We start from the raw sequence: 56,294 nt of genomic DNA, 5'->3' as shown, positions 1-56,294 counted from the left end.
GCGACCAGCGTGGCGCTGCCCGGCACCAGGTAGCCGTCGTGCCCGGCGACCCCAGCCACCGGCAACGGCCGGGCGCCGAACGCCGGGTCGCCGGGTCGCCGGCCGTACCCGAGACCGGGCAGCCGCACCGACGGCACCCGCCGGATCCAGTCGGTGGGCGCCTCGGCGGCCCAGAACCGCCGCCCGCCGCGCAGCTCGTTCGCGTGCTGCACCCCGGCGCCGATCCCGCCGAGGCTGACCACGTCAGCGACCTGCGGCGGGGCGTCCGCCGCGGCCAGCGACACCACCAGCGCCCCGTAGCTGTGCCCGACCAGGGTGATGGTCGCGGCGGGGCGGCGCCCGGCCAACTCTCGCAGCAGGGCGGCCAGGCCGACCGCGCCCCGCCGGGCGCTCGTGCCCGCGGCGGCGGTCAGCACCCCGTCGGGTGGGTCGTAGCCGAGCCAGGCCAGCACCGCGACCCGCGCCGCCGGGTCGGCCGCCCGCAGCTCCCGGTACAGCTGCCCGGCCTGCGCCGCCGGCGCCCGACGCGCCACCCCGCCCAGTCCACGGTCGAAGTCGGCCAGCGTGCTGCCGACACCGGGCACCAGCACCGCGATCCGGTCCGCGTCGGCCAGGTCGCCGAGCACCTCGACGGCACGACCGTCGCCGCGCGGGTCGAACGTCAGGAACCGGCGCCCGCCGGCCGCCCAGTCCGCGTACGGCGGGCCGGCCGCGCGCATCGCCGCCGCCGTGACCGGGTACGCCTCGACGAACCCGGCCGCCGCGACGGGCTCGGGTCGGGTCGGCAGAACCAGGTTCACGCCGAGCAGCGCGGCCAGCGCCAGTCGGCCGGCACCTCGTGGTCGCATCATGTTCTCCCTCCGGAATGTCATCCGGAGGGAGAGTGCGTGGGCGGGCAGCGCTCGCGCGTCGTCCCGGGGAGCCGTTCCCGGGCTGGCTCCGCAGAGCTACTCGCCGGCGGCGACCAGACCCGTCTCGTACGCCAGCACCACGGCCTGAGCGCGGTCGCGCAGCCCCAACTTGGCCAGGATCCGCCCGACGTGCGTCTTGACCGTCTGCTCGGCCACCACCAGGTCGCCGGCGATCTCCGCGTTGTTGCGGCCCCGGGCGATCAACCGCAGCACCTCGGTCTCCCGCGGAGTGAGCCCGGCCAGGTCGGTGGGGCGCGGCCGGTGGCGGTCCGGGCGGGCCGCGAACTCGGCGATCAGCCGGCGGGTGACCGCCGGGGCGAGCAGCGCGTCCCCGGCCGCCACCACCCGCACCGCGTGCACCAGGTCGGCCGCCGGGGCGTCCTTGAGCAGGAAGCCGCTGGCCCCGGCGCGCAGTGCCTCGTACACGTAGTCGTCCAGGTCGAAGGTGGTGAGGATGAGCACCCGGGGGCGCTGCGCCGACCGGTCGCCGAGCAGCTTGCGGGTGGCGGCCAGCCCGTCCAGCACGGGCATCCGCACGTCCATCAGCACCACGTCCGGGTCGAGCCGGCGGGCGGCGGCGACGGCCTGCGCGCCGTCGGCGGCGTCACCGACCACCAGGAGGTCCGGCTGGGCGGCGAGGAGCGCGCCGAAGCCCTGCCGGACCATCGCCTGGTCGTCCGCGATCAGCACCTTGATCATCGGTCCCCGCTCTCCGCGTCGTACGGCAGCTCGACCGCCACCTCGTAACCCCCACCGGGCAGCGGCCCGGCGGTGAACGTACCCCCCAGCGAGGTGGCCCGCTCCCGCATGCCGGTCAGCCCGTGCCCGGCGCCAGCCTCGGCGGTCGGCCGGACGTCCACGTCGTCGGGCGGCGCGTTCTGCACGCGTACCGCCAGGGTGGACCGGCCGGCGCGGACGGTGACCCGCACCGCGGCGCCGGCCGCGTGCCGGGCCGCGTTGGCCAGGCCTTCCTGCACGATGCGGTACGCGGCCAGCCCGACCGGCGCGGGCACCCGCCCGTCGTCCGCCGGCTCGGCGTCCAAAGTCACCGGCAGCCCGGCCCGGCGTGCCGCGTCCACCATCGCGTCCAGGTCGGTCAGGTCGGGCTGCGGCGCGGTCTGCGGGCCGGTCGACTCGCTGCGCAGCACCCCCAGCAGCCGCCGCATGTCGGTCAGCGCGTCACGGGCCGAGCCGGCGATGGCGGCGAACTCCGCGGCCACCGGCGCCGGCACGGCGGTCAGCCGGTACGGCGCGGTCTCCGCCTGCACCGCGATCAGCGACATGTGGTGGGCCACCACGTCGTGCAACTCCCGGGCGATGCGGGTGCGTTCCTCCAGCACCGCGCGGCGCTCCTGCTCCCGTTCGCTCAGCTCGGTCTGCTCGGCCAGCGCGCGCCGGGACATCCGGTTGCGCCGGATCAGGTCTCCGACGATCGCCAGCGCGCCGAGCAGCGCCAGGACGGCGGCCCGGTTCTCGGCGCGGACCAGGGTGAACACCGGAACCGTGGTGATCGCCACCACCCAGACCAGCACCGGCCGGTCGACCCGCGCGACGACCACCGCGACCACCGCGATCGACCCGAGCGCCAGCGGCGGGGTCCACGGGCCGGGCGCGTCGGCCGGCGCGTTGAACGTGCACACGAGCAGGGCCAGCACGGTCAGCCGCCAGGCCAGCAGCGGACGCCGGGGCAGCGCCAGCAGCGGCGCCACGGTCATCGCCGCGAACAGCACCGCGATCGGCGCCGGCAGGCCCCAGTCGTTCTCCAGGGCCAGCGTGATCCAGAAGAGGCCGAGCGCGGCGAGCAGCCCGACCGGGGCGGCGTAACGGGCCAGCCCGGGCCAGCGGGCCAGCAGCGGCCGGCCGGGCAAGGCGTCCGCGCCCAGCAGGGTGTGCCGCAGGGCGCGCAGGGCCCCGACGATCGGTTGCCGGTTCACCACCGGGAGGCTACGGGGCCGACCCTTCGCGGGGCGTGCCACCAGGGGTTGACCCCGGTGTCGTACCCCAGTGTGACGCGACTCCCGTTAGCGCTTACCTACCGGTAACGCCTAGGCTCCGACGCGTCCGTGCTGACCATTCGCAAGGGGGAATCGTGGCCCGTACCGTGCTGGTGACCGGGGGAAACCGGGGAATCGGCCTGGCCATCGCGCAGGCCTTCGCCAAGCAGGGCGACCGGGTGGCGGTGACCCACCGCAGCGGCGACGCCCCCGAGGGGCTGTTCGGGGTGCGAGCCGACGTCACCGACGCCGACTCGATCGACGCGGCGTTCACCGCCGTGGAGGCCGAGCTGGGGCCGGTCGAGGTGCTGGTCTGCAACGCCGGTATCACCGACGACACGCTGCTGCTGCGGATGTCCGAGGAGCAGTTCACCGGCGTGCTGGACACCAACCTCACCGGCGCGTTCCGGTGCGCCAAGCGGGCCTCCGGGAAGATGCTCCGGGCCAGGTGGGGTCGCATGATCTTCGTCTCGTCGGTGGTCGCGCTCTCCGGCGGCGCAGGTCAGGTCAACTACGCCGCCAGCAAGGCCGGCCTGGTCGGCGTGGCCCGCTCGATCACCCGGGAGCTGGGCAGCCGCAACATCACCGCGAACGTGGTGGCGCCCGGCTTTATCGACACGGACATGACCGCCGGCCTGTCCGACGACCGCAAGGCGGAGATCCGCAAGTCCATCCCGGCTGGCCGGATGGCCCACCCGGACGAGGTCGCCGCGGTGGTCACCTGGCTGGCCGGCGACCCCGCCGGGTACGTCTCCGGTGCCGTGATCCCGGTCGACGGTGGCCTCGGCATGGGCCACTGACCAGCGCTTTCTGACTACGTACGGAGGAACCCTGCATGTCCGGACTGCTCGCCGGTAAGCGGCTGCTGGTCACCGGTGTCATCACCGACGCCTCGATCGCCTTCTCGGTGGCGAAGCTCGCCCAGGAGAACGGCGCGCAGGTCGTGCTGACCGGCTTCGGACGGCTCTCCCTGGTCGAGCGGATCGCCAAGCGACTGCCCGAGCCGGCGCCGGTGATCGAGGTGGACGTGACCAACACGGAGCACCTGGCCAGCCTCGCCGACCGCGTCCGCGAGCACGTCGACGGGCTCGACGGCGTCGTGCACTCCATCGGCTTCGCCCCGCAGAGCTGCCTGGGCGGCGGCTTCCTCGACGCCCCCTGGGAGGACGTGGCGACCGCGCTGCACGTCTCCACCTACTCGTACAAGTCGCTCGCCATGGCGGCGCTGCCGCTGATGTCCGCAGGTGGCGCGGTGGTCGGCCTGACCTTCGACGCGACGAAGGCGTGGCCGGTCTATGACTGGATGGGCGTGGCCAAGGCCGGCCTGGAGTCCGCGTCCCGCTACCTGGCGATGCACCTGGGCAAGCAGGGCATCCGCAGCAATCTGGTCGCCGCCGGGCCGCTGCGCACCATCGCCGCCAAGTCGATCCCCGGCTTCGACCAGTTCGAGGACGCCTGGACCGAGCGGGCTCCGCTCGGCTGGAGCCTCACCGACCAGGAGCCCGCGGCCCGGGCCTGCCTGGCGCTGCTGTCCGACTGGTTCCCGGCCACCACCGGCGAGATCGTGCACGTCGACGGCGGCTACCACGCCATCGGCGCCTGAGGTGCAAGGAAGGGTCCCTTGTTAACGCCTGCGGTAGAGCAGGGGACCCTTCTTAACACCGTGGACCACTCCGGAGCAGGGGGCGTCGCCGGGTCGTCCCGGCCGACCGGCAAGAATGGACCCATGGCGTACGACGCGGTGGTGCTGGTGTCCTTCGGTGGGCCGGAGCGGCCCGAGGACGTGATGCCGTTCCTGCAGAACGTGACCCGGGGCCGGGGCGTGCCGCCCGAGCGGCTGGCCGAGGTCGCCGAGCACTACCAGCATTTCGGCGGGGTGTCCCCGATCAACCAGCAGTGCCGTGACCTGCTGGCCGCCGTCCGCGCCGACTTCGCCGCACACGGTCTCGACCTGCCCGTCTACTGGGGCAACCGCAACTGGGACCCGCTTCTCGCGGACACCGTGACCCAGATGCGCGACGATGGCGTCAGCCGGGCGCTGGCCTTCGTCACCAGCGCGTACGGTGGCTACTCGTCCTGCCGGCAGTACCAGGAGGACATCGCCGCCGCCCGGGCCGCGGTCGGCCCGGACGCCCCGGTGATCGAGAAGCTGCGCCAGTTCTGGGACCATCCCGGCTTCGTCGAGCCGCACGTCGACGCGGTCCGTGCCGCCCTGGGGCAGCTCGACCCGGCGAAGCGGGACGGCACCCGGCTGGTCTTCACCGCTCACTCCGTCCCCACCTCGATGGCGGCCAACGCCGGCCCGCACGGCGGCCGGTACGAGGCGCAGCTGCACGAGACCGCCCGGCTGGTGGCCGCGGCCGCCGCTCCCGACCTGCCGTACGACCTGGTGTGGCAGAGCCGCTCCGGGCCGCCGCAGGTGCCGTGGCTGGAGCCGGACATCAACGACCACCTGGCGACCCTCGCGCAGGGCGGCACCACCGGCGTGGTGGTCAGCCCGATCGGGTTCGTCTCGGACCACCTGGAGGTGGTGTGGGACCTGGACACCGAGGCGCTGGAGACGGCCAAGCAGCTCGGCCTGGACTTCGTCCGGGCCGGTACCCCGGGCACCGACCCGCGCTTCGTGGCCATGGTGCGGGAGCTGGTCACCGAGCGGACCGACCCGGACGGTGCGCAGCTGCGCCGCCGCCTGGGCGAGCTGCCGATGTGGGACACCTGCCCCACCGTGTGTTGCGTGCCGACCCGCCGCCCCTGACCGTCCACCCGCCCACCGACAACCCGGGGATGACCGATGCATGACCGCAAGCCCGTCGAGAGCTGGCTGACCGACATGGACGGCGTGCTCGTGCACGAGGGCCAGCCGGTGCCTGGCGCGCCGGAGTTCATCAACCGGCTGCGCTCGTCTGGCAAGCCGTTCCTGGTGCTGACCAACAACTCGATCTACACCCCGCGCGACCTGACCGCCCGGCTGAGCCGGATGGGGCTGGACGTGCCGGAGGAGTCGATCTGGTCCTCCGCGCTGGCCACCGGCCAGTTCCTCGCCGACCAGCGGCCGGGCGGCACCGCGTACGTGATCGGGGAGGCGGGGCTGACCACGGCGTTGCACGCGGTCGGTTACGTGCTCAGCGACTTCGCCCCGGATTACGTGGTGCTCGGTGAGACCCGCACCTACAGCTTCGAGGCGATCACCAAGGCGGTCCGGTTGATCAACGACGGGGCTCGGTTCATCTGCACCAACCCCGATGTCACCGGTCCGTCGGTGGAGGGCGCGCTGCCCGCCGCCGGCTCGGTCGCCGCCATGATCTCCAAGGCGACCGGGGTGGAGCCGTACTTCGTCGGCAAGCCGAACCCGATGATGATGCGCTCGGCGCTGAACACCATCAACGCGCACTCCGAGAGTACCGCGATGATCGGCGACCGGATGGACACCGACATCCTGTGCGGGCTGGAGGCCGGGCTGGAGACCATCCTGGTGCTCACCGGGATCAGCAGCCGCACCGAGGCGGAGCGTTACCCGTACCGCCCGTCCCGGATCATCAACTCGGTGGCGGACCTGCTCGACGAGGTCTGACCAACCTCGTCAGGGGCGCAGTGGAGCGTTGCAGGCGGCCACCAGCGCCTGCCGGCAGGCCGTGGTGAGCGGGCGGAGCGCGGCGTCGCGCTGCTGCGCCTCGTAGTTGTTGATCGCGCCACCGGGCGCGGCGTGCCCGGCCAGCGCGAGCACCCGGTCGAGCACCGCGGCGCGGGCGAAGAGTCGGCGGGCCCGGGGGTCGAAGCCGGGCGGCAGGTCGGTGGCGCCGTCCGGGCGGCGCAGCGCGGCCAGCGCCCCGGCCAGCTCGGGCCGCCACTGGGCGACGTCCAGGCGGGTCAGCGCGGCGGTCGTCTCGGCGAGCGCGGCAGCCAGTTCGGCCTCGGCCTCGGCGGCGCCGGGCAGCGACAGCGACGCGGCGGGCGCGTTGGCCGGCAGCGGGTAGACCCGCCAGAGCACCGTCTCGAAACAGTCTCCCGAGCCGGAGGTGTGCAGCCGGACCTGCGGGATCAACCCGAGCCCACCGGCCACCACCGCCTCGCCCGCGTCCAGCGCCGCGCCGGCGAAGTCGCCGGGGCCGGGCAGCCCCCGGGGGTCGCCCGGCGCGGGCAGCACCAGACGGATCTCGTCCGGGGAGAGCTTGGCCAGGGTGGGCAGCGCGGCGCCCAGCGGGACGTCGGTCCAGGTGCCGGGGGCGTCCGCCACGAGGTGCTCCTCGTCGCCGGCGATGGCGTCGGCGACCTCGTCGTACGGCACCAACCCGGCGCGCCACGCGCGCACCCAGGCGACGAACCGGCTCGACCGGCGCGGCGTGAGTGTGGCCGCGCCCGCTGTGGGGGTGGACATGCCGAAAGGGTACGTGGTCAGCGGTGGCCCTGTCTCGACTGCCGCTCCGGCCGCCCTGCCTGCCCCGAACTGCCCCCTTCGCCCCACTCGCGGCCCACCCACTGCTCAGGTCGATCATGGAGCCGTGGTGGGCGGTCCCTGCTGATTCGTGCCGTTTCGCGGGGCACCACAACTCCATGATCGATGCAGCCGAGGGTGGGGGTGCAGGGCTCGGCGGTGTGTCGGGATGGTGGCCGGGGGTGGCGGGGTTAGCGTGATCGACATGGCGGGGCGATACGGCGAGGACGTGTTGGCGGGCGACTGGCGGCGGCGGAAGGTCACCCCCGAGGTGGACGCCGAGCCGGATCTCGTGGTGGAGGACGCCGACTCCGGGTTCTGCGGGGCGGTGGTGGGCTTCGAGGCCGGCGCGGTGGTGCTGGAGGACCGGCACGGCCGGCGACGCAACTTCCCCCTGCTACCGGCGGCGTTCCTGCTCGACGGCAGCCCGGTCACGCTGCGCCGTCCGGCCCGCGCGCCGGTGCCGGCGGCCCGCCGGCGCACCGCGTCCGGCTCGGTGGCGGTGGACAACGTCCGCGCCCAGGTGGCCAGGGCCAGCCGGATCTGGGTGGAGGGCATTCACGACGCGGCGCTGGTCGAGCGGATCTGGGGCGACGACCTGCGGATCGAGGGCGTGGTCGTGGAACCGCTGGACGGCATCGACGCCCTGGACGCCGAGGTGCGCGACTTCGCCTCCGGCCCGACCCGCCGACTCGGCGTACTCGTCGACCACCTGGTGCCGGGCAGCAAGGAGAGCCGGATCGTGGCCCGGGTGACCTCGCCGTACGTGCTGGTGACCGGGCATCCGTACGTGGACGTCTGGCAGGCGGTCAAGCCCGCGGCGCTGGGCATCGCGGCGTGGCCGGTGGTACCGCCGGGGCGGCCGTGGAAGGAGGGGGTCTGCGCGGCCCTCGGGGTGGCCGAGCCGGCCGACATGTGGCGGCGCATCCTGTCCCGGGTGAACACCTTCGCCGACGTGGAGACCCCCCTGATCAACGCCATGGAACGCCTCATCGACTTCGTCGCCGACCCAGCCTGACCGATCCGCGCCGCATCGCGCCCACCCTGAACACCAGGCGTGGGTCAGGGCTCCTGGTCGGGGGTGCGGGTGTGGACGAAGGTGGCGATGTCCAGGGCGACCGCCCGGCCCTGCTCGTCCCGGCACACGGTGAGGATCTCGCCGTCCTGCCCGCCCGCGCGGCCTCGCCAGCGGTCCGGTCCCTCCGCGACGAAGCGCAGGTCCGGCGCGCCGACCGGGCCCGCCAGCAGCTCGCCGGCGGCGTCCACGGTCACCTCGATCTCGCTGCCCATCCACCACCAGCGGCCGGTCAGCTCGGCGAGCTCGGCGGGCGGTGCGGCTGCGGCTGGCCGCCACGGGGTGACCGGCGTCGGGTCGGCGTCCAGCACCAGCGTGAGCAGCTGCCGGCCGAGTGCCCCGAGGTGCCCGGTGCGCAGGCCGTACGAGTTGGCGAAGCCCACCACGGCGGTGCGGGTGGGCCGGTGGACGGCCAGCGAGGCGATGTAGCCGGGCATCGAGCCGCCGTGCCCGACGTACACCCGGTCGCCCTCCCGGAAGAGTTCCAGCCCGAGGCCGTGCCCGTGGTTCCAGGACTCCAGGTCGCTGATCACCACGGGGGAGCACATCTCGGTCAGCGTGTCGGCGGCCAGCACCTTCGGGTCCGGGTCGGCCAGGAACGCCGCCCACCGGCCCAGGTCCTCGATCGTCGACCAGAGCTGCCCGGCCGGGGCCATCGCTCCGGTGTCGGTACGGGGCTCCTCGCGCAGCGTGTCGTGCCACGGGTGGACGACGTAGCCACGGGCGAACGGTTCGGTGGCCGCGTAGGTGGTGCGGCGCATCCCCAGCGGGGCGAGGACCCGCTCGCTGAGCAGGTCCGCCCAGGGAGTGCCGGTGAGCCGTTCGAGCACCCCGCCGAGCAGCCCGTACGCCAGGTTGGAGTAGTGGTATGTGGCGTGCGGCGGGTACGCGATCTTGTCGGCGGTCAGCCCGGCGAGCAGGGTGGTCAGGTCGGCGCCCGCGGTCCGCTCCCACCAGTCGCCCTCGGGTTCACGCTGGATGCCGCTGGCGTGCCCGAGCAGCTGGCGCAGGGTGAGCGTGCCGACGCCGGTGCCCGGCAGGTGCCGCTCCAGCGGGTCGTCCACGGCCAGCCGGCCGGCGTCGCGCAACTGCATGATCAGGGTGGCGGTCATCGTCTTGCTGATCGAGCCCAGCCGGTACTGCAGGTCGATGTCCGGGCGGGGATGCTCGCCGGCGACGGCCAGGTGCGCCAGCGTGCCGTCGCGGACCACGCCCAGCACCAGCGACGGGGCGCGGCCGTCGGCCTGCGCCTGGGCCACCTGGGCGTCGACCTGTCGGGCGGTCTCGGGCAGCAGGGTCAACGGGAACTCCTCGCTCGTCGGCTCGGCCGGATCGCCATTTCTGGGGTGTTTCGGCGGGCCAGGTGGGTTCCGCCGAGCCTACTGATCATCACGGGTCGGCCGCGCGTGCATTTGCGTGTCACGATCGTGGTGTGGACGCCGTGGTGTGGATCGTGTTGGGTGTGCTGCTGGTTGTCGCCGAGGTCTTCACGACGACGCTTTTTCTGATCATGTTCGGGGTCGGCGCGTTCGCCGCCGCGGGCGCGGCCGCTCTCGGCGCGCCGGTGGCGGTGCAGGCGTTGGTGTTCGCGGTGGTGTCGGCGCTGAGTCTGGTGGTGGTCCGCCCGGTCATCCGGCGGCACCAGCGCTCGGCACTGGACAGCGGCGAGCAGGCCTTCGGCGTGGAGGCGATCGAGGGCTCCATGGCGTCGGTGCTGGAGCGGGTGGACGCCGAGCGCGGCCTCGTCAAGATTGACGGGGAGCTGTGGAGCGCCCGGTCGTACGACACGACGCAGACGTACGAGCCTGGTGAACGGGTGCGAGTGATAAAGGTCCGGGGCGCGACCGCCCTGGTCTGGCAGGACGACGTTTCTTCCGCCGGCGAGCTGCCGGAAGCGAGAGGGTGAACGGGATGACGGCCATAGGCGTACTGCTGATCGCAGTGGCGTTGATCGCTGTGGTGACGCTGGCAAAGGCGGTGCGGATCGTGCCGCAGCAGCGCCAGGACGTGGTGGAACGGCTCGGAAAGTACAAGCGCACGCTCAGCCCCGGCCTCAACCTGCTGGTGCCGTTCATCGACGCGGTACGCACGAAGGTCGACATGCGGGAGCAGGTCGTCAGCTTCCCGCCGCAGCCGGTGATCACCTCGGACAACCTGGTGGTCTCGATCGACACGGTCCTCTACTTCAAGGTGGTCGACTCGGTCCGGGCGACGTACGAGATCTCCAGCTTCCTGCAGGCCATCGAGCAGCTCACCGTCACCACGCTGCGTAACGTGATCGGCTCGCTGGACCTGGAGCGCGCGCTGACCAGCCGCGACGAGATCAACCGGCACCTCTCGGGCGTGCTGGACGAGACCACCGGCCGCTGGGGCATCAAGGTGACCCGGGTGGAGATCAAGGCGATCGAGCCGCCGGCCAGCATCCGCGACTCCATGGAGAAGCAGATGCGCGCCGAGCGGGACCGTCGCGCGGCGATCCTCACCGCCGAGGGGCACAAGCAGTCGCAGATCCTCACCGCCGAGGGTGAGAAGCAGTCCGCGGTGCTGCGGGCCGACGGTGACCGGCAGGCGCGGATCCTGCAGGCCGAGGGTCAGGCGAAGGCGATCCGGACGGTCTTCGACGCGATCCACCAGGCGAACCCGAGCCAGAAGGTGCTCGCCTACCAGTACCTGCAGGCCCTGCCGCAGATCGCCCAGGGCAGCGCCAACAAGGTCTGGATCATCCCGGCCGAGCTGACCAAGGCACTGGAGGGGATGGGTGGCGCGCTCGGCGGGCTGAGCCAGATGGTGGGGGACCTACCCGCGCCGGAGGCGGCCGACCACGCGAGCCAGGTCGAGCGCGAGGCCGCGCAGGCCGCGCAGGCCGCGGCGGACGCCGCCCAGCAGATCCATGACGAGGTACGCGTCGCCGAGGCGCAGGCCACCGGTGGCAGCAAGCAGCAGGGGCTGCCCGCGCCGGAGCCGGTCTCGCCGGCCAGTCTGGTCAGCGACCAGACCGACCAGCGCGAGCGCGAGTGATCGAGTTGGCCGGCCGTCCGGCCGGATAAATGCGAGAAAGACTCATGGGGCGCTCCGACGCCTGCCACGATCGGTCCTAGGACGGGTGGTGACCAGGCAATCGGGGCGCCCCGGCGCGTCCCGCACCGCTCGTGGACGAGCGAGGTGACGCATGAAGGATCCGGCGAATCGGATGTGGTCCTCGGAGCCGGTGCCCGGCGCGCACGACCCGGCCGGCCCGCTGGGCTCCCGGGCCAGCGGTGGCGGGTTCGGCGTACTGCCCTTCGTCGGCGAGCCGACCCCGGCCGGGCCGGCAACGAACGCCAGTTGGGCCTGGTCGGTGCGCCGGTTCGCGCGGGCGGCGGTGTGGCTGCTGCCCGCGTACGCCATCCTCTACGGCGCGGTGGCGATGGCCAGCGACGGCGGGGTGGGCAACGACCCGTATCCGGCCGACGGCCAGGCGGCGTACCTCATCGGCTGGGTGGCCGCGGTCTGGCTCGGCCTGCTCGCGCTGCTGGCCCTCACCGGGCTGCTGGCCGCGACCCGCAGCCGCCGGGTGGCCACCGCCGGGCTGCTGGTCAGCATCGCCGGCACCGTGCTGATGCTGCCCTTCGCCGGGCTCGCCGAGCAGACACCGGTCTTCGGCGTCACCGCGCGTTCGCTGGTCCTGGTCGGCGCTACCTTCTACAGCGTGGGCTGGGTCCTCACCGGGTGGGCGGTGGCCCGTTCGGGCACGTTCAGCCTCGGCGACGGGGTCATGCTGATCATCGCCGCGCCGCTGCTCGGCCTGGGTGGCGCCCTGATCGGCTCGTTGCAGACGTTCGGCGCGATCTTCGTGCTGATCGCCGGCATCGGCATCGGCTACCGCTCCGGCCGCCTGATGCCCCGCGAAACGGCCCGCGACGCCGCCAGCGCCAGCCTCTCCACCCCCTGACCCACCCCGCTCCACCCACCCACCCACCCCGACCCGGTGATCAAGAGGTTGGCGTCAAAAAGGGCCTCCTGGTTGACGCAAACCTCTTGATCACCGGTGCCAGGGGAGCGCGGGTGGGTGGGCGTGGGTGGGAGTTGGCTGGTGGGGGGCCGTGAAGTTGCTGACAATCCCGGGTTGAGGGTGGTCGGTTGGCGGCTTTCGTGGCAATCCTGGGGAGCATGGCCGCCTCTCGCTCGCCGCTGTCGCGGCTGTTCACCGTGCTGCTCGCCGGCTTGCTGGCCGGGCTCGCCCTGGCAGTCGCCGCGTTGCCGGGCAACCTGCTGCTCGGGTTCGCCACCCGCTCCGCGATCGGGACGTACGCCGCGTTGCCCGACGCGCTGCGCACCCCGGCCACCCCGCAGCGCTCCTACCTCTACGCCAATGACGGCAAGACGCTGATCACGACGTTCTACGACGTGAACCGCACCGATGTGCCGCTGTCGGAGATCGCCCCGGTGATGCGGCAGGCGATCGTGGCGGCTGAGGACCGGAGGTTCTACGAGCACGGCGGCGCCGACCTGCGGGGCCTGGCCCGCGCGCTGGTGGCGAACGTCAAGGGCGGCGGCACCGAGCAGGGCGGCTCGACCCTGACCATGCAGTACGTCCGTAACGTGCTCAAGACCGACCCCACCCGCACCGCCGAGGAGCGCGCCGCCGCCACCGATCCCACCATCGGCCGCAAGATCCAGGAGATCCGGTACGCGGGCGCGCTGGAGCAGAGCCTCGGCAAGGACGAGATCCTCAACCGGTACCTGAACATCGCCTACTTCGGCTCCGGCGCGTACGGGATCGCGGCGGCCAGCCAGAAGTACTTCGGCAAGCCGCCGGCGCAGTTGACCCTCGCCGAGTCGGCACTGCTCGCCGGTCTGGTGCAGTCCCCGGACGCGTACAGCCCGATCGACGGGGACAAGGACGAGGCGCTGGCCCGCCGGTCGTACGTGCTGGACTCGATGGCCGAAACCGGGGCGATCACCGCAGCGCAGGCCGCGCAGGCCAAGGCCGAGCCGCTGACCCTGCACCCCACGCAGCAGCCCAACGGTTGCACCGCCGTGGCCCAGGGCCACGACGACTGGGGCTACTTCTGCGACTACCTGCGCCGGTGGTGGGTGACCCAGCCGGCGTTCGGGGCCACCGTGCCGGAGCGCGAGCAGGCTCTGCGCGCGGGCGGCTACACCGTGGTCACGTCCCTGGACCCGCAGGTCCAGGCAACCGCGCAGCAGCAGGCCACCAAGGTCTACGGGTACGACAACAAGCGCGCCCTGCCGATCGCGGCCGTGCAGCCGGGCACCGGTCAGGTGCTGGCGATGGCGGTCAACCGGCACTACAGCCTCGCCGACAACCCGAACGGGCAGGCCAACTTCCCGAACACCGTCAACCCGCTGATCTCCGGCGGTGCCAGCGTCAACGGGTACCAGGCCGGTTCGACGTTCAAGCTGTTCACCATGCTCGCGGCGCTGGAGTCGGGCCGTACCCTCTCCACCGGCTTCGACGCGCCCGCCAAGCTACCCACCCGGTACGCCGCCGAGGGCCCCGGGAGCTGTGACGGCCATTGGTGCCCGGCCAACGCCAACCCGGACTGGATGGACGGGTACCGGATGATGTGGGACGGCTTCGGCCGCTCGGTGAACACCTACTTCGTCTGGCTGGCCGAGCAGGTCGGCCAGGACAAGGTGGTGGAGATGGCGCAGCGGCTCGGCATCACCTTCCGCGCCGGCCCGGACGCCGACTTCGCCAAGAACGATGCCGCCAACTGGGGTTCGTTCACCCTCGGCGTGGCCGCCACCACCCCGCTGGACCTGGCCAACGCGTACGCCACGGTGGCCGCCGAGGGCACCTACTGCACGCCGGTGCCGGTGGTCTCGGTGACCGCCGCGAACGGCGACAAGGTGCCGGTCGGGCAGCCGTCCTGCAAGCGCGTGCTCGACGCCGACGTGGCCCGTGCCGCGACCGACGCCGCCCGCTGCCCGGTCGGGCAGCAGTCGCCGTACGGGCAGTGCAACGGCGGTACGGCCACCGGCGTGAACGACATCCTCGACGGCCGCCCGGTGGCCGGCAAGACCGGCAGCTCGGAGCAGAACGCCACCGAGACGTTCGTCGGTTTCACCCCGCAGGTCGCGGTCGCCGGCATCGCCGCCAACCCGGACGACACGACCGACTCGGTGGGTTCCGCCGTGCAGGCCAAGGTGATCGACGCGGTCGCCCGGGTCATCGCCACCGCCGTCAAGGGCCAGCCGGAGAAGGCGTTCGTCGCGCCGAGCCGCGAGCTGGCCGGCGAACCCCGCCGCCCGGTCGAGCGGGCTCCCGTCGTCCCCGACCGCAGGTCCGACCAGGACGACCCGCGGTCGCTGCTCCAACGCTGGCTCGACCGTCGCGGCTGACCGCACCCCCGGCGGGGGTCGGTCAGCGGAAGCGCGGGTCGGCCCAGTCGACGAAGCGGGCGAAGAGCGCGTGCGGACGCGGCGTGTCGTAGGGGTTGAGCGTGTACAGGTCACGGGTGGCGTGAGCGAAGACGCCCGTCAGCAGGATGTAGAGCGGTACCCGGTCCGCCTCGTGCCGGGCCCGCAGCAGCAGCCGGGCCACCGCGCACGGCCACGGGTCACCGCACCCGGCGCACACCCAGAGCGGCTTCAACGGCCGGTGCGGCTCCAGCCACGCCGGTAGCTCACCCACCGCCGTCGGCCGGCACCGATCCGGGGGTACGCGGGCCGCCGCGTCGCGTGTGCCAGCGCCGTCGTTCAGTTCTGCTGCGTTCACCATGTCTCCTTCTGCCCAGGGGGAGCGGCGCCGGGGCGTACCGGGGGAATGGCTGCCGACCCGGCGCCGCGTGCTTCACAGTCTGCTGACCAGGCCACTACGCTCGGAAGCTTCCGCAGTGGGGCGGGGAGCATCGGACCGGCACCCGAGAGTGCCCGGGAACCGGCCCGGCCCGCCGTAGAGGAGGTGGAGAGCCGGTGAGCGTGTCCGCGTCGGAGTTCCTGGTTCGCGAGCTGCGCCGGCAGCGCACCCTGGCCGGGCTCACCCAGGACGAGCTGGGCGAGCGGGCGCACTTCTCCGGCAAGCAGGTCAGCGCGGTCGAGTTGGGCACCCGCCCGCCTCGCGAGGACTATCTCGCCGCCGTCGACCGGGCACTGGACACCGGCGGGCTCTTCGTGCGGCTCTGGGCCGATCTGGTGAAGGACGACGCCGCCGCGCCGGTCTGGCTGCGCGAATGGATCGAGTTCGAACGCGAAGCCGTCCTGCTCCGCTGGTACGAGCCGCTGTATGTCCCGGGGCTCCTGCAGACGCAGGACTACGCGAGGGCCACATTGGCCGGCGGGCGGTTCACCGTCGAGGAAATCGATCGGGCCGTCGCCTCGCGCCTCGACCGGCAGGCGATCTTGACGCGGGAGAAGCCACCGCAACTCGTGGCCGTGGTCGACGAGGCGGTGATCCATCGGCCGGTCGACCGACCTGGGTTGATGGCCGCCCAACTTGCCAGACTCGTGGAGCTGGCGGAACTGGACCACGTGCAGTTGCAGGTCGTGCCAGCCGAGACGGGAATGTATCTGGGCATGGCTGGCCAGTTCATCATCGCCGAGCTGCCGGACGGCGATCGGGTCGCGCACGCCGACAATCAGCTCACCGCGCAGATCGTGGAGCAGGCCGCGGACGTTGCTAGGCTGTCGGGCACCTGGGAGATCGTGCGGAACGAGGCACTCTCCCGGCGACAGTCACTCGACTTGATCAAGGAAGTGGCGAAGACATGGACCTGGCGGGTGCCCACTGGCGCAAGTCGAGCCGGTCCGGCGGCAATGGCGGCTCCTGTGTGGAGGTAGCGGACAACCTGCCGGGGGTGGTGCTGGTCCGGGACACGAAGGACCGCTCGGGCGGCACCCTCGCCTTCGCGCCGGCCGCCTGGCGGGCCTTCGTCGGCTTCGCCCGCCAACGCTGACCTCGCCGGCCGGCGGTCAGCCCTGCCGGCGACGTGGGCGGTAGCTCGCGATGGTGGCGGGCAGGCCGCGGCGGATGATCCCGGCCCAGTCGGTGTCCCCGCGCAGCACTGCGGCTGCGGTCTTGCGCGCCTGCTCGGCGGTGAAGTGCGGTGGCAGCATCAGCTCGGCCGGGTCGACCAGCGCGTTGATCACCACGGGACGGTCGGCCGCGAGGGCTCGCTCCCAGACGCCGGGCACATCGGCGGGGGAGTCGACCAGCTCGCCGTGCAACCCGAGCACCTGTGCCCACTGGTGGTAGCCGATGTCCGGCAGCTGCTGGCTGTCCGGGAACATCGGCGTCCCCTCACTTGAGCGCTGCTCCCAACTGACGAACGCCAGGTCCCGGTTGTTGAGCACCAGCACCACGAACCGCGGGTCGGCCCAGCTCCGCCAGTACTTGGCCACGGTGATCAGCTCGTTGACCCCGTTCATCTGCATCGCCCCGTCGCCGATGAGCGCGACGAGGGGTCGGTCCGGGTGGGCGAACTTGGCGCTCAGCGCGTACGGCATGGCGCCGCCCATGGACAGCAGCGTGCCGGAGAGGCTGGCCAGCATCCCGGGGCGGACCTGCACGTGTCGGGCGTACCAGGCGGTGGCGGTGCCGCAGTCCACGGCGAGCATGGCATTGTCAGGTAGCCGCTCGCTGAGCGTGCTGAACAGCAGCTGCGGGTTGACCGGGTCGGCGTCCTGCTCGGCCAGGTCGCGCTGCACCCGGCGCCACGCCGAGGTGGCCTCGGTGATCTCCGTCCGCCATTCGGTCGGCCCGGGACCGGGGCCCAGCTCGCGCAGCAGCGCCCGCAGGGTGGGAGCGGCGTCGCCGGTCAGGTTGACCTCGGTCGGATACCGCAGCCCGAGCTGGGTGCCGTCCAGGTCGATCTGCACCCCGCGGGCCTGCCCGGGTGGCGGATAGAACTCCGAGTACGGCATGTTGCTGCCCACGATCAGCAGGCGGTCGCAGCGACTCATCATCTGCCAGCTCGGCCGGGTGCCGAGCAGCCCGATCGCGCCGGTCACCCACGGCTCCCGGTGGTCGACGGCGGTGAAGCCGAGCAGCGCGGTGGCCACCCCGGCGCCGAGCCGCTGGGCGATCTCGCGGACCTCGTCCTTCGCGCCGAGGGCGCCCTGCCCCACCAGCATCGCCACCCGTTCCCCGCCGCGCAGCACCTCGGCCGCCCGGCGCAGGTCCGCCTCGGGCGGCACGGTCGGCGTGCTGCTCGGCACGTTGCTGGTCTGGTAGTAGCCGTGCGCGTGCGGCGGGTCCGGGACGGCCGGCTTGTCCTGGAGGTCCGCGGGAAGCACCAGGGCGGTGACCGTACGCCGGGCCAGCGCCGTGCGGCACGCCCGGTCGACGAGGTGACGGACCTGCGCCGGGTGGTCGAGTTGGGCCAGGAACGCCGCGGCCACGTCCTTGTAGAGGGCGAGCAGGTCGACCTCCTGGTAGTAGCCGCCGCCCTCGGCTGTGACCACGGTGTGCCCGACCAGGGCGATGACCGGCTGGTGGTCGAGCTTGGCGTCGTACAGGCCGTTGAGCAGGTGGATGGCTCCCGGACCGCTGGTCACCAACGCGCAGCCCAGCGGCCCGCCGCCGTACTTGACGTGCGCCGACGCGGCGAAGCCGGCGGTCTCCTCGTGCCGCACCTGGACGAACTGGGCCCGCTCGTTGGTGCGTTGCAGGGCGGAGGTGAGGCCGTTGATGCCGTCGCCGGGATAGCCGAAGTAGCGGTGCACTCCCCAGCTGAAGAGGCGGGCGACGATGTGGTCCGCGACGGTCGGCTGCTTGGGCATGGTGCCTGCTTCGCCCGGCGCGGCGTGATCTGGGCTCACCTGGCTGGTCCTTCCCGTCGGGTCCGGTACGTCGCACGCCATTCCCCTTCCTTTACGGACAAAACACCCTCAACGCCGTGGGCTCGACCGGCTTCGCAGTGCTCGGCCGGGCGTCCGGCAGAATCGTCGGGTGCCCGTCCACCAGATCACCGACCCCGACGACGACCGGATCGCCGACTACCGCGCGCTCACCGACGTCGAGCTGCGCACCCGTTGGGAGCCACCGCACGGCCTGTTCATCGCCGAGGGGGAGCTGGTGCTGCGCCGGGCGCTGCGCGCCGGCTACCCCGCCCGGTCGTACCTGATCGACGCCAAGCGCACCGACCAGCTCGCCGACCTGGACACCGGCGACGCGCCGGTCTACGCGGCGACGCAGGACGTGCTGGAACGGGCCACCGGTTTCCACGTACACCGGGGGGTGCTGGCGTCGTTCCACCGCCGGCCGCTGCCGACCGCCGCCGAGGTGCTCGCCACCGCGCGCCGGGTGGTGATCCTGGAGGACGTCAACAACCACACCAACCTCGGCGCGATCTTCCGGGCGGTGGCGGCCCTCGGGGTGGACGCGGTGCTGCTCTCGCCGAGTTGCGCCGACCCGCTCTACCGGCGCAGCGTCCGGGTCAGCATGGGGGAGGTCTTCGCCGTCCCGTACGCGAAGCTGGATCCGTGGCCGGACGCGCTCGCCGAGGTCCGGGCGGCCGGTTTCACCGTGCTGGCCATGACCCCGGCGCCGGACGCGGTGCCGATCCAGCGCCTCGACGCCACCCAGCGGGCCCGCTCGGCGCTGCTGCTCGGCGCCGAGGGCGCCGGCCTGACCCGGGCCGCCATGGACGCCGCCGACGTCCGGGTGGTCATCCCGATGCGCCGTGGCGTCGACTCACTCAACGTGGCCGCCGCCACCGCCGTGGCCTGCTGGGAGTTGAGCCGCGACGACCCGTGGTGAGGGCGCGGACGCCCTTGTCAGCTGATTGGACGCGGAGCAGATCCGACCGGTGACCCGGCCCGTCGGCGGCGGCATGTCGAGTTCCGGTGTCACGGACGGTAGCGTGGCGGCCGTGTTCCCTACCGTCCGTGAGGTCCTCGCCCTCGACCCGGTCCGCCACGGCGCGCCGCGCGTGGTGGCCGGGGACGCCGGGCTGGACCGGCCGGTCCGCTGGGTGCACGTCGCCGAGGTGCCGGACATCGCCACCCTGCTCGGCGGCGGCGAACTCGTGCTCACCACCGGCATCGGGCTGCCCGGTGACGACGCGGGGCTGCGCGCGTTCATCGGCGACCTGGCCGACGTCGGCGTCTCCGGGCTCGTCGTCGAGCTGGGCCGCCGGTACGTCAGCGGGGTGCCCCGGGTGATGGCCGCCGCCGCCGAACGGCGCGGCCTGCCCCTGGTGGAGCTGCGCCGGGCCACCCCGTTTGTACGGATCACCGAGGCCGTGCACGCGCTGATCGTCGACGCGCAGCTCACCGAGCTGCGCGCCACCGAGGAGATCCACCAGCGGTTCACCGACCTCTCGGTCGAGGGCGCGGACGCCGCCGAGGTGATCCGGCAGGCCGCCGAGCTGTCCGGTTGCCCGGTGGTGTTGGAGAACCTGTCCCGGCAGGTGCTGGGGTACGACCCGGCGGGCGAGAGCGCCGAGCTGCTGCTGGACGGCTGGGAGCAGCACTCCCGGCGGATCCGGCCGGCCGGGCGGACCGCGTACGACCCCGACAGCGGCTGGCTGGTGACGGTCGTCGGCGCCCGGGGGCAGGACTGGGGACGGCTGCTGCTGCGCTGGCCGGCCGGCGGGGAACTGCCCAGCCGTCGAGGCACCGACCCGGTGGAGCCCGACGCACGACCCGGCAGCGGCCCGCCGACCCGGCTCACCATCCTGATCGAGCGGGCCGCGTCCACCCTCGCGCTGGGCCGGCTGATCCGCCGCGACGCCGAGGGGCTGGAACGACAGATTCACCGCACCCTGCTGACCGCGTTGCTCGACCACTCCCGGCCGGTGGATGAGGTGGCATTGCGGGCGAAGGCGCTCGGCGTGGTGCTCGAACGCCGGCACCTGGTCGGCGTGATGGTCCGCCACCGGGCCGACGACCCGGCCGGCGAGGGTGGCCCGGAAGCCGGCCTTGCCCGGCTGCGGGACCTGTCCGAGGCGGTCGGCCAGGCGTTGCGGGAGGCGAAGCTGACCGCGCTGACCAGCGCTGTCGACGACCACTCGGTGGGCGCGCTGCTGGCCCTGCCGGACCCGGCCGCCGAGGACCGCGCGCTGTCCGCGTTCGCCGCCGCGCTGCGCCGGGTACGCCTCGACGCCGGCACGGTCCGGACCGCGTCCGGCGCCGACGGGTCCCGGACGGTTTCCGTTGCCGACCCGTCCCGGGCTGCCGGCGGTGCTCCCGGCGGGGTGATCGTGGCGGCCGGGTCCGGGGTGGGCAACCTGCGGGAAGCCCGACGGTCACTGGTCGAGGCGCGCCAGATCGCCGAGGCGGCCCGCCGGGACCGGCGTGACCTGCCGATCTTCCGGCTGCCGCACGTCGGACTGGCCGGCCTGCTGCACCTGCTGCGCGACGAGCCCCGGTTGCAGACGTTCGTGGAGCGCGAGCTCGGGGCACTGCTGGAGTACGACGCCCGGCACCCCCGGGAGCGGCTGCTCGACACCCTGCGCGCGTACCTGGAGCAGGGGCGCAACAAGTCCGCCGGTGCCGCCGCAGCCCACCTGTCCCGGCCGGCCTTCTACGAGCGCCTGGCCCGCATCGCCCGGATCCTCGACGTCGACCTCGACTCCGTCGAAGCCTCCCTCTCCCTACACGTCGCCCTACTGGCCCTGGACGCGGTCCGCACCCCCTGACCCACCCGGCCCGGGGCGGGTCAGGTGAGGGCTGTCAGGGCCTTGGCGTAGGTGGGGGGGATGTGGTTGGGGCCGCCGGGGGTGAAGACGTCCGAGGTGGCCACCGCTGACCAGGCGGTGGCTGGGACGGCGTCGACCAGGGCGCGGATCACCGGAGCGTCGCGCCACTGGTCCTGCTCGGCGAGCAGGCCCAGAGCCACCACCGACTCCTCGACCTCGCCCACGCACTCGAACGGCTTGTGCCCGTCCACGCCCAGCAGCTCCCGGTAGCCGGGGATCTGCTCGGGGTCGGCGAGCAGGTCGCCGCCGAAGATGTGGGTGACCCGCTCCCGCGGCATGAACGGCGCCATGGCCAGGAAGACGAACCGGCACTTCGGGCAGTTGCGGCACCAGCGTTCGCTCGCGTCGCGCAGCTTGAACGCGGCGTTGCAGCTGGTCACCACGTCGTCGTACCGGGTGAACTCGGCGAACAGTCGGGCGATGTGCAGCTCGGACAGCGAGCGCAGCAGCGAGAAGTACGGCTCGGTCAGGCCGGCGTGCTCGGCCAGCGCGCCGCGCAGCAGCCCCTCCGCCTCGACGCCCTTGGACCACTGGTGATTGATCTCGTGACCGTTCCAGACCAGGTTCGGGTCGGACGCCGAGCGCTCGTTGGACATCACCACCGGGCCCAGCCCGTGCAGCACCGCGGTCGCCACGGCGATCAGCGAGTTGATCGCGGTGACCGGGATGTGGCCGTTCAGCGCGCCGGCCGCGTTCAGGTCGAACAGCACCGGGTCGATCCGCCGCCGGGCAGCGAGGGGGGTCAGCCCGGACGCCTCGTTGACCGAGACGATCACGTGGTTCGGGTTGACCGAGAACGGCACCGGGTCCAGCTCGGCCCGGCGTAGCGCCTCCAGGCTGACGATGGAGTCCTTGCCGCCGCCGACCGCGGAGAGGGGACGACGGTCGGAGTCGTCGTACACGCGCGGCGACTCCGGCGAACCCGCTGGCACCTCCGGCCGCAGCTCCAGCACGTGCGGCAGCTGGTTGCGGTACGCGTACTCCGCGAGGCCCCTGGTGTAGACGGCGGTGACGTAGTCGACGGTGGCCGCGCCCAGCGGCGCCGGCAGCACCAGCCGGGGCGGCGCGGCGGCCTTGTAGTAACTGACCCCGGCGACCAGGTGCAGCACTTCCAGCACCCGGCCGAGGGTGGCCACCGTCTCGTCCGACGGCGGCTCCGCCGGCAGCGGAAGGGTGATGACCTCGGTGAACCGCTGCTCGCCGGCCGGGCCGGTCAGGGCGTAGTCGAACAACATCTCGCCGGTGGCGAAGTCGATCGAGTAGGACGGGAAGGTGAAGGCGTCCATCCGCCGGAGCTGCTCGTTGGGCACACGCCATACTAGGCCCTGGTTCGTCCGGCCGTGTCCGGCTGCGCCGGACCGAGCCCCGCCCACCGCCGCCGCGACCACCGAGGAGAGCCCCGTGCGCCTGTCTGACCTGCGCGGACGTACCGTCGCCGTCTGGGGTACCGGCCGCGAGGGCCGGGCCGCGGTGACCGCGATCGCCGCGCACGGCCCGGCCGACCTGGTCGCCGTCGACGACAGCGCCAACTTCCTCTCGCTGCCGTGGGACGGCCCGCTGGCCGAGGCGGCCCCGCTGGTCACCGGCGAGGCGGGCTTCGAGCGGCTGGCCGCCGCCGACGTGGTGGTCCGCTCGCCAGGCGTGCCGCAGACCCACCCGTGGCTGGTCGAGCTGCGCAGGCGCGGCGTCACCGTGACCCAGGGCACCGCGCTGTGGATGGCCGACCACGCCCCGCGCACCGTCGGGGTCACCGGCAGCAAGGGCAAGAGCACCACCTCCAGCCTGATCAGCCACCTGCTCACGGCGACGGGCCGACCGAACGTCTTCGGCGGCAACATCGGCGTGCCCACCCTCGACCTGCCGGAGGCCGAGCTGTACGTGCTGGAGCTGTCCAGCTACCAGTGCAGTGACCTCACCGACTCGCCCCGGGTGGCCGTGGTCACCGCGCTCTTCCCCGAGCACCTGGACGCGCACGGCGGGGAGCGGGAGTACTACCGGGACAAGCTCAACCTGCTCGCCCACGGCCCGGAGACGATCGTGGTGAACGGCGCCGACCCCCGGCTCGCCGCGGAGCTCGGTGATCGCCCGGTGGTCCGTGCCGGTCGCCCCGACATCACCAACGTGGCCACCGGCGCGGACGGCACGCCCTGGTTCCACCTCGGCGACCAGCCGCTCTTCCCGCGCGCCGTGCTGCCCCTGGTCGGCCGGCACAACGAGGGCAACCTGTGCGTCGCGCTCGCCGTGCTCGACGCGCTCGGCGTGGACGTGGTGGCCGAGAAGGACACGCTCGCCGTCGCGGTCGCCGGGTTCCAGGGGCTGGCCCACCGGCTCACCGAGATCACCGACCCGTCCGGGCTGACGTTCGTCGACGACACCCTGGCCACCAGCCCGTACGCGGCCATGCACGCCATCGACGCGTACGACGGCCGGCCGTTGACCGTGATCGTCGGGGGCACCGACCGGGGTCTGGACTACACGCCGCTGGCCGAGCACCTGGCGGAGCGGGAGTTGACCGTGATCGGCATCCCGGACAGCGGTACCCGGATCGTGGCGGCGCTCGCCAACCTTCCCAAGGTGCGTACCGAGCTGGTCGACGACCTGGTGGACGCGGTGCGGCTGTCCAGGGAGCTGACCCCGGCCGGTGGGGTGGTCCTGCTGTCCCCGGCGGCGCCGAGCTACGGCCAGTTCCGCAACTTCGAGCACCGCTCCGAGGTCTTCGCCCAGGCCGTCGCCGACACCGCCGGGGCCTGACATCGCGCCCGGCCGGGGTCAGAGCGGGTCGGGCCGGTCGTGCAGGGCGCGCATCGAGCGGATCGCCGAGCGGATCTCCTGCAGGTAGCGCCCCGGCGTGAGTGTCTGCTCGGGCAACACGGCCAGGTCGGCCAGCGTCGGGTCCACCCCGACGGTGTCGATGCCGCAGCCGTACGGCACGGCCAGGGTGCGTAGCGCGTCGCAGTGCTGGAACGGCACGTAGATCGGCGCGGTGACCATCAGCACCTCGTCGCCCGGGGCGAGCTGGACGTGCGCCGCCCAGAACCGCTGTGTGTCGGCGGTGTGCGCGCGCCGCCGGTGCGGTTCGCTGGACGGCGCGGCGAGCACCCGCACCGGCGGCAGGCCGACCGGTCGGTAGGTCCGCGACGACCAGGAGTGGTGCGGGTGCCCGGCGTCGACACCGTCCTGCTCGGCCGGGGCGGCCGCCCCGAACACCCGCCGGACCGCCGTGTCCAGCACGTCCACCTCGGTGTCGTCGGCGGGCAGGCCCGCATCGGCCAGCGTCCGGCGTTCCCAGTCGGACAGCGGCCGGAAGCTGCCGAGCACGGCGACCTCGCCGTCCACCCGCAGGCCGGAGCGCAGCAGGTGGGCGGCGTACCCGACCCGGCGTACGCAGGCGTGCGCCAGGCCGCCGAGCACCACCAGGTGGGCGTACGCCGACCGGGCCGGCGCCACCGGCCGGATCAGGCCGAGCGCCGCCGCCGACGCGAGCACCAGCTCGATGGTGCCGGGGTCGAGGTCCGGCTCCCGGGCGTCGGGCCGTTCCCGGCCGCCGCGGAAGTCCCAGTGTCGAGCGGAGAACTCGTCCAGGAACCGGAGCACGTCGGCGAGGTCGCCGTCCGGCCAGCTGCCCCCGAAGTGCTCGACCAGTCGGCGTATCGGGTCCGCGGAGACCCACTCGGCGATGCCGGCGGCCGGTTCGCCCGGCGCCCCGGTCGGCAGCGGTACGGGCAGCTCAGGCACCGCCGGATCGTACCGGGCCAGCGGGGCGGCCTCGTTGTCGTCCCGTCGTACCCTGACGGCAGCCGGCGCCCGGGAGGTACCTCGATGGCCGATCTGCTCCACCGACCCCGCAACGACCGGGTCGGGCCGGCGGGTGGCTTCGTCCGGCTGCTGGCGCACACCGGCCCGGTCGCGCTGGTCGGCATCCTGCGCCGCAGGAGACCGAGCCGCAGGTGGAGGCGGGGCGACGCCTGCCGGCGCCGGTGAAGCTGCTGGTGATCCTGGTCGGCGCGACGCTCACCGGGCAGCTCGGCGAGCTGCTGCGCGCGATGGTGGTGACCTTCCCGTACTCCGGGGTGCTGGTGGCCGTCGAGAGCCGTCGCGACCTGGTGGCGTTCACCCGGCACTTCGCCCGCGACAGCCTGGCGCTGGTCGGCTTCCTGGCGGCGTACCACTGGTGGCAGGACACCTCGCCGGCCACCGCCCTGGCGGCCGGCTGGGTGGCCTTCGCGCTGATGGCCGGGGCGCTGCACGCGGTCTCGCGGGTCGGCGCGGTCGGTCACCGCGCGGGCGCCACCGCCGGCTGACGTCTGGCCCGCCGCCCGAGGCTGACGCACTGTCAGGAGCGGGCGCGCGCTGCGCTACACAGTGGCAGTTGTCCACACCGGCCGCCGGTGGGAGCGTGCGGTATCCACGAATGCCGCTGAAGGGTTGCCACGATGACCGACGACCTGCTGGCCCGGCACCGGGCCGTGCTTCCGTCCTGGATGCCGCTGTACTACGCCGAGCCGATCGAGTTGGTCTCCGGCTCGGGTCGCCGGGTCACCGACGCCCAGGGCCGCAGCTACCTGGACTTCTTCGGTGGCGTGCTGACCAACATGATCGGCTACGACATCCCGGAGATCCGGGAGGCGGTCGAGCGGCAGCTCGCCTCCGGCATCGTGCACAGCTCGACGCTCTACCTGATCCGGCAGCAGGTGGAGCTGGCCGAGAAGATCGCGCAGCGCTCCGGCATCCCGGACGCGCGGGTGTTCTTCACCAACTCCGGTACCGAGGCGAACGAGGCGGCGTTGCTGGTCGCCACCAACCACCGCCGCTCGCACCAGATCCTGGCCGTGCGCAACAGCTACCACGGCCGGTCGTACGCGGCGATGGGCGTCACCGGCAACCGCAACTGGTCGGCCAGCGGGCTGAACCCGCTCCAGGTGGCCTGGCTGCACTCGGGTGACCGGGTGCGCGGCCTGCTCGCCCGGCTGAGCGCCGAGGAGCAGGTCGACGCGGCGGTGGAGGACCTGCGTGAGGTGCTGGCCACCCAGACCGCCGGCGACGTGGCGGCGTTGATCGCCGAGCCGATCCAGGGCGTGGGTGGCTTCGTGCACCCGCCGGACGGGCTCTTCGCCGGCTGGAAGAAGGTCCTCGACGAGCACGGCATCCTGTTCATCGCCGACGAGGTGCAGACCGGCTGGGGGCGTACCGGGGAGCACTTCTGGGGCTACCAGGCGCACGGGGTCACGCCCGACCTGCTCACCTTCGCCAAGGGCATCGGCAACGGGTTCGCGCTGGCCGGGGTGGTCGGGCGTGCCGAGGTGCTGGAGTCGGTCCCGGCGATCAGCTTCTCCACGTTCGGCGGCAACCCGATCTCCACGGCGGCCGGCAACGCGGTACTCGACTACCTGGTCGCGCACGACCTCCAGGCGAACGCGGCCCGGGTCGGCGCGATCCTCGCCGACGGTTTGCGCGCCTCGGTCGGCGGGCTGGACTGCGTCGCGGAGGTACGCGGCAAGGGGCTGATGCTCGGCGTCGAGTTCGTCCAGCCGGGCACCAGCGAGCCCGACCCGCCGCTGACCAACCGGGTCTTCGAGGCGTGCCGGTCCGGTGGCCTGCTCGCCGGCAAGGGTGGCCTGTACGGCAACGTGCTGCGGATGGGCCCACCGTTGACGCTGACCGAGGAGGAGGCCCGCGAGGGCCTGGCGATCCTCGTCGACGCGATCCGGTCGGCGGCGGGGGTGGCGGCGTGAGCAGCCGAATCGGGCACTTCATCGACGGCAAGCGGGTCGGCGGCACGTCCGAGCGGCGGGGCGACGTGTTCGACCCCGCGACGGGTCGGCGTACCGCCGAGGTGGAGCTGGCCTCGACCGCGGACGTCGACGTCGCGGTGCGGGCCGCCGCCCTCGCCGCCCGGGCCTGGCGGGACGCGTCCCTGGCGAAGCGGTCGGCGGTGCTGTTCGCCTTCCGGGAGCTGGTGCACTCCCGCCGGGACCGGCTCGCCGAGGTGATCACCGCAGAGCACGGCAAGGTGCTCGCCGACGCCGCCGGGGAGGTGCAGCGCGGCCTGGAGGTGATCGAGTACGCCTGCGGCCTGCCCTCGGCGTTGCGCGGCGCGTTCAGCGAGAACGTCTCCACCGAGGTCGACTCGTACACGATCCGCCAGCCGCTCGGGGTGGTCGCGGTGATCTCTCCGTTCAACTTCCCGGTGATGGTGCCGCTGTGGTTCGTGCCGGTCGCGGTGGCCTGCGGCAACGCGGTGGTGCTCAAGCCCAGCGAGAAGGACCCCGGCGCGGCGCTGCTGCTGGCCGAGTGGTTCGCCGAGGCGGGCCTGCCCGACGGGGTGCTGAACGTGGTCAACGGGGACAAGGAGGCGGTCGACGCGCTGCTGGACCACCCGGAGGTGCAGTCGGTGTCGTTCGTCGGCTCCACCCCGATCGCCCGGTACGTCTACCAGCGCGGCACCGCCGCCGGCAAGCGGGTGCAGGCGCTCGGCGGGGCGAAAAACCACATGGTGGTGCTCCCCGACGCCGACCTCGACCTGGCCGCCGACGCGGCGGTCAACGCCGGGTTCGGCTCGGCGGGGGAGCGGTGCATGGCCATCTCGGTGCTGGTGGCGGTGGAGCCAGTGGCCGACGCGCTGGTCGAGCGGATCGCCGCCCGGATGGCCGGGCTGCGTACCGGTGACGGCCGGCGGGGCTGCGACATGGGCCCGTTGGTCACGGCCGAGCACGCGGCGAATGTGCGCTCCTACGTGGACGCCGGGGTGGCCGCCGGCGCGGTGCCGGTGGTGGACGGTCGGGACGTCACGCCGGACGGCGACCCGAACGGCTTCTGGCTGGGTCCGACGCTGTTCGATCGGGTGACCCCGCAGATGTCGGTCTACACGGACGAGATCTTCGGGCCGGTGCTCGCCGTGGTCCGGGTCGACTCGTACGACGAGGCGGTGGAGCTGGTCAACGGCAGTCCGTACGGCAACGGCACGGCGATCTTCACCAACGACGGCGGCGCGGCGCGGCGCTACCAGCACGAGGTGGAGGTGGGCATGGTCGGGATCAACGTGCCGATCCCGGTGCCGATGGCGTACCACTCGTTCGGCGGCTGGAAGGCCTCGCTCTTCGGCGACCTGCACGCGCACGGCGAGGACGGGGTGCGCTTCTTCACCCGGGGCAAGGTGGTCACCAGCCGCTGGCTGGACCCGCGCCACGGTGGGGTCAACCTCGGGTTCCCCACCCAGACCTGAGCAGCCGCAGCACGCCCGCCCCGGCCAGGTACGCCAGCAGGGCCGGGATGGGTGTGCCGAGCGGCTCCGGTGCCCGCGCGGGGGTCGCGCTGTTGATCAGCAGCGCGGCCACCACGGCGGCGTAGCCGGCCACGGTCAGCGCCGTCCGTGTGGTGGTGCCCCGTCCGGCCCGGCGCCCGGTGCGGTGCCGGGCGCTGCGCGCCTCCACCGGGCCGAAGATGGCGACCAGGACCGCCAGGACCACCGCGAGCAGCAGCAGCCAGGGCACCCGCCACGCCCACCAGGCGGCCGAACCGACCGCCGGGGTGGGTAGCGTCCCGGTCGCGTCGAGCAGGCCGATCAGCAGGACGGCGGCGGTCAGGTGCCAGAGGAAGACGGTCAGCACCACCAGGTTGACCCCGATCACGAGCTGCCACGGGCCGGTGCGGCGCAGCAGGCGCTCCGCCGGGCCGTGCAGCAGCAGGACCAGGCCGAGTTGGGCCGCGGCGACGGCCAGCAACGCGAGGCTGGGCGGCGCGGCGTTGTCCAGCCGCTCTCCGGGCACGTGCAGCATGGCCACCGGCCAGGGGCCGAGCACGGTGAGCAGCAGCAGCGCGGCCAGCCCGACGGCCAGGAACACCACGCCGGCTCGGCGGGACGTGGGCAGCCGGCGTCGGCGTGCCCCCGGACGGTCGGGTGCCGACGGCTCGGCGGCGCGGGTGTCGTGCCAGGCGAAGCCGAGCTGGTGTACGGCCAGCCAGCCGAACAGGTAGTTGCCGTACCCCTGCTGCTCCGGCCCGGTCATTCGGAGCAGGTCGCCGACGCCGACCAGGGCGACCAGCACGAGCGGGACGGCCAGGCCGAAGCGGCGGTGCAGCGCGTACATCGGTGGGGTGAGCGCGACCACCGCCAGGTAGGCGACCAGGAACCAGAGCGGGATGGTGGCGAACCAGACCACCTCGCGGATCCGGGTCGGGTCGGCGTCGAGCAGCCGGGCCACCGCCGCCGCGGCGCTGAGCACCAGCACCAGCACGCTGGTGGGGCGCACCAGTCGGGCGCTGCGGTCGAGCAACCAGCCGGCGGCGTCGCCGTCCCGGGCCCGCAGCCGGGTCAGCGAGGCCGCGTTGGCGTAGCCGCCGACCAGAAAGAAGACCGGCATCACCTGGGCCACCCAGGTCAGCGGGTACGCCCAGGGCAGCTCGCCGAGCGCGGAGTGCCCGGTGGGCCGGCCGGCGGCGTCCCGCTCGATCACCGTGACGCCCCAGTGCCCGAGAACGACCATGGTGATGGCGAGCGCCCGGAGCAGGTCGACGTACCGCTCCCGGCCGGGCGGGGTGCGCTCTGCGAGCTGGCGCAGGCGGCGCATCGCCTCAGGCTATGCGACCCGGTGCTGGCCGGTGGTGATAACGGTTCGGCAGCCGGGGGTTGAAGTCCGCGCGTCGCTGCCGTAGAAATTCTTCAACGACCCAGTGTCATATGAAGACAAGCAACACATCCCCCTGCGCCTCGACGCGACGGACGCCACCCCCCATCACCGGCGCCCGCCCGACCCGACCCGAGGAGACATCATGAACAGGCGTGACATCCTGCGGCGCAGCGCCGCCGCCGGACTGCTGGCCACCCCCGCCGCCGGCCTGCTGACGGGCTGCGCCACCGGCGGTGGCGACGACAAGAGCGACGCCACCGCCTACAAGGGCACCAAGTCCGAGCAGAATCCGCTCGGCGTCAAGGAGGACGCCCCGCTCGAGGTGGTGATCTTCGGCGGCGGGTTCGGCGAGGAGTACGCGAAGGCCCACGAGGCCATGTACACCGAGAAGTACCCGAAGGCGCAGATCAAGCACTCCTCCACCCAGGAGATCAGCAAGACCCTCCAGCCGCGCTTCGTCGACGGCACTCCGCCGGACGTGGTCAACAACTCCGGCACGGGTCAGATCGACTTCAACGGCCTGGTGAGCCAGAACGCCCTCGCCGACCTGGGCGAGCTGCTCGCCGCCCCGAGCCTCGACATCCCCGGCAAGACGGTCAAGGACACGCTGCTGCCCGGCGCGGTCGAGATCGGTTCGTACGACGGCAAGTTCCTGGTGATGAACTACACCTACACCGCGTACGGCATCTGGTACTCCAACAAGCTGTTCACTGAACGCAAGTGGGAGTACGCCAAGACCTGGGACGAGCACATCGCGCTCTGCAAGCAGATCAAGGCCGCCGGCATCGCCCCCTGGACGTACGCCGGCATACACCCGCGCTACATGAGCTGGCCGCTGATCTCCACCGCGATCAAGTTCGGCGGCCCGTCGGTGGCCACCGCCCTCGACAACTTGGAGCCGAACGCCTGGAAGTCCGACGCGATGAAGGCCGCGGCCGACGCCTGGCACCAGATCGTCAAGGACAAGTACATCCTGGAGGGCTCGCCCGGCCTGGACCACAAGCAGTCGCAGACCGCCTGGTGCCAGGGCAAGGCCGCGTTCATCTCCTGCGGTTCCTGGCTGGAGAGCGAGCAGAAGGCCGTCACCCCGGCCGGGTTCAACATGACCATCGCGCCGACGCCGAGCCTGGGCAGCGGCGACAAGCTGCCGTTCGAGGCGATCCGGGGCACCGCCGGCGAGCCGTTCATGGTGCCGGCCAAGGCCCGCAACGTCGCCGGCGGCCTGGAGTACTTCCGGACCATGCTGTCGAAGAAGGGCGCCCAGGACTTCACCCGGAAGGTCGCCAGCCTCACCGTGGTGGCCGGCGCCAGCGAGGGCGTCGAGCTGCCGTACGGGCTGAGCACCGTGGTCAAGGCACTGGACGCGTCCGGCGCCAACGGCTTCAACTGGGTCTACAACAACTTCTACCGCAAGCTGGAGCGCAATCTCGTCGACGCCGCGTGCGGCGAGTTCTTCAGTGGCCGGATCGGCCCGGCGGACTTCCTCGACCAGTGCCAGAAGGGCGCCGACTCGATCGCCCAGGACAGCTCGATCAAGAAGTTCAAGCGGGCTGCGTGACACCCCGGCCGGTGGGGGCGGACCGCCCCCACCGGCCGCACCACGGGAAGTAGGTCCTCATCGTGAGACATGGCAAGTGGCCGCTGATCGTCACCTTCCTGGTGCCGCCGGTGCTGCTGTACGTCGTCTTCGTCGTGTCGCCGTACCTGCAGGCGTTCCAGATCTCCACCACCGACTGGCTCGGCTACTCGGCCGACGCCAACTCGGTCGGCCTGGCGAACTTCAAGACGCTGTGGCACGACGGGTACGTCTGGAACGCCTTGCAGAACAACGCGATCCTGCTGGCCCTGGTGCCGGTGCTGACCATTGTGCTCGGGATCTTCTTCGCCACCATGCTCGCCATGGGTGGGCGCAAGGGCCGTGCCGGCGTGACCGGTGTACGTGGCGGCGCGTTCTACCGCACGGTGTACTTCTTCCCGCAGGTGCTCTCCGTGGTGATCATCGCGCTGCTCTGGAAGGAGGTCTACCACCCGAATCAAGGGCTGCTCACCAGTGCCCTGCACGCGCTCGGCCTGCCCGCGCCGACCTGGCTCGGTGACCCGGCGACCGCCTTCTGGTGCGTCCTCGCGGTGATGGTGTGGAGCAACGTCGGCTTCTACGTGGTGCTGTTCGGCGCGGCGATGTCGGCCGTGCCGAAGGAGATTTACGAGGCGGTGCTGCTCGACGGCGCGTCCCGGTTCACCACGCTGCGCCGGGTCACCCTGCCGCTGCTCTGGGACACCGTCCAGGTGGCCTGGGTCTACCTGGCCATCTTCGCCCTGGACGGGTTCGTCCTCGTGCAGCTGATGACCAACGGCGGGCCGAACTTCTCCACCGACGTGATCGGCGTACGGATGTACGACACCGCCTTCGGCAGTGAGACCAAGTTCGGCTACGCCTCGGCCATCGGCGTGGTGATGTTCTTCCTGACCCTCTCGGTGGCGGTGCTGTCGCTGCGGGTCGGCCGGCGCGATCGGATCGAGTACTCGTGACCACAGTGGACAGACCCGCCCCCGCCGCCACCGCGTCGACGCCCTCCGCCGGCCGGGACCGCCCGCTCCGCCGGGACCTCGGCGTGGCCAACGTCTTCTCGCACGGCTTCCTGCTGCTCTGGGGCCTGCTCACCGTGCTGCCGCTGCTGTGGATGTTCATCAGCTCGTTCAAGACCAACGGCGAGATCCTGGCCGACCCGTGGGGGCTGCCCGGGGCGCTGAACCTGGACAACTGGGCGCGGGCCTGGACCGGCGCGCACATCGGCCGGTACTTCTTCAACAGCCTGGTGGTGGTGGCCGGCTCGGTCAGTCTCACCATGCTGATGGGCGCCACCGCCGCGTACGTCTTCGCCCGGTACGAGTTCCGCGGCCGGCAGTTCGTCTACTACCTGTTCGTCGGCGGTCTGATGTTCCCGGTGTTCCTCGCCCTGGTGCCGCTCTTCTTCGTGGTCCGCAACGCCGGCCTCTTCGGCACCTGGATCGGGTTGATCCTGGTGTACGCGGCCTACTCGCTGCCGTTCACGGTGTTCTTCCTGACCGCGTTCTTCCGGACCCTGCCGACCTCGGTGGCCGAGGCCGCGATGGTCGACGGCTGCGGTCACTTCCGACTGTTCTTCCGGGTGATGCTGCCGATGGCGCGTCCGGGACTGATCAGTGTGGCGATCTTCAACTTCCTCAGCCACTGGAACCAGTTCCTGTTACCGCAGGTGTTGATGCAGGGCGACGAATCCAAGTGGGTGCTCGCCCAGGGGCTGTTCGCGCTGTCGGTCAGCCAGGGCTACGCCGGCGACTACGCCCGGCTCTTCGCCGGGCTGAGCATCGCCGTGCTTCCGGTGCTCGCCGTGTACGTGGGCTTCCAGCGACAGGTGCAGACCGGCCTGACCGCGGGCCAGCTCAAGTAGCCGACCCGCCGATCCGGCCCGCACGTCTGACCGATCTCGATCGCCGCGCCGCTGGCGCAGACCTCCGCGTCCACACCCCGATCCGACCCCCGCCTACGCACCCGGATCTTCGCCGTGGAGCGGCGGGCGCGGGGCCTCTCGGGCAGGCGAGGCGCGGCGGCTCGCGTTGATCGTGCTCGATCCAGGATGTAGTGGCCTCCGGACGCGAGTTGGGGACTATTTCCACGATCGAGCGCGCTCTGACCCAACGCGGCGGGCGGGGCGCGGGCGGGTGTGGGTCGGGCGGTCAGGGTGTGGGGAAGAGGCGGGCGTGCAGGGCGGTCGGATCGGTCACCTCGGGCAGTTCGCGGGCGGCGAGCCAGGCCGCGGCGGCGGCCCCGTCGCCAGCGGTGCGCAGCGGCGCGTCCGGCCAGTGCCGGCCGACCTCGGCCCGGACGGCGGCGGCCAGCGGGGTGTTCCCGGTGAGCAGCCCACCGCCGAGCACGAACGGTGTCACCGCCCCGGCCGGGCGGATCCGGCCCACGCTGTCGACCAGGTGCGCGGCGGCCTCGGCGAGCAGTGCGGTAGCGACGGGTTCACCGTCGGCGGCGGCGGTGACGACCAGCGGCGCCAGCCGGGCCAGCTCGATCGGGGATCGGCGGGTCACCGCCTGGATCGTGGCGTCCACGGTGCCCCGAGGGCGGGCGGCGATCTCGGGGCTGCCCAGCAGGTCGGTGAGCACCGCCGTGGCCAGCGCGCCGGGGGCGCGGCCGGCGTCCAGGTCGGCGAGCAACCGGCGGACCGCCTCACGGCCCAGCCAGAAGCCGGACCCGGCATCGCCGAGCAGCCAGCCGTGTCCGTCGGCGACCCGGTCCAGCCGCAGGTCACGGACCTGAGCGGTGATCGCCCCGGTGCCGGCGATGAGCACCGTGCCATCCGGGTCGGCGGTGCCGGAGGCGTAGGCCACCAGGGCGTCGCCGTGCACCGCGTACGGGCAGCGCAGGCCGGCGTCCTGCCAGGCCCGGTCGAAGGCGGCGCGGCCGGCCGGGTCCGCGAGCAGCCGGGCCGCCCCGGCCAGCCCGATGGTGCCGGCCGCCACCCGGGTCGGGTCGACGTCGGCGAGCGCACCGCGCAGGGCCTTCAGCAGCTCCGTGGCGGCCTGTTCGGCACCGTGGCTGGTGGGGTTGCCACCGCCGGCTCGGCCGGTGCCGAGGCGTTCGCCGGTGAGGGTCAGGGCGGTCGCCCGGGTGGACGTACCGCCGACGTCGAGACCGACCACGACGGTGTCGGACATCGGCACGGCCTCCTTGCGCTGCGCGGCGTTGGGCCCCGTTCATGCTGGTCGGCGCCGTCGTGCGGGGCAAGATCTGGCCTGCGCGGCGGGCTGTGCGCCAGGTAACAGTTTGAAAACTTCGCCCACAGTCTTGACACGGAGGGGCGTTCAGTAAGAACTTTTACCACTAACAGTTAACAATCTTTTTGGAAAGGCCAGGCGTCGCATGGTTGATCACGAGGTGGACACCTCCGCGGGGACCGCGGTGGTCGACGCCGACGCGTTCGACCGGCGAGGCGCGCTCGGGTCCGCCTCCGACGGGGTGCTGGCCCGGGTCCGCAACGGGCTCGGTGAGCTGACCGGCGCGCTGCGCCGGGTCGCCGAGCACGTGCTGAGCGACCCGGAGGCCGCCGCCCGATCCACCATAGTCGAGCTGGCCGAGCGCAGCGGCACGTCGCCGGCGACCATCACCCGTTTCTGCCGGGCGATGGGCTTCGAGGGGTACGCCGACCTGCGGCTGGGCATCGCCTCCGAGACCGGTCGGGCCCGTTCGGCCGGCTGGACCATCGACATCGGACGGGAAATCCAGCCGAGCGACCCGCTGGCCCGGGTGCTCGACCAGATCATGGCCGCCGACACCCGGGCCATGCACGACACCGCCGCGCTGCTCGACCTCTCCGAGGTGGAGCGGGCCGCGGTGGCCATCGCCGGCGCCAGCAGGGTGAACATCTTCGGCGCCAGCGGCAGCGCCCTGGTCGGCGAGGAAATGCAGTTCAGCCTGCACCGCATCGGGGTGGCCGCGTGGGCCTGGAACGACGTGCACGAGGGGCTGGCCAGCGCCGCGCTGCTGCGCACCGGAGACGTGGCGCTGGGCATCTCGCACACCGGCCAGACTCGGGAGACGATCGAGATGCTCGCCGAGGCGGGCAGTCGGGGCGCCACCACGATCGCCCTCACCGGCTTCCCCCGCTCACCGCTGGCCGAGCTTGCCGACATCGTGCTGCTCACCGCCAGCCAGGCGACCACCTTCCGGCCGGACGCGCTCTCCGCCCGCCACCCCCAGCTGGTGGTGCTCGACCTGCTCTACATCGCCGTCGCCCAGCGCACCCACGACCGCGCGCACGCGGCCTTCCGGCGTACCGCGCAGGCCGTCGACGGGCACAAGGCCGCGAAGGGAGCCCTCGCATGATCAGCGCCCAGGGGTACGCGGACGCGGTCCGCCCGGTGCTCGACCGGCTGCTCGACACCGAGGCCGACGGCATCACCCGGGCCGCCGACCTGATCGCCGAGAGCCTGCGCGCCGGCGGTGTGCTCCAGGCGTTCGGCGCCGGGCACTCCGAGGCGTTCGCCGCCGAACTGGTCGCCCGGGCCGGCGGGTTGGTCCCCACCAACCGGCTCTCGGTGCGTGACCTGGTGGTGCACGGCGACGCCCCGCCGGATGTGCTCGCCGACCCGAAGCTGGAACGCGACCCCTCAATCGCCCACCAGATCTACGCGCTCGCGGCGCCTCAGCCGCGCGACGTGTTCGTGGTGGCGTCCCAATCCGGCATCAACGGCTCGGTGGTCGAGCTGGCGGCGCTGGTCACCGAGCGCGGTCACCCGTTGATCGCGGTCACCTCGGTCGAGCACACCGCACGGGTGGCCCCGCGGCACCCGTCCGGTCGACGGCTCGCCGACCTCGCCGACGTCGTGCTGGACAATGGCGCGCCGTACGGCGATGCACTGCTGCCGCTCGAGGGCGGCGGCGCGGTCTGTGCGGTCTCCTCGGTCACCACTGCGCTGCTGGCGCAGCTGCTGACCGCGGAGGTCGTACGACGGTTCCATCAGGCCGGAGAGGTGCCCCCTATCTACCTCTCGGCCAACGTCCCCGGCGGGGACGAGCACAACATCGCCCTCGAGTCGCGGTACGCCGGGCGTCTCCGGCGCACGGCCTGACCCGAATTCCACAAGGAGAGACGACGATGTCGATTACCCCCGAGCACCCGGCCGAACTTGACCGCCGTACGGTGTTGCGCCGCGCCGCCGCCGTGGGCATGCTCGCCACTCCGGCCATCGGCCTGCTCAGCGCCTGCGCCACCAGCGGTGGCGACGAGAAGAACGAGCAGGTCTCCGGCGGCACCAAGAGCGCGACCAACCCGCTGGGTGTCAAGGAGGACGCCCCGATCGAGGTGGTCATCTTCAACGGCGGCTACGGCGAGAAGTACGCCACCGACGTGCACGAGCCGCTCTACAAGAAGGCGTTCCCCAAGGCGGAGGTCAAGCACCAGGCCACCCAGGCCGTCTCCACCGTGCTCCAGCCGCGTTTCGCCTCCGGCAACCCGCCGGAGTTCGTGAACAACTCGGGCGAGAAGCTGATGGACTTCGGCGCGCTGGTCGCCGACGGTCAGCTCCAGGACCTCACCGAGCTGTGGGACGCGCCGTCGGTCGACGACCCGGCCAAGAAGGTCCGCGACACCGTGGTGCCCGGCACCATCGAGGCGGGCTCGTTCAACGGCAAGCCGTTCGTCCTGTACTACGTCTCCACCGTCTTCGGCATCTGGTACTCCGGCAAGCTGTTTAAGGACAACGGCTGGGCGCCGGCGAAGAACTGGGACGAGTTCATCACCCTGCTCACGGCCATCAAGGCCAAGGGCATCACGCCGTACGGCTACGCCGGGGCGAACGCGGCCTACTACCAGTGGAACGTGATCCTCACCCACGCCGCCAAGATCGGCGGCACGGACGTGCTGAAGAACATCGACAACCTGGAGGACGGCGCCTGGCAGCAGGACGCGGTCAAGCAGGCTGCCACCGCGTGGGCCGAGGTCGGGGCGAAGTTCAGCGACAAGAGCTTCGAGGGGCTCAAGCACACCGACGTGCAGCTGCGGCAGAACCAGTACAAGGTGGCCATGTACCCCAGCGGTGACTGGCTGGAGGGCGAGCAGAAGAAGGACACGCCGGCCGGCTTCGAGTACCAGCTCATGCCGGTGCCGAGCATGTCCGCCTCGGACAAGCTGCCGGCCACGGCGCTGCGGGCCACCGCGGGTGAGGGCTACTTCGTCTCGGCGAAGAGCAAGAACCCCAAGGGCGGCCTGGAGTACATGCGCCAGATGCTGTCCACGGCGGGCGCGAAGGGCTTCACCGAGGTGGTCAAGGCCCCGACCGTGGTCACCGCCGGCTCGGAGGGCTTCGCCTTCCCGCCCGGTGTGGCCAGCTCGCAGGCCGCGCTCAAGGCGGCCGGCCAGGATGTGTTCAACCTGTACTTCGACGGCTGGTACAAGGAGCTCGACACGGAGGCGCGTACCGCCACCAACGAGCTGATGTTCGGCCGGATCAAGGCGGACGCCTTCGTGGAGCGGATCCAGAAGCGCGCCGACGCGATCAAGAAGGACAGCTCCGTCACCAAGTTCAAGCGCTGATCGGAGCGTAGGGGTCATGCGGCACGGCAAGTATCCGTTCGTGATCGGGTTCCTGTTCGCCCCGGTCACGCTGTACGTGGTCTTCGTCATCGCGCCGTACGCGCAGGCGTTCCAGATCTCGATGACCAACTGGAGGGGGCTCTCCGCCCCGCAGTGGGTGGGCTTCGACAACTACCGGAGGCTGCTCGACGACGGCAGCTTCTGGAAGGCGGTCCAGCACCACGGCGTACTGCTGCTTGCCCTGCCGCTGATCACCATTGCTATCGCGCTGTTCTTCTCGTTCCTGCTCAACGTGGGCGGGAAGAGCAGCGGTGGGCAACGCCAGGGGGTCTGGGGGGCGAAGTTCTACCGGGTGGTGTTCTTCTTCCCCCAGGTCCTGGCGGTGGCCATCATCGCGGTGCTGTTCCAGATGGTCTACCGGCCCAACGAGTCCGGCCTGATCAACGGCGTACTGATGAAGCTCGGCTTCGATCCGGTGCTCTTCCTGGTCCGGCCGAACCTGGCCCTCTGGTCGATCATCGGGGTGCTGGTCTGGCAGGCGGTCGGCTTCTACGTGGTGCTCTTCTCGGCCGGGATGGCCTCCATCCCGGGTGAGATCTACGAGGCCGCCGAGATGGACGGGGCGACCAAGGTGACCCTGTTCTTCCGGGTCACCCTGCCGCTGCTCTGGGACACCCTCCAGGTCGCCTGGGTCTACCTGGGCATCGCGGCGTTCGACGCGTTCGCCATCGTCGCGGTGCTCTCCGTGGACGGTGGCGGCCCGGACGGCGCCACCACGGTGCTGGCCATGGAGATCTACCGCAACGCGTTCGTCTACTCGAAATACGGCTACGCCTCCGCGATGGGTGTGGCGCTCTTCTTCCTGACCCTCACGTTCGCGGCGCTGACGCTGCGGCTCACCAAGCGGGAAAGCGTGGAGTACTGATGAACCCGCAGTCGACGCTGCCCCCGACGCCGGCGGCGCTACCGCCGAAGACCGGCGACCCGGGCGCCCCCGGTGGACGAGGGTCGAAGAGCCCCCGCTCGGAGGCACGGCTCTTCGCCGGCCTGGGGCACATCGCGCTCGCCGTGTGGGCGGTGATCGTGATCGTGCCGATCCTCTGGACGTTCCTCGCCGCGTTCAAGAACACGACCGAGATCTTCAGCAGCCCGTGGACGCTCCCGGCGGAGCTGCGCTGGGAAAACTTCGGCCGGGCCTGGACCAAGGCGCACGTCGGCCGGTACTTCCTCAACAGCGTCATTGTGGTCACCTGCAGCACCTTCGGCACCATGCTGCTCGGCTCGATGGCGGCGTACGTGCTGGCCCGGTACAAGTTCTGGGGCAACCGGGCGATCTACTACCTCTTCGTCTCCGGGTTGGCCTTCCCGGTCTTCCTGGCCCTGGTGCCGCTCTTCTTCGTGGTGAAGAACCTGGGCCTGCTGGACACCCACACCGGGGTGGTGCTGGTCTACATCGCGTACTCGCTGCCGTTCACGATCTTCTTCCTGGCCGCGTTCTTCAAGACGCTGCCGTCGTCGGTGGCGGAGGCGGGGCTGATCGACGGCTGCGGGCACACGCGGCTGTTCTTCCAGGTCATGATGCCGATGGCGAAGCCGGGTCTGATCAGCGTGGCGATCTTCAACATCATCGGTCAGTGGGCGCAGTACCAACTTCCCCTGGTGCTGCTCTCCAACGCGAAGGACAAGTGGGTGCTCACCCAGGGCATCGCGGACATCTCGGTCAACGCCGGCTACGAGGCGGACTGGTCCGGGTTGTTCGCCGCGCTGACCATCGCGATCCTCCCGATGATCATCGTGTACGCGATCTTCCAGCGTCAGATCCAGGCCGGCCTCACCTCCGGCGCCGTGAAGTAAGGAAGGGCGCCTTCTTAACGCCTGGTGCATAGGAAGGGCCCCCTATTAACAACACCTCCTCGGCCGGTGCCGACTCCAGCGCCTGCGCGTGCTGCGGGGGGTTTGTTAATAAGGGGCCCTTCCTCTACCGGAGGCGTTAAAAAGGTGCCCTTCCTTTCACCTCGGGTGGTCGTCGGCGTGGGCGTGCCAGGAGTGCCACAGCGCGGCGTACGCCCCGTCGGCCGCCACCAGCTCGTCGTGGCTGCCGATCTCGGTGATCCGGCCGTCGGCCAGGACGGCGACCCGGTCGGCGTCGTGCGCGGTGTTCAGCCGGTGCGCGATGGCGATGACGGTCCGCCCGACGAGCACGGCGGCCAACGCCCGCTCGGTACGCCGGGCGGTCGTCGGGTCGAGCGCGGCGGTCGCCTCGTCCAGGATCAGCGTGTGCGGGTCGGCGAGCACCAACCGGGCCAGCGCCAGTTGCTGCGCCTCGGCGGCGCCGAGCTGCCGGGCCCCGTCCCCGAGCGCGGTGTCCAGGCCGTCGGGCAGGTCGGCGTGCCAGTCGGCGCCCACCGTGACCAGCGCGGAGCGCATCTGCTCGTCGGAGGCGTCCGGGGCGGCGAAGGCGAGATTGTCGCGTAGCGAACCGATGAAAACGTGGTGTTCCTGGGTGACCAGGGCGATCCGGCGACGACGCTCGGCCGGGTCGAGGTCGGTCACCGGGCAGCCACCGATGCTGACGACGCCGCGGCGCGGCGCGTCGATCCCGGCGAGCAGCCGGGCCAGGGTGGACTTGCCGGCCCCCGACGGGCCGACGACGGCCAGCCGCTCCCCGGGCCGCACCTCCAGGTCGATGCCGTGCAGCACGTCGCGCCCCCCGCCGTACGAGAACCGCGCCTCGCGCACGACGAGTCGCTCTCCCCGTGACGTGGCGACCGTGCCGGGCGGCTCGGGCGGAACCAGCCCGACGCCGAGCACCCGGGCGAACGACGCGAAGCCGCGCTGCGCCTGCTCGGTCCACTGCAGCAGCCGGTCCAGCGGATCGATCGCCTGCTGCAGGTAGAGCGCGGCGGCGACCACCGCGCCGAGCGACACCATCTCCTCGGCGAGCAGATACCCGCCGACGAGCAGGACCATGGCGACGGGTAGCGGATAGCTGGCCTCCACCACGCTGAAGAACACCGTACGCAGCGCGAGGGTCGCCCGCCGGGCCCGCCACACCCGGGTGATGCGGGTGGTGCCGTGCCGGATCCGGTCGTCGGCCAGCCGCAGCGCCTCGACCGTGCGGGCGCCCTCGGCGGTGGTGGTCAGCGTCTCGGTCAGCTCCGCGGCCGCCGCGCCCTCGGCGAGGTACGCGGAGCTGGCCCGCCGCAGGTACCAGCGGGTCACCGCCCAGATCGACGGCAGCCCGGCCAGCGCCGCCAGCCCGAGCAGCGGGTGCAGCAGGAAGACCGCCCCGAACAGCAGCGTCAGCTGCACCGAGGCGATGACCATGGTGGGCACCACGTCCCGGACCGTGGTGCCGACCGTCGACACGTCGACGGAACTGCGGGTCGCCAGGTCCCCGGAGCCGGCCCGCTCGACGACCGAGACGGGCAGCCCGAGCGTCCTGTCGACGAACTCCTCGCGCAACTCGGCGACGGCCCGCTCCCCGAACCGGTGGCCGGCGTACTGCGCGTACCGGGAGAGCAGCGCGCTCACCAGGACGCACCCGCCGATCGCCAGGGCCAGGCGGTCCACCGTGGTCACGCTCGCACCCGCGCTGACCCGGTCGACGATGGTGCCCAGCAGCCACGGCGGGGCCAGCCCGGCGACCGCGGCGGCGCCGTGCAGCGCCAGCACGGCGCCGACGGAGCGTCGGTGCCGGCCGATCAGGTCCCGCAGTGCCCGGCGTACCGTCCTGCGGTCCGCCACCGGCAGTCGGCTCACGGATAGGCCCCCTCGGCGTCGGCGGGTCGGTCCACGTCGGGATCGGCGCTGTCCCGGGCCACCAGGTGCCGGTAGCCGGGGTCCTGGTGGAGCAGGTCGGTGTGGGTGCCGGTGGCGACGATCCGGCCCGCACGCAGGTGCGCGACGAGGTCGGTCCGGCTGAGCAGCAGCGGCGAGGTGGCGAGCACGACCGTCGTGCGGCCGGCTCGCGCGACCCGTAGCCGTTCGGCGATCCGCGCCTCGGTGTGCGCGTCCACGGCCGACGTGGGGTCGAGGAGGATCAGCACCTCCGGCTCGGCGAGCAGCGCCCGGGCCAGGCGTACCCGTTGGCGCTGGCCGCCGGAGAGCGTCCGGGCCCGGGCGTCGATCACGGTGTCCAGCCCGGCCGGCAGCGCATCGACGATGTCCTCGGCCGACGCGGCCCGCAGAGCCGCGCTGATCCGGTCGTCGTCGTCGTCGTTCAGCCGGTCGTCGTCGGACTCGGTTCGGGAGAGCAGGACCTCCCGCAGCGTGCCGGGGAACAGGTACGAGTCGTGATCGGCGACCACGATGCGCGCGCGGACCTCGTCCAGGGCGATCCCGGTCAGCGGCACGCCGCCCCAGGTGGATTCGCTGGCCACGTACCGGCCGAGCCGGTCGGCCAGGGCCAGCGCCGCCGAAGGATCGTCGGCGGCCACGCCGGTCAGCCGGCCGACGGGAACGGTCAGCCCGGTCACCGGGTCGTGCAGGTCCGCGGGGTGCTCCGGAGCGGAGACGACGTCCCGGCGGCGTCGATCCGGAACGCCATCCCGACGATCCGGTGCGCTGCGCGGGCCGCCGACGTCGTCCGGGGTCAGCTTGAGCAGGGCGACGATCCGCCGGGCGGCGACCCGGCCGCGGATCAGTTGGTGGCTGCCTTCGAGCAGGAACCAGACCGGCACGATCAGGGTCGCCACGTAGCCGTAGACGGCGACCAGCTCACCGATCGTGACATCACCGGCCACCGCCATCCGGGCCGTCAGCCACACCACCGCCGCCAGGAACAGCCCGGGGATGGCGACGGTCGCCGCGTCGATCCAGCTGTTGACCGCGCCGACCCGGTAGCCCTCGGCGAGCAGGTCGCGGGATCTGGCCGCGTACCGGCGGGCGAACAGGTCCCGACCGCCTACCCCGGCGAGCACCCGTAGCCCGGCCACGATGTCGCCGGATCGGGCGGTGAGCGCGCCCTGCTGCTTCCGGTAGACCGTTTCGGCCCGCTCCAGGCGGCGTAGTAGCGGACCGACGACCAGCCCGACGGCGGGCACTCCCACCAGGATGCAGAGCGCGAGCACCGGGGAGATCGACCAGAGCACCACGGCGATGACCGCGTACGCGACGATCGCGCCGACCCCCGGCCCGGTCAGCGTGAGCACCTGCGCCGACCAGTCGATGTCGGAGCCGCCGATGGTGGCCACCTCGCCGGCGGCGACCCGGCGCGGCAGCACCGCGCCGATCCGGGACAGCTGCCGCAGCACGACGGCGGCCGAGCGGGCCTTGGCGTCCTCCCGGATGAAGGTCATGGTGCGGTGCCGCATGATGCCCAGGTACGACAGCCCCGCACCCGCGACGAGGATCGCCGCCACCCAGAACGCCAGGGCCTGGGTGTCGCCCGCGCGCAGCCCGTCGTCGACGGCGCGGGCGATCAGGTAGGGCCGGACCGACAGCCCGATCATCCAGGCCGTCCCGAGCAGGCTTCCGCGCAGCACCCGCCAGGGCTGGCGGCGGACCAGCCACCAGAGGTACCGCATCGGACCCCCGGTGTCCGGAGTGCCAGGATCGGAATGCGGAATCTGCGGGGGCACCCGGCCACGCTACCGAGCCCTTTCACGACCCATCGACCCGTTTGTCGGCACGCGCCGAGATGTAAGGAAGGGCACCTTTCCGTTCCTGTCACAGGGGCGAGGCAGAATCGCATCTGTGCTGGTGGCGGTGGTGGCGGATGAGCGGGGTGGGGGAGAGCTGCGCCCGCTGGACGCCGCCGGCCAACCCACCGGTCCGACCGAGGTCGTCACCGACCTGGCCGCGGCGGTGGCGGCGCGGGAGGCCGCCGAGCGTCCGCGCTGGGTCTGGCCGACCGCCGGCGCGGTCTATCCGGCGTTGCTGCGGGCCGGGGTGCGCGTCGAGCGTTGCCATGACGTGGAGCTGACCGAGGCTCTGCTGCTCGGCCACGCCGGCCGCTGGGGTGAGCCGCGTTCGTTCGCCGCCGCCTGGGCCCGGCTCAGCGGTGCGCCGGTGCCACCCGACCCGCCGCCGCGCCCGGCCGCGCCGCCGGGGCACGGGCAGGGGGCGCTCTTCGACGCGCTGCCCGGCCCGCCGGGCCCGGGGGTCGACGCCCTGACCCGGGTGTACGCCGACCAGGTCGCCCGGGTCGCCGTCACCGAGCATCCGGGTCGGTTCCGGCTGCTGGTGGCCGCCGAGTCGGCCGGCGCGCTGATCGCGGTGGAGATGGGTGTCGTCGGGCTGCCGTGGCGGGCCGAGGTGCACGATGCGATCCTCGCCGAGCTGCTCGGTGAGCCGTCACCGGTCGGCGGCCCGCCGCGCCGGCTGGCCGAGCTGGCCGCCCGGATCGCCGACGCGTTCGGCGTCCGCCAGCTGCACGCCGACTCCCCGGCGGAGCTGCTGAAGGCGTTCGCCCGGGTTGGGGTGGAGCTGCCCAACACCCGGGCCTGGGTGCTGCGCGGGGTGGACCATCCGGCGGTGCCGCTGGTGCTGGAATACAAGGAGCTCTACCGGATCTGGACGGCGCACGGCTGGTCCTGGCGCGAGCAGTGGGTTCGCGACGGGCGGTTCCAGTCGGAGTACGTCCCGGGCGGGGTGGTCTCGGGCCGCTGGGCCACCCGGGGCGGTGGCGCGTTGCAGATCCCGAAGGTGATCCGCCGGGCGGTGGTGGCCGACCCGGGCCGGCGGTTGGTGGTGGCCGACGCCGGCCAGTTGGAGCCCCGGGTGCTGGCGGCGGTGTCCGGTGACGTCCGGTTGGCGGAGGCGGGTGGGGCCGGTGACCTGTACGCCGCCCTCGCCCGGGACGCCTTCGCCGGTGATCGGGCCCGGGCAAAGGTGGCCCTGCTCGGCGCGATGTACGGGCAGACCGGCGGGGCGGCGGTGCCCGCGCTGGCGGTGCTGAAGCGCAGCTACCCGACGGCGTTCGGCTACGTCGAGGCGGCGGCGCGCACGGGTGAGGCGGGCGGGCTGGTGCGCTCGTGGCTGGGGCGCACCTGCCCGCCCGGCTCGGCCGGGTTCGGCGACCCGGACGGGGCGACCGACCCCGATGGCGTGGCCGACCCGCAGAGTCCCCGGGCCCGCGCCGCCCGGTCGCGGGGGCGCTTCACCCGCAACTTCGTCATCCAGGCCACCGCCGCGGAGTGGGCCTCGACGCTGCTGGCCACGCTGCGCACCGAGCTTGCCGGCACCGACGCCGAGTTGGTCTTCTTTCAGCACGACGAGGTGGTCGTGCACTGTCCGGCGGCACAGGCCGAGGCGGTGGCGGAGGCGGTCGGGCGCAGCGGTGAGCGGGCCACCGCGCTGCTGTTCGGTGACACTCCGGTGCGATTTCCGCTGGATCTGTCCATCGTCGACTGCTACGCCGACGCGGCATAGCGGACGATTTTCCTATTTGCCCCGCTACCCGAGGCCTGCCGCACTCGTTGCATCCGGTGTCCGTAGGACGGGACGGACCGGGTGCCGCCGTGCCCGGTCCGCTCCACGGTGGAGGGGGCCCAGCTGAACCGGATCGCAGGAATGATCATCGCCGCGGGCGGGGGGCGCCGCATCGGTGGTCCCGAGGCGCTGCTGCACCAGGGGGAGAAGCCCCTGGTCAACCAGATGATCGACACGATGACCGAGGCGGGCTGCGAGCAGATCGTGGTCGTACTGGGTGCCGCCGCCGACCAGGTCCGGGAAACCGCCGACCTGGACAGGGCCACGGTGGTCATCAACAAAGCGTGGGGCACCGGGGTCGGCTCGTCCATCCGCGCCGGCCTGGCCGCCATGGAGGACGAGGGAATCGAGGCAGTGGTGGTGGTCCCGGTCGACATGCCGGGCCTGACCGCCGCCGCTGTCCGGCGAGTGGCCGCACTGCCGTACCCGGACGTGCTGGTCTGCGCCACCTACGACGGGCTGCGCGGCTACCCGATGCTCTTCGGTCGCCGGCACTGGCCCGGCATCGCCACGCTGGCCAGCGCCGACGTGGGCGCCCGACCGTACCTGCTGGCGCACAAGGACCAGATCGTCGACATCGGGTGCGACTCGGTGGCCGACGGCAGCCGGGTCGACACCCCGGAGCTGATGGCGCTCTACGGCCTGACCGTCCCGCCGCAGCGGGTCGGGGTCTAGGGGGTCGGTGACCGGCAGGTCACCGCGCCACTCTGGCCGCGCTGTCGTACGCCGCCGCCCGTGCGACCACCTCGGGGGTCGCGCGGGAGGGGTGGCCGCTGTCGAACGGCGGTTGTGGGTCGTACTCCATCCAGAGCTGGACGGCCTCCGCGGTCGTCCGGTCGGTGAGGAGTTCGACGAGTCTCAGCCCCATGTCGATGCCACTGGACATTCCGGCGGCCGTGATGATGTGTGCGTCCGGTTCCTCGACGATCCGCTGGTCTGCCGGTTCGGCGCCGAAGCGGATCAGCTCCTGCGCCGCGAGGTAGTGGCTGGTGCTCCGTCGTCCCCGCAGCAGGCCGGCGGCCCCCAGGAGGATCGAGCCGGAGCACACGGACGTCGTCCACGTCGTCGTGTCGTGGATCCGCCTGATCCAGGCCGGCAGAGGCCCGGTGAGAGCCGGAATGGTCCCCGGCCCGCCCGGGACGATGAGAACGTCGGTCGCTTCGACGTCGTCAAGCGCGGACTCGGCCACGAGGGAGATCATCCCGCAGTCGTCCCGGACGGGACCGGGGCGTTCGGCGACCAGGACCACGTCAATGCCCGGGGTGAGGGCCAGTGGCTGGTAGACGCCGATGGCGTCCAACGCGGTGAAACGCTCGTAGAGCGGAATGACGACATGGGTCATCGGAGGTCCTTCCGGTCGGGAGGGATGAGCAAGGTGTCCGCGGTCAGAGGGTCGAGAAGCGCGCGCGAAATGCGCCCGGGGTCGTGCCGAGTCGTTCACCGAACACGCGTCGGAGCGACTCGGCGGATCCGAGTCCCGCCTTGGCCGCCACCGTGTCGAGGCCGAGGTCGGACTGCACCAGCAGGCGTTTGGCGGTCTCCAGGCGAAGCTCGGTGAGGTAACGACCGACGGTGAGGCCCGTCTCACGTGCGAACAGGCGCTGGAAGTGCCGGGGCGACATGGCGAACTGCGCGGCAAGGTCGTCGACCTGGTGTGTCGCGGCCGGATCGGCGTCGATGGCCCGTTGGGCGGCGGCTATCCGCTTCTCGGTGGCGCGTTCCAACCACACCGGGCCGGAGAGCTGGGCCTGGTGTCCGGGGCGGTGCAGAAACATCACGAGCCAGCGGGCGATTTCCTGGGCGACTCGTGCTCCGTGATCGGCGGCCACGACGGCCAGTGCCAGGTCGATTCCTGATGTGACCCCACCGGAGGTCCACACCGGGCCGTCGTGCACGTAGAGGGCGTCGTGGTCGACGGTGACGTCGGGAAACCGCCGACCGAGGTCCCGGGACACGGACCAGTGGGTGGCCACCCTGCGACCACTGAGCAACCCGGCCCGCGCGCACAGGAACGCCCCGGAGCAGACGGACAACAACCGCGTGGGGCGGCATGCTGCCAACCAGGCGACGAGATCGGCGTGCGCATCCTCGGCCGCCGCCGTGCGGCCACCGGGCACGACGAGGGTGCCGGCCCGGACCGGTTCTCCGAGCGCGTCGGCCGCCAGGACGAGGCCGCTCTCGGACGCCACCTCGGCCTCCGCGCCCACCAGCCTCAGGTCGTATGCGGGACGCCCTCCGCGTGCCGCCCGGTGCCGATTCGCCCCCGCCAGGACCTCCCACGGACCGGTGACATCGAGGGACTGCACGCCCGGAAAGGCGACGACGGTGACGGGCTCGGCCATGGTCCCAGTCTGCAGGCGGGACCACCGTGGCGCCATGACGTCATACCCACGGATAGTGACACCTCGGCCGTGGTCAGTCCGCCGGCTGGTCCGGCGTCCCGGTCTCGACCAGACGCCGGTACCAGTGCGCGCTGTCCTTCCAGGTGCGCTCCTGGGTGTCGTAGTCGACCCGGATGATCCCGAACCGCCGGTCGTAGCCGTAGCCCCACTCGAAGTTGTCCAGCAGCGACCAGACGAAGTAGCCCCGAACGTCGGCGCCCTGCTCGCGGGCATCCGCCACGGCGGCGATGTGCCGGCGCAGGTAGTCGACGCGCCGCTCGTCGTGCACCGTGCCGTCGGCCGACACGACGTCGTCGAACGCCGCGCCGTTCTCGGTGATCATTAAGGGCTGACCGGGGTACTCGTGGCGCAGCCGCAGCAGCAGCCCGGTCAGCGCGGCGGGGTCGATGTTCCAGCCCATCGCCGTGTACGGGCCGGGCTGAGGCAGGAAGTCGACGTCGTCGGAGCCGACCCACGGTGAGTGCGCCGAAGCGCCGTGACCGTCGGCGTCCGAGCGGGCCGAGTGCCCGTCCCAGGCCCGGACCAGGGTGCTGGAGTAGTAGTTGACGCCGAGCATGTCCAGCGGGACGGCGGCCACCTTCTCGTCGCCGTCGCGGACGAACGACCAGTCGGTGACGCTCGCCGTGTCGGCCAGCAGGTCCGCCGGGTACGCCCCGCCGAGCATCGGCCCGAGGAACGACCGGTTGGCCAGCGCGTCGATGCGCCGCACCGCGTCGGCGTCCGCCGGCGAGTCCGACTCCGGCCGGATCACGTGCAGGTTCAGCGTCACCGAGAGCTCGGCCGCCGGCGCCAGCTCGCGGACCACCCGCCCGGCCAGGCCGTGCGCCAGGTTGAGGTGGTGCACCGCGGCCAGCGCCGCCGCCGGTTCGGTGCGCCCCGGCGCGTGCACGCCGGAGGCGTAGCCCAGGTACGCCGAGCACCACGGCTCGTTCAGCGTGGTCCAGGTGTGCACCCGGTCGCCGAGCGCGGCGACGACGCCGGCGGCGTACTCCTCGAAGCGCAGCGCGGTCTCCCGCACCGGCCATCCGCCGGCGTCCTCCAGCTCCTGCGGCAGGTCCCAGTGGTACATCGTGGCGACCGGGCGAACGCCGCGCTCCAGCAGCCCGTCCACCAGCCGGGAGTAGAAGTCCAGGCCGGCCTGGTTGAAGCGGCCGGAGCCACCCGGCTGCACGCGCGGCCACGAGATGGAGAACCGGTACGCGCCCAGGCCCAGTTCGGCGATGTGGTCCAGGTCCTGCTGCCAGCGGTGGTAGTGGTCGGCGGCCACGTCGCCGGTGTCGCCGTTGAAGGTCCGGCCGGGAGTGTGGCTGTAGGTGTCCCAGATGGACGGCCCGCGCCCGTCCTCGGTGGCCGCGCCCTCGATCTGGTACGCCGCCGTGGCCGAGCCCCAGACGAAGCTCTCCGGGAAGGTACGTGACATCATCGCGCCGCCACCTCCGTGCCGGCCACCACGCAGTGGTACGCCGACGAGGCGCCCGCCACCAGCTCGGCGGTGGCCACCCCGTCGTGGAAGCTCACCTCGAACTCCGCGCCGGGCCCGCCCCCGGGCGCCGGTATGCGTACCCGTTGGCGTTGCCCCTCGGCCGGTGTGTAGAGCCGCAGTTGCACGCCGTCGGCCCAGTCGTAGTCGGGCCGGTCCGAGCGCGCCCCGAACGGGATGATCGCACCCGGCCGGGCGAGCACCGGCACGCTGTCGAACTCGTGCTTCTCGGTGACCCACGCCGGCCCGGTGAGCTGCGCGCCGGTCACCAGGTGCGTCCAGGTGCCGGCGGGCACGTAGAAGGTGACCTCCCCGTCGGCGCTGAGCACGGGCGCGACCAGCACGTCGGAGCCGAGCATGTACTGCCGGTCCAGGTGCGCGGCGCTCGGGTCGTCCGGGAACTCCAGGATCATCGGCCGCATCATCGGGATGCCGTCGCGGTGCGCCTCCTGCGCCGCGGCCGCCAGGTACGGCATCAGGCTGAGCTTGAGCCGGGTGAAGTGCCGCAGCACGTCGACGGCCTCGTCGTCGTACGCCCACGGCACCCGGTACGAGCCGGAGCCGTGCAGCCGGGAGTGCGAGGACAGCAGCCCGAAGGCGATCCACCGCTTGAACACGGCCGGGTCTGGGGTGCCCTCGAAGCCGCCGATGTCGTGGCTCCAGTAGCCGAAGCCGGACGCCGCCAGGGACAGCCCGCCGCGCAGCGACTCGGCCATCGCCACGAACGTCGACTCGCAGTCGCCGCCCCAGTGCACCGGGAACTGCTGCCCCCCGGTGGTGGCCGAGCGGGCGAACAGCACCGCCTCACCCTCCCCACGCTCGGCCTCCAGCAGCTCGAAGACCGCCTTGTTGTAGAGGTACGAGTAGTAGTTGTGCATCCGCTGCGGGTCCGAGCCGTCGTGCCACACCACGTCGGTCGGGATGCGCTCACCGAAGTCGGTCTTGAAGCAGTCGACGCCCATGTCCAGCAGCACCTTGAGCTTGCCGGTGAACCAGCGGACCGCGTCCGGGTTGGTGAAGTCGACCAGCGCCATGCCGGCCTGCCACTTGTCCCACTGCCAGACCGACCCGTCCGGGTTGCGCACCAGGTAGCCGGCCTGCCGGCCCTCCTCGAACAGGTACGAACGCTGCGCGATGTACGGGTTGATCCAGACGCACACCTTCAGGTCACGCTCGTGCAGCCGGCGCAGCATCCCCTCCGGGTCCGGGAAGGTCGCCGGGTCCCAGACGAAGTCGACCCAGTGGAACTGGCGCATCCAGAAGCAGTCGAAGTGGAACACCGACAGCGGCAGGTCCCGCTCGGCCATCCCGTCGACGAACTCCGTCACCGTCTTCTCGTCGTACGAGGTGGTGAACGACGTGGACAGCCACAGCCCGTACGACCAGGCCGGGACCCGGGCCGGACGGCCGGTCAGCGCGGTGTAGCGGCGCAGCACGTCCTTCGGGGTGGGCCCGTCGATGACGTAGTAGGTGAGCGACTGCCCCTCGACGCTGAACTGGGCCTGCGTGACGACCTCCGAGCCGACCTCGAACGACACATGCTCGGGGTGGTCCACGAACACCCCGTAGCCGGCGCTGCTGAGGTAGAACGGCACGTTCTTGTACGCCTGCTCGCTGGCGGTGCCCCCGTCGGCGTTCCAGATGTCCACGGTCTGGCCGTTCTTCACGAACGGGCCGAACCGCTCGCCCAGCCCGTACACCGTCTCGCCGACGCCGAGGGCGAGCCGTTCGTGCACGTGCCGGCGGCCCTCGCCGTCGGTGACGACGCCGACGCTGCGCCCGGTGGACGCGGTGACCAGCCGGTCGCCGTGCAGGAAGTCGACCCGCCACCCGTCGATGAGCGCGACCCGGGCGGTCAACTCGCCGGTGGTCAGCGACGCGCTGATCCCGGTGATGTCGACGGTCACCGGATGCTCGTCGTCGGTGGCCAGCCCGAAGTGGGGCTCGCGGGGCAGACCGCCGCTGTGGTGGCCGATGGTCACGCCGACGACACCCGGGGCGGGGGAGAAGAACCGGACGGTGACCACGGGCCGGTTGAGGGTGTCGCCGCGCCCGGTGATCTGGCCGGCCGGCGCGAAGACGGTGAAGCCGCGCTCGTCCGGCTCGACCGATTCCACTGTGCCGGGGCGCAGCACGCTGACGCCGGGGCGCAGTTGCCAGTACCCGTCGGTGAACTTCACTTCTCGGCTCCTGCCGTGATGCCGCGCGCCAGAGTGCGCTGGAAGATGAGGAAGAAGAGGATGGCCGGCACCAGGCTGATCAGCGAGCCGGCGTTGGTGGTCGGGGCGTCCATCAGGCGGTCGCCCTGCAACGACGCGAGCGCGACCGGAATGGTCTGCGTCTGGTTGTCGATCAGCATGACCAGCGGGATCAGGAACTCGTTCCAGGTCCAGATGAAGAAGAAGATGAGCAGCACCGCGAGGGTGGGCCGCAGGTTGGGAAAGACCACCCGCCACAGCACCGTCCACTTGCCGGCCCCGTCCAGCGAGGCGGCCTCCAGCAGCGAGCGCGGGAACGTGCTCAGCACCGAGGCGAGCAGGTAGGTGCCGAACGCGCTCTGGATCACGGTGAAGATGATGATCACCGAGAGTCGGGTGTTGTAGAGGCCGATCTCCTTTGCCACGTAGTAGAGCGGGTAGATCAGCGCCTCCTGCGGCAGCATGTTGGCCAGCAGGAAGAGCCCGACGATCCAGAGCCGGCCGCGGACCCGGCCGATGCCCAGGGCGTACGCGTTGAGCAGCGAGACGACGACGCCGAGCACCGCCACCGAACCGGCGATGAGCGCCGAGTTCCACAGCTTCAGCGGGAAGTTCACCGTGGTCCAGTACGTCCGCAGACCCTTGGTGTAGAACTCCGTCGGCCAGCTCAGCGGACCACCGTTGGAGTAGTCACCGGGCGACTTGAACGCGTTGAGCAGCATGAACGCGAACGGCACCAGCATGGCGAGCGCGGCGATCGTGACCACGGCGAGCACCACCCAGCGGGCGGTGCCGCGGCGGTGCCGGTCGCGGCCCGGACGGGTCTGGCGTGGTGCCACCAGCACCGAGCCCTCGGCCGGGATGGGCGTTACGGCCATCTCAGAACCCCCGATCCCGGCGCTCGCTGCGGGCCTGCATCCAGATGAAGACCACGGCCACCACGATGATGATCAGTGTGAGCACCGTGGAGATCGCGGAGCCGTAGCCGACCTGGAGCTTCTTGAAGAACGTGTAGTACGCGAAGTAGGACGGCACGTTGGTGGCGTTCTCCGGGCCGCCCCGGGTCAGGGCGAAGATCGGCCCGAACACCTTCAACGCCGCGATGGTGCAGGTCAGGGCCACCACGAAGGTCTCCGGCCGGATCTGCGGAAGAGTGATCGCCCGGAACCGGTGGGCCCAGTTCGCGCCGTCGACCTCGGCCGCCTCGTACAGCTCCGGGTCGACCCGTTGCAGCGCCGCCATGAAGACGACCACCGGGTAGCCGATCTGCACCCAGATCATCACCGCCATCACGGCGGGCAGCGCGGTGTCCGGGTCGCCGAGCCAGTCGTGCCGGAGCGCGCCGAGACCCACCGCGTCGAGGAGGCTGTTGAACGCGCCGTCGGGGCGCAGGATCCAGCCCCAGACGATGCCGGCCACCACGACGGGCAGCACCTGCGGGAGGTAGAACGCGGCCCGCAGCGCGGCGGCGGTGCGCGGCCGGAACCGCCGGCCGATGACGTCGAAGAGCACCGAGGCGAGCACCAGCCCGAGCAGGGTCGGCACCACCACCATCGCGACGAGCATCGCGACGGTGTTCCGGAACGACGCCCAGAACACCTCGTCGTGCAGCAACTGCTGGTAGTTGTCCAGGCCGACCCAGGTGGGGTCGCCCACCCCGGACCACTTGGTCAGCGACAGGTAGCCGGTGCCGACCAGCGGTGCGCCGATGACCAGGATGAAGAGCACCGCTCCGGGGAGCAGATAGAGCCCGTACGCCGCGTTGCGGCCGCGACGTCCGCGGCCTGGTGGGGGCTGGGTCGGGGTCGCCGGCGGGTGCGGGGCGGCGACGGTCTCGGAGACTGCCATCGAAGATCCTTCCCGGTGGAGCGGGCGGGCGCTCCGGTCGTGCCGGTCACGCCCGCCGCTCGCCGTGTCACTTGCCGGTGATCTCCTTGACGCCGTCGGCGTACGGCCCGGCGATCGAGTCGAGGACCTGGTCGGGCGACTTGGAGCCGTTGATCAGGCCCTGGAAGCCGGAGACCAGCACGTCGTAGTAGCCGGGAACCGGCCAGTCCGGGTAGAAGGCCAGGCCGTCCTGCTTGCTGACCGTGTTGAAGTCCTCGATCAACTTCCGGTCCTTGGGGTCGCTGATCTTCGCCGGGTCACCGGCCACCGGGACGCCACCGTTGTTGCCGATCAGGTCCTGGATCTCCGGACGCAGGGTGATGTCGATGAAGTCGTACGCCAGGCCCTTGGCCTTGCTGGATTCCGGGACCACCCAGAGGTTGCCGGACGAGCCGGCGTGCAGGGTGTTGCCGGGGAAGAGGAAGGTGTCCCAGTTGGCCTTCATCTCGGCCTTGAACCGGCCGTACCACCAGCTACCGGAGACGATCATGGGGGTTTTGCCGCCGATGAACGCGGTGCCCATGTCCTCGGCCTTCAGGCTCGCCGAGTTCTTCGCGACGTAACCCTTCCGCACCCAGTCGGCGAAGGTGTCCGCGCCGTACTTCAGCGGGTCGGCCTTGAAGTCCACCGGGTTCTTGTAGAGCTGGTAGTTGTCGACGAACTGCCGGTCCGCCTTGGCCAGCGCCAGCTGGTAGAAGAGCTGACCGGCCGGGTACTCGGCGCCGGCCATGCCCAGCGGGGCGACGCCCTTGCCGACAAAGGTGTCCATCGCGGCGGTCATCTCCGCCATGCTGGTCGGCACCTTCACGCCGTACCTGTCGAAGAGGTCCTTGTTGTAGTAGACCGTGACGTACTCGCCGTAGTTCGGCACGCCGAACCAGTTGCCCGAGCCCATCACGCCCTTGTCGCTGTAGCGGGCGGTGGTCTGCAGGCTGGGGCTGAGCTTGCCGGCCCAGCCGCGCTTGTCGACCTCGGCGCTCAGGTCGGTGAGCAGGCCCTGGGAGGAGAGCAGGCCGGCGGTCGCGTTGCCCTTGTTGTACTCCATGATGTCCGGGCCTTCGGACGAGTTGATGATCATCCCGGCGTTCTGCTGGATCTGCTCGAACGCCTTGCGCTCGAAGCGCACCTCGACGCCCGGGTGCTCGGCCTTGAAGATCTCGATCGCCCGGTCCCAGGCGACCCCCATGGCACTGTTGGCGCTCTCGTAGTGCCAGAGCTTGAGGGTCTTGGCCCCGCTGTCGTCCCCGCTGTCACCACCGCCGCACGCGGCCACGGTGGTCGTCGCGGTCGCCGCCAGGGCGATCGCGGCGACGATCCGGCGGAATCGCTGCATTGCTATCCTCCTCGTTGAGTATCTAGCCGGTACTTCACTGGGCCCGTCGTCGCGTTGCCGCGCGGCGGCGGGCCGTTTTCGCTGGTCAGCCCCCGCCGATCGGCGACCGCCGAGGTGCGTCCGGTGCGGGCCGTCGTGGCACGGCGGTCGATCCCCGGATCTCCAACGCGCATGGCAGCAGTTGCTGGTGGCGCCCGTCGCCGGGACCGTCCAGGTGGCGCAGCAGCGCCTCGATCGCGATCCGCCCCAGGGCCGAGCCGGGCGAGGTCATCGCGGTCAGCGCCGGGGTGGCCAGCTTGGCGACCTGCGGCGAGGTGACCATCGAGACGACCGAGACGTCGTCGGGCACCGAGAGGCCCCGACCGGTCAGCTCGCCGAGGATGCCGAAGATCGCGGTCTCGTTCATGGCCAGAACGGCGGTCAGCTCCGGAGCCTGCGCGAACGCGGCGGCCAGAGCCGCCCGCCCACCGGCGGCGCTGTCCTCGGCCGGGATCATCAACGGTTCCAGGCCGTGGCCGGTCATCGCCGCGACGAAGGCGTCCCGGGTGCGCAAGGCTGGGCCGTAGCCGCTGGCCAGGGTGGCGGCCGAGTGGTTGACGTAGACGATGCTCCGATGGCCCAGGCCGACCAGGTGGGCGACGGCCTCCCGCACGGTCTGCTCGAAGTCGATGTCGACATAGGAGAGCCCGCTGGTGTCGCCGGTGCGGCCGATCAACACCAGCGGGACGCCGGCGTCCCGCAGGACGGTGACCCGCTCGTCGGCGAGCTGCACCTCCATCAGCACGACCCCGTCGAGCATCCGCTGGCTGGCCAGCCGCCGCAGGTCGTCGAGGTCGCCGCCGCCGACGGGGGAGAGCACCAGGTGGTAGCCGGCCGCGCTGGCCGCGGCGGCGGCGCCGGTGACGAAGGCCGTCTCGGTCGCGCCCAGGCCACGCTCGTCCATCGGCATCAGCAGACCGAGGATCCGGCTGCGCCGGCTGGCCAGGCCACGGGCCATCGCGTTGGGCTGGTAGTCGAGTTCGGCCATCGCCGCAAGCACCTTGTCCCGGGTGGCCTGGGAGATCGGTCGGGTGCCGGTGAGCACGTACGACACGGTGCTGACCGAGACCCGAGCGAGGCGGGCGACGTCGTGCATGGTGGCCACCGCGCACCTCCTCCGGCCCGGCGTGGGATCGCTCCCGAATGATCGTCGAAGCGTTTCGACGAAGCGTTTCGACAGACGCTAGGCCACCTGTTACGGCGACGTCAATACCCGATGTCGAAAAGACGCCGCTGCCCCGCGGGCCGTCCTCGGCAGCCCGCACCTGGCCCGCCGCGTGCCCTGCACCTGGCCCGCTAGCCGGGCCCGTCGCCGCGCGTCCCGCGTCCTGCCCGGCGTCCTGCGGCGTCCTGTGCCCGGCGGCCTTGTAGCTTCGGCCCCGGCCCCCGGCTTCGGCCCCGGCCCCCGGCTTCAGCCCCGGCCCCCGGCTTCAGCCCCGGCCCCCGGCTTCGGCCCCGGCCCCCGGCTTCGGCCCCGGCCCCGGCCAACGGGTGGTCTGTGGCCGCCTTTGCTCTGCTTCACTCCACGCAACACCTGCCGTCCGGTATCCGGACAGTGGGTGTTGCGGTCGTTGAAGCAGAGCAAAGGCAACGGAGGGACCCCGGCCGGCCCGCCGGATCGCGCAACATCCCGAGGGATCCAGCACAATCCTGGGAGCTGGGAGCTGGGAGCTGGGAGCTGGGAGCTGGGAGCTGGGAGCTGGGAGCTGGGAGCTGGGAGCTGGGAGCTGGGAGCTGGGAGCTGGGAGCTGGGA

Annotated in this window: 49 protein-coding genes (1 of these 49 running past the window's edge); 28 read left to right on the top strand and 21 right to left on the bottom strand. The window is 72.2% G+C overall.

Annotation, left to right across the window (positions count from 1 at the left end):
- The 3 genes from ACWD5O_RS17800 to ACWD5O_RS17790 form a co-directional block, all read right to left on the bottom strand.
- A protein-coding gene (locus ACWD5O_RS17800) for an alpha/beta hydrolase (protein WP_450085966.1) crosses the window boundary here: on the bottom strand, positions 1-848 show its 5' portion. 58 nt of this gene lie to the left of the window's left edge; 848 of the gene's 906 nt are visible here — the first part of the coding sequence; its start codon is at positions 846-848; its stop codon lies off the left edge, out of view.
- Positions 849-947: 99 nt separating this feature from the next.
- The gene (locus tag ACWD5O_RS17795) at positions 948-1,610 is read right to left on the bottom strand and encodes a response regulator (protein ID WP_387328670.1); all 663 of its coding nucleotides are present in this window, start codon (positions 1,608-1,610) and stop codon (positions 948-950) included.
- Positions 1,607-2,845, bottom strand: coding sequence for a sensor histidine kinase (locus ACWD5O_RS17790; protein ID WP_387328667.1), 1,239 nt, complete (start codon positions 2,843-2,845; stop codon positions 1,607-1,609). The genes ACWD5O_RS17795 and ACWD5O_RS17790 overlap by 4 nt, the downstream gene beginning before the upstream one ends.
- Before the next feature lie 155 nt (positions 2,846-3,000).
- On the opposite strand from ACWD5O_RS17790, the gene fabG reads away from it, so the two are divergent.
- From fabG to ACWD5O_RS17770, 4 genes are all read left to right on the top strand, one after another.
- Positions 3,001-3,705: a 3-oxoacyl-ACP reductase FabG gene (gene fabG, locus ACWD5O_RS17785; protein ID WP_354967504.1), complete on the top strand. Its 705-nt coding sequence runs from the start codon at positions 3,001-3,003 to the stop codon at positions 3,703-3,705.
- 35 nt (positions 3,706-3,740) lie between these two features.
- The gene (gene fabI, locus ACWD5O_RS17780; RefSeq protein ID WP_387328664.1) at positions 3,741-4,508 is read left to right on the top strand and encodes an enoyl-ACP reductase FabI; all 768 of its coding nucleotides are present in this window, start codon (positions 3,741-3,743) and stop codon (positions 4,506-4,508) included.
- Positions 4,509-4,631: 123 nt separating this feature from the next.
- The gene (locus ACWD5O_RS17775) at positions 4,632-5,660 is read left to right on the top strand and encodes a ferrochelatase (protein ID WP_354967506.1); all 1,029 of its coding nucleotides are present in this window, start codon (positions 4,632-4,634) and stop codon (positions 5,658-5,660) included.
- Positions 5,661-5,696: 36 nt separating this feature from the next.
- Positions 5,697-6,476, top strand: a complete 780-nt coding sequence (locus tag ACWD5O_RS17770) for an HAD-IIA family hydrolase (RefSeq protein WP_354967507.1) — start codon at positions 5,697-5,699, stop codon at positions 6,474-6,476.
- 9 nt (positions 6,477-6,485) lie between these two features.
- On the opposite strand, the gene ACWD5O_RS17765 is transcribed toward ACWD5O_RS17770, so the two are convergent.
- Positions 6,486-7,280, bottom strand: coding sequence for a hypothetical protein (locus ACWD5O_RS17765; RefSeq protein WP_354967508.1), 795 nt, complete (start codon positions 7,278-7,280; stop codon positions 6,486-6,488).
- A gap of 262 nt (positions 7,281-7,542) precedes the next feature.
- Here ACWD5O_RS17765 and ACWD5O_RS17760 point away from each other — a divergent pair, with 262 nt between their 5' ends.
- Positions 7,543-8,355 (top strand): DUF3097 domain-containing protein, encoded by an 813-nt coding sequence (locus ACWD5O_RS17760; protein WP_450085965.1) that lies wholly within the window; start codon positions 7,543-7,545, stop codon positions 8,353-8,355.
- 44 nt (positions 8,356-8,399) lie between these two features.
- Here the strand turns inward: ACWD5O_RS17760 and ACWD5O_RS17755 are convergent, their stop codons facing one another.
- On the bottom strand, positions 8,400-9,713 hold the full coding sequence (locus ACWD5O_RS17755; RefSeq protein ID WP_450085964.1) for a serine hydrolase domain-containing protein: 1,314 nt from the start codon (positions 9,711-9,713) through the stop codon (positions 8,400-8,402).
- A gap of 131 nt (positions 9,714-9,844) precedes the next feature.
- On the opposite strand from ACWD5O_RS17755, the gene ACWD5O_RS17750 reads away from it, so the two are divergent.
- From ACWD5O_RS17750 to ACWD5O_RS17735, 4 genes are all read left to right on the top strand, one after another.
- A complete protein-coding gene (locus ACWD5O_RS17750) occupies positions 9,845-10,318 on the top strand; it encodes an NfeD family protein (protein ID WP_354967511.1) in 474 nt (157 codons plus the stop codon).
- A gap of 5 nt (positions 10,319-10,323) precedes the next feature.
- The gene (locus ACWD5O_RS17745) at positions 10,324-11,430 is read left to right on the top strand and encodes an SPFH domain-containing protein (protein ID WP_450085963.1); all 1,107 of its coding nucleotides are present in this window, start codon (positions 10,324-10,326) and stop codon (positions 11,428-11,430) included.
- Positions 11,431-11,581: 151 nt separating this feature from the next.
- A complete protein-coding gene (locus tag ACWD5O_RS17740) occupies positions 11,582-12,343 on the top strand; it encodes a hypothetical protein (RefSeq protein ID WP_354967513.1) in 762 nt (253 codons plus the stop codon).
- A 218-nt stretch (positions 12,344-12,561) separates the two neighbouring features.
- Positions 12,562-14,760 carry a transglycosylase domain-containing protein gene (locus ACWD5O_RS17735; protein ID WP_450085962.1) on the top strand — a complete coding sequence of 733 codons (2,199 nt, stop codon included), beginning with the start codon at positions 12,562-12,564 and terminating at the stop codon, positions 14,758-14,760.
- A gap of 22 nt (positions 14,761-14,782) precedes the next feature.
- On the opposite strand, the gene ACWD5O_RS17730 is transcribed toward ACWD5O_RS17735, so the two are convergent.
- Entirely contained in the window at positions 14,783-15,136 is a 354-nt protein-coding gene (locus tag ACWD5O_RS17730; RefSeq protein ID WP_450085961.1) for a hypothetical protein, read from the bottom strand.
- A gap of 197 nt (positions 15,137-15,333) precedes the next feature.
- On the opposite strand from ACWD5O_RS17730, the gene ACWD5O_RS17725 reads away from it, so the two are divergent.
- Both ACWD5O_RS17725 and ACWD5O_RS17720 read left to right on the top strand, forming a co-directional pair.
- Entirely contained in the window at positions 15,334-16,197 is an 864-nt protein-coding gene (locus tag ACWD5O_RS17725; RefSeq protein ID WP_450085960.1) for a helix-turn-helix domain-containing protein, read from the top strand.
- Positions 16,125-16,313 carry a DUF397 domain-containing protein gene (locus ACWD5O_RS17720; RefSeq protein WP_450085959.1) on the top strand — a complete coding sequence of 63 codons (189 nt, stop codon included), beginning with the start codon at positions 16,125-16,127 and terminating at the stop codon, positions 16,311-16,313. Before ACWD5O_RS17725 ends, ACWD5O_RS17720 begins: the two co-directional genes overlap by 73 nt.
- Positions 16,314-16,329: 16 nt before the next feature.
- On the opposite strand, the gene ACWD5O_RS17715 is transcribed toward ACWD5O_RS17720, so the two are convergent.
- A complete protein-coding gene (locus ACWD5O_RS17715; RefSeq protein ID WP_450085958.1) occupies positions 16,330-18,138 on the bottom strand; it encodes a thiamine pyrophosphate-requiring protein in 1,809 nt (602 codons plus the stop codon).
- Positions 18,139-18,217: 79 nt separating this feature from the next.
- Between ACWD5O_RS17715 and ACWD5O_RS17710 the strand changes: the two genes are divergently transcribed.
- Positions 18,218-19,117, top strand: a complete 900-nt coding sequence (locus ACWD5O_RS17710) for a TrmH family RNA methyltransferase (RefSeq protein ID WP_450085985.1) — start codon at positions 18,218-18,220, stop codon at positions 19,115-19,117.
- Between the two features lie 112 nt (positions 19,118-19,229).
- A complete protein-coding gene (locus ACWD5O_RS17705; protein ID WP_450085957.1) occupies positions 19,230-20,999 on the top strand; it encodes a PucR family transcriptional regulator in 1,770 nt (589 codons plus the stop codon).
- Between the two features lie 20 nt (positions 21,000-21,019).
- On the opposite strand, the gene ACWD5O_RS17700 is transcribed toward ACWD5O_RS17705, so the two are convergent.
- Entirely contained in the window at positions 21,020-22,369 is a 1,350-nt protein-coding gene (locus ACWD5O_RS17700; RefSeq protein ID WP_450085956.1) for a hypothetical protein, read from the bottom strand.
- 91 nt (positions 22,370-22,460) lie between these two features.
- On the opposite strand from ACWD5O_RS17700, the gene murD reads away from it, so the two are divergent.
- On the top strand, positions 22,461-23,810 hold the full coding sequence (murD, locus tag ACWD5O_RS17695) for a UDP-N-acetylmuramoyl-L-alanine--D-glutamate ligase (protein ID WP_450085955.1): 1,350 nt from the start codon (positions 22,461-22,463) through the stop codon (positions 23,808-23,810).
- An 18-nt stretch (positions 23,811-23,828) separates the two neighbouring features.
- On the opposite strand, the gene ACWD5O_RS17690 is transcribed toward murD, so the two are convergent.
- A complete protein-coding gene (locus ACWD5O_RS17690) occupies positions 23,829-24,794 on the bottom strand; it encodes a hypothetical protein (RefSeq protein ID WP_450085954.1) in 966 nt (321 codons plus the stop codon).
- An 84-nt stretch (positions 24,795-24,878) separates the two neighbouring features.
- Between ACWD5O_RS17690 and ACWD5O_RS17685 the strand changes: the two genes are divergently transcribed.
- The 4 genes from ACWD5O_RS17685 (at position 24,879) to ACWD5O_RS17670 (ending at position 28,281) form a co-directional block, all read left to right on the top strand.
- Positions 24,879-25,040 (top strand): hypothetical protein, encoded by a 162-nt coding sequence (locus ACWD5O_RS17685; RefSeq protein WP_450085953.1) that lies wholly within the window; start codon positions 24,879-24,881, stop codon positions 25,038-25,040.
- Positions 25,037-25,360 (top strand): hypothetical protein, encoded by a 324-nt coding sequence (locus ACWD5O_RS17680; RefSeq protein WP_450085952.1) that lies wholly within the window; start codon positions 25,037-25,039, stop codon positions 25,358-25,360. Before ACWD5O_RS17685 ends, ACWD5O_RS17680 begins: the two co-directional genes overlap by 4 nt.
- 132 nt (positions 25,361-25,492) lie before the next feature.
- Positions 25,493-26,791 (top strand): aspartate aminotransferase family protein, encoded by a 1,299-nt coding sequence (locus ACWD5O_RS17675; protein ID WP_450085951.1) that lies wholly within the window; start codon positions 25,493-25,495, stop codon positions 26,789-26,791.
- Entirely contained in the window at positions 26,788-28,281 is a 1,494-nt protein-coding gene (locus ACWD5O_RS17670; RefSeq protein WP_450085950.1) for a CoA-acylating methylmalonate-semialdehyde dehydrogenase, read from the top strand. The genes ACWD5O_RS17675 and ACWD5O_RS17670 overlap by 4 nt, the downstream gene beginning before the upstream one ends.
- On the opposite strand, the gene ACWD5O_RS17665 is transcribed toward ACWD5O_RS17670, so the two are convergent.
- Complete coding sequence (locus tag ACWD5O_RS17665; RefSeq protein WP_450085949.1) at positions 28,253-29,626, bottom strand: acyltransferase family protein; 1,374 nt, start codon at positions 29,624-29,626, stop codon at positions 28,253-28,255. The two genes, ACWD5O_RS17670 and ACWD5O_RS17665, sit on opposite strands and share 29 nt — an antisense overlap.
- 202 nt (positions 29,627-29,828) lie before the next feature.
- Here ACWD5O_RS17665 and ngcE (ACWD5O_RS17660) point away from each other — a divergent pair, with 202 nt between their 5' ends.
- The 3 genes from ngcE (ACWD5O_RS17660) (at position 29,829) to ACWD5O_RS17650 (ending at position 33,117) form a co-directional block, all read left to right on the top strand.
- Positions 29,829-31,244: an N-acetylglucosamine/diacetylchitobiose ABC transporter substrate-binding protein gene (gene ngcE, locus ACWD5O_RS17660; RefSeq protein WP_450085948.1), complete on the top strand. Its 1,416-nt coding sequence runs from the start codon at positions 29,829-29,831 to the stop codon at positions 31,242-31,244.
- A gap of 62 nt (positions 31,245-31,306) precedes the next feature.
- Positions 31,307-32,215 carry a carbohydrate ABC transporter permease gene (locus tag ACWD5O_RS17655; protein WP_450085947.1) on the top strand — a complete coding sequence of 303 codons (909 nt, stop codon included), beginning with the start codon at positions 31,307-31,309 and terminating at the stop codon, positions 32,213-32,215.
- On the top strand, positions 32,212-33,117 hold the full coding sequence (locus ACWD5O_RS17650; RefSeq protein WP_354967529.1) for a carbohydrate ABC transporter permease: 906 nt from the start codon (positions 32,212-32,214) through the stop codon (positions 33,115-33,117). Before ACWD5O_RS17655 ends, ACWD5O_RS17650 begins: the two co-directional genes overlap by 4 nt.
- 286 nt (positions 33,118-33,403) lie before the next feature.
- Here the strand turns inward: ACWD5O_RS17650 and ACWD5O_RS17645 are convergent, their stop codons facing one another.
- Entirely contained in the window at positions 33,404-34,390 is a 987-nt protein-coding gene (locus ACWD5O_RS17645) for an N-acetylglucosamine kinase (RefSeq protein WP_450085946.1), read from the bottom strand.
- Between the two features lie 205 nt (positions 34,391-34,595).
- On the opposite strand from ACWD5O_RS17645, the gene ACWD5O_RS17640 reads away from it, so the two are divergent.
- Genes ACWD5O_RS17640 through ACWD5O_RS17620 form a run of 5 tightly spaced genes read left to right on the top strand, consistent with a single transcriptional unit; the run spans position 34,596 to position 39,621 of the window.
- Entirely contained in the window at positions 34,596-35,558 is a 963-nt protein-coding gene (locus tag ACWD5O_RS17640) for a MurR/RpiR family transcriptional regulator (protein ID WP_354967531.1), read from the top strand.
- On the top strand, positions 35,555-36,304 hold the full coding sequence (locus ACWD5O_RS17635) for an SIS domain-containing protein (protein ID WP_354967532.1): 750 nt from the start codon (positions 35,555-35,557) through the stop codon (positions 36,302-36,304). Before ACWD5O_RS17640 ends, ACWD5O_RS17635 begins: the two co-directional genes overlap by 4 nt.
- A gap of 26 nt (positions 36,305-36,330) precedes the next feature.
- The gene (gene ngcE, locus ACWD5O_RS17630) at positions 36,331-37,767 is read left to right on the top strand and encodes an N-acetylglucosamine/diacetylchitobiose ABC transporter substrate-binding protein (RefSeq protein ID WP_354967533.1); all 1,437 of its coding nucleotides are present in this window, start codon (positions 36,331-36,333) and stop codon (positions 37,765-37,767) included.
- Positions 37,768-37,783: 16 nt separating this feature from the next.
- On the top strand, positions 37,784-38,692 hold the full coding sequence (locus ACWD5O_RS17625) for a carbohydrate ABC transporter permease (protein ID WP_354967534.1): 909 nt from the start codon (positions 37,784-37,786) through the stop codon (positions 38,690-38,692).
- Positions 38,692-39,621: a carbohydrate ABC transporter permease gene (locus ACWD5O_RS17620; RefSeq protein WP_354967535.1), complete on the top strand. Its 930-nt coding sequence runs from the start codon at positions 38,692-38,694 to the stop codon at positions 39,619-39,621. Before ACWD5O_RS17625 ends, ACWD5O_RS17620 begins: the two co-directional genes overlap by 1 nt.
- A 156-nt stretch (positions 39,622-39,777) precedes the next feature.
- Here the strand turns inward: ACWD5O_RS17620 and ACWD5O_RS17615 are convergent, their stop codons facing one another.
- The gene (locus tag ACWD5O_RS17615) at positions 39,778-41,529 is read right to left on the bottom strand and encodes an ABC transporter ATP-binding protein (RefSeq protein WP_450085945.1); all 1,752 of its coding nucleotides are present in this window, start codon (positions 41,527-41,529) and stop codon (positions 39,778-39,780) included.
- On the bottom strand, positions 41,526-43,295 hold the full coding sequence (locus tag ACWD5O_RS17610) for an ABC transporter ATP-binding protein (protein ID WP_450085944.1): 1,770 nt from the start codon (positions 43,293-43,295) through the stop codon (positions 41,526-41,528). The genes ACWD5O_RS17615 and ACWD5O_RS17610 overlap by 4 nt, the downstream gene beginning before the upstream one ends.
- 139 nt (positions 43,296-43,434) lie before the next feature.
- On the opposite strand from ACWD5O_RS17610, the gene ACWD5O_RS17605 reads away from it, so the two are divergent.
- On the top strand, positions 43,435-45,141 hold the full coding sequence (locus ACWD5O_RS17605; protein ID WP_450085984.1) for a bifunctional 3'-5' exonuclease/DNA polymerase: 1,707 nt from the start codon (positions 43,435-43,437) through the stop codon (positions 45,139-45,141).
- 141 nt (positions 45,142-45,282) lie between these two features.
- On the top strand, positions 45,283-45,876 hold the full coding sequence (locus ACWD5O_RS17600) for a nucleotidyltransferase family protein (protein WP_450085943.1): 594 nt from the start codon (positions 45,283-45,285) through the stop codon (positions 45,874-45,876).
- A 19-nt stretch (positions 45,877-45,895) separates the two neighbouring features.
- Here the strand turns inward: ACWD5O_RS17600 and ACWD5O_RS17595 are convergent, their stop codons facing one another.
- The 8 genes from ACWD5O_RS17595 to ACWD5O_RS17560 all read right to left on the bottom strand — a co-directional run bounded on the left by ACWD5O_RS17595 (position 45,896) and on the right by ACWD5O_RS17560 (position 55,636).
- Entirely contained in the window at positions 45,896-46,543 is a 648-nt protein-coding gene (locus ACWD5O_RS17595; protein ID WP_450085942.1) for a DJ-1/PfpI family protein, read from the bottom strand.
- A gap of 43 nt (positions 46,544-46,586) precedes the next feature.
- On the bottom strand, positions 46,587-47,543 hold the full coding sequence (locus ACWD5O_RS17590; protein WP_450085941.1) for a GlxA family transcriptional regulator: 957 nt from the start codon (positions 47,541-47,543) through the stop codon (positions 46,587-46,589).
- 73 nt (positions 47,544-47,616) lie between these two features.
- A complete protein-coding gene (locus ACWD5O_RS17585; RefSeq protein WP_450085940.1) occupies positions 47,617-49,026 on the bottom strand; it encodes a GH1 family beta-glucosidase in 1,410 nt (469 codons plus the stop codon).
- Positions 49,023-51,263 carry an alpha-xylosidase gene (gene yicI / locus ACWD5O_RS17580; RefSeq protein ID WP_450085939.1) on the bottom strand — a complete coding sequence of 747 codons (2,241 nt, stop codon included), beginning with the start codon at positions 51,261-51,263 and terminating at the stop codon, positions 49,023-49,025. The genes ACWD5O_RS17585 and yicI overlap by 4 nt, the downstream gene beginning before the upstream one ends.
- Entirely contained in the window at positions 51,260-52,159 is a 900-nt protein-coding gene (locus tag ACWD5O_RS17575; RefSeq protein ID WP_450085938.1) for a carbohydrate ABC transporter permease, read from the bottom strand. The genes yicI and ACWD5O_RS17575 overlap by 4 nt, the downstream gene beginning before the upstream one ends.
- A gap of 1 nt (position 52,160) precedes the next feature.
- On the bottom strand, positions 52,161-53,129 hold the full coding sequence (locus tag ACWD5O_RS17570; protein WP_450085937.1) for a carbohydrate ABC transporter permease: 969 nt from the start codon (positions 53,127-53,129) through the stop codon (positions 52,161-52,163).
- A 67-nt stretch (positions 53,130-53,196) separates the two neighbouring features.
- On the bottom strand, positions 53,197-54,501 hold the full coding sequence (locus tag ACWD5O_RS17565) for an ABC transporter substrate-binding protein (RefSeq protein WP_450085936.1): 1,305 nt from the start codon (positions 54,499-54,501) through the stop codon (positions 53,197-53,199).
- 85 nt (positions 54,502-54,586) lie between these two features.
- On the bottom strand, positions 54,587-55,636 hold the full coding sequence (locus tag ACWD5O_RS17560; protein WP_450085983.1) for a LacI family DNA-binding transcriptional regulator: 1,050 nt from the start codon (positions 55,634-55,636) through the stop codon (positions 54,587-54,589).
- Positions 55,637-56,294 lie beyond the last annotated feature (658 nt).

The sequence above is a fragment of the Micromonospora sp. NPDC005161 genome (genome assembly GCF_053599855.1).
The sequence above is the reverse complement of the archived record's forward strand: the minus strand, read 5'-3'. Positions and strand labels throughout refer to the sequence as shown.

Excerpts from the sequence above, each read along its gene's own strand:
- ACWD5O_RS17720 (WP_450085959.1), top strand. The coding sequence starts at position 16,125 with ATGGACCTGGCGGGTGCCCACTGGCGCAAGTCGAGCCGGTCCGGCGGC.
- fabI (WP_387328664.1), top strand. The coding sequence starts at position 3,741 with ATGTCCGGACTGCTCGCCGGTAAGCGGCTGCTGGTCACCGGTGTCATC.
- ACWD5O_RS17715 (WP_450085958.1), bottom strand. The coding sequence starts at position 18,138 with ATGCCCAAGCAGCCGACCGTCGCGGACCACATCGTCGCCCGCCTCTTC.
- ACWD5O_RS17760 (WP_450085965.1), top strand. The coding sequence starts at position 7,543 with ATGGCGGGGCGATACGGCGAGGACGTGTTGGCGGGCGACTGGCGGCGG.
- ACWD5O_RS17765 (WP_354967508.1), bottom strand. The coding sequence starts at position 7,280 with ATGTCCACCCCCACAGCGGGCGCGGCCACACTCACGCCGCGCCGGTCG.
- ACWD5O_RS17675 (WP_450085951.1), top strand. The coding sequence starts at position 25,493 with ATGACCGACGACCTGCTGGCCCGGCACCGGGCCGTGCTTCCGTCCTGG.
- ACWD5O_RS17740 (WP_354967513.1), top strand. The coding sequence starts at position 11,582 with ATGAAGGATCCGGCGAATCGGATGTGGTCCTCGGAGCCGGTGCCCGGC.
- ACWD5O_RS17590 (WP_450085941.1), bottom strand. The coding sequence starts at position 47,543 with ATGGCCGAGCCCGTCACCGTCGTCGCCTTTCCGGGCGTGCAGTCCCTC.
- ACWD5O_RS17610 (WP_450085944.1), bottom strand. The coding sequence starts at position 43,295 with ATGCGGTACCTCTGGTGGCTGGTCCGCCGCCAGCCCTGGCGGGTGCTG.
- ACWD5O_RS17775 (WP_354967506.1), top strand. The coding sequence starts at position 4,632 with ATGGCGTACGACGCGGTGGTGCTGGTGTCCTTCGGTGGGCCGGAGCGG.
- ACWD5O_RS17600 (WP_450085943.1), top strand. The coding sequence starts at position 45,283 with ATGATCATCGCCGCGGGCGGGGGGCGCCGCATCGGTGGTCCCGAGGCG.
- ACWD5O_RS17560 (WP_450085983.1), bottom strand. The coding sequence starts at position 55,636 with ATGCACGACGTCGCCCGCCTCGCTCGGGTCTCGGTCAGCACCGTGTCG.
- ACWD5O_RS17620 (WP_354967535.1), top strand. The coding sequence starts at position 38,692 with ATGAACCCGCAGTCGACGCTGCCCCCGACGCCGGCGGCGCTACCGCCG.
- ACWD5O_RS17795 (WP_387328670.1), bottom strand. The coding sequence starts at position 1,610 with ATGATCAAGGTGCTGATCGCGGACGACCAGGCGATGGTCCGGCAGGGC.
- ACWD5O_RS17565 (WP_450085936.1), bottom strand. The coding sequence starts at position 54,501 with ATGCAGCGATTCCGCCGGATCGTCGCCGCGATCGCCCTGGCGGCGACC.
- ACWD5O_RS17570 (WP_450085937.1), bottom strand. The coding sequence starts at position 53,129 with ATGGCAGTCTCCGAGACCGTCGCCGCCCCGCACCCGCCGGCGACCCCG.
- ACWD5O_RS17640 (WP_354967531.1), top strand. The coding sequence starts at position 34,596 with ATGGTTGATCACGAGGTGGACACCTCCGCGGGGACCGCGGTGGTCGAC.
- ACWD5O_RS17770 (WP_354967507.1), top strand. The coding sequence starts at position 5,697 with ATGCATGACCGCAAGCCCGTCGAGAGCTGGCTGACCGACATGGACGGC.
- ngcE (WP_450085948.1), top strand. The coding sequence starts at position 29,829 with ATGAACAGGCGTGACATCCTGCGGCGCAGCGCCGCCGCCGGACTGCTG.
- ACWD5O_RS17645 (WP_450085946.1), bottom strand. The coding sequence starts at position 34,390 with ATGTCCGACACCGTCGTGGTCGGTCTCGACGTCGGCGGTACGTCCACC.
- ACWD5O_RS17625 (WP_354967534.1), top strand. The coding sequence starts at position 37,784 with ATGCGGCACGGCAAGTATCCGTTCGTGATCGGGTTCCTGTTCGCCCCG.
- ngcE (WP_354967533.1), top strand. The coding sequence starts at position 36,331 with ATGTCGATTACCCCCGAGCACCCGGCCGAACTTGACCGCCGTACGGTG.
- ACWD5O_RS17665 (WP_450085949.1), bottom strand. The coding sequence starts at position 29,626 with ATGCGCCGCCTGCGCCAGCTCGCAGAGCGCACCCCGCCCGGCCGGGAG.
- ACWD5O_RS17595 (WP_450085942.1), bottom strand. The coding sequence starts at position 46,543 with ATGACCCATGTCGTCATTCCGCTCTACGAGCGTTTCACCGCGTTGGAC.
- ACWD5O_RS17745 (WP_450085963.1), top strand. The coding sequence starts at position 10,324 with ATGACGGCCATAGGCGTACTGCTGATCGCAGTGGCGTTGATCGCTGTG.
- ACWD5O_RS17585 (WP_450085940.1), bottom strand. The coding sequence starts at position 49,026 with ATGATGTCACGTACCTTCCCGGAGAGCTTCGTCTGGGGCTCGGCCACG.
- ACWD5O_RS17735 (WP_450085962.1), top strand. The coding sequence starts at position 12,562 with ATGGCCGCCTCTCGCTCGCCGCTGTCGCGGCTGTTCACCGTGCTGCTC.
- ACWD5O_RS17685 (WP_450085953.1), top strand. The coding sequence starts at position 24,879 with ATGGCCGATCTGCTCCACCGACCCCGCAACGACCGGGTCGGGCCGGCG.
- ACWD5O_RS17635 (WP_354967532.1), top strand. The coding sequence starts at position 35,555 with ATGATCAGCGCCCAGGGGTACGCGGACGCGGTCCGCCCGGTGCTCGAC.
- ACWD5O_RS17575 (WP_450085938.1), bottom strand. The coding sequence starts at position 52,159 with ATGGCCGTAACGCCCATCCCGGCCGAGGGCTCGGTGCTGGTGGCACCA.